This is a genomic window from Brevundimonas sp., assembly GCF_035999125.1.
Classification (GTDB): Bacteria; Pseudomonadota; Alphaproteobacteria; order Caulobacterales; family Caulobacteraceae; genus Brevundimonas.
Map to the genome: position 1 here is coordinate 1 of NZ_DASYGX010000007.1, position 55,643 is coordinate 55,643.

Consider the following 55,643-nt stretch of genomic DNA (forward strand, 5'->3'; position numbering starts at 1 on the left):
CGAAGCCGAAACGGTAAACTCAATCCTCATCCGGGCTCCGCGCCCGGCGCTCCGCCCGCCCGCCCCAACTCCGCGTGTGAACGACGGAGCGAAGACGCGTGCGCACGTTCAAAGGAGCGCGGACCTCCAGGTCCGCGAAACCGACGGCCGCGCAAGTCGCGGACGTCCACGTCCGCGCTCCTATCGACACCCACACCCCATCCCCCCCAATCCCCAGGCCTCCGACCGGCCAAGCTTGAACCTGTCCCGTTCCGGACCACATACTTTCCCGAAGGCCGCCACAAGGCGGGTCGAGTCGAAACGGTCGGGCTCTCGCCCCCCACGCCGGCGCGACGGGTTCGGGATCAACCCGGGCTCCAGGAAGTCGCATCAATGTCCGAGTCCAAAGTCCTCCCCGTCCTGCCGCTGCGGGACATCGTCGTGTTCCCGCACATGGTCGTGCCGCTGTTCGTCGGCCGCGAGAAATCCGTGCGCGCGCTGGACGAGATCATGAAGGGCGAAAAGCAGATCCTGCTGGCCACCCAGAAGAACAGCGTCGACGACGATCCCGCCGCCGACGCCATCTATCCCATCGGCGTCCTGGCCACCGTGCTGCAGCTGCTGAAGCTGCCGGACGGCACCGTGAAGGTGCTGGTCGAGGGCAAGCGCCGCGCCCGCCTGACCCGCTTCACCGGCCAGTCGGAGTATTTCGAGGCCGAGGCCGTCGCCATCGACGACGAGATCGACGATCCGGCCCGCGCCGAGGCCCTGTCGCGCGCCGTGATCGAGCATTTCGAACACTATGTGAAGCTGAACAAGAAGATCCCGCCCGAAGCGCTCAGCTCCATTCCCCAGATCACCGATCCGTCCAAGCTGGCCGACAGCGTGGCCGCTCACCTTTCGGTCAAGATCGCCGACAAGCAGAAGCTGCTGGAGACCTTCGACGTCGCCGGCCGTCTGGAGCAGGTCTACGGCCTGATGGAGGGCGAGATCTCGGTCCTGCAGGTCGAGAAGAAGATCCGCTCGCGCGTCAAGCGCCAGATGGAGAAGACCCAGCGGGAATACTATCTGAACGAGCAGATGAAGGCGATCCAGCGCGAGCTGGGCGAGACCGACGACCAGCGCGACGAGATCATGGAACTCGAAAAGCGCATCCGGAAGACCAGGCTGTCCAAGGAGGCGCGCGCCAAGGCCGACGCCGAGGTCAAGAAGCTGCGCAACATGTCGCCGATGTCGGCCGAGAGCACCGTGGTGCGGAACTATCTCGACTGGCTGCTGTCGATCCCGTGGGGCAAGGCCAAGCAGAAGCCGATCGATCTCAAGAAGGCCGAGGACATCCTCGAGGAGGACCACTATGGCCTCGAGAAGGTCAAGGAACGGATCATCGAGTATCTGGCCGTCCAGGCGCGCACGGGCTCGCTGAAAGGCCCGATCCTGTGCCTCGTCGGCCCTCCGGGCGTCGGCAAGACCTCGCTCGCCAAGTCCATCGCCAAGGCGACGGGGCGTGAATACGTCCGCATGTCGCTGGGCGGCGTGCGCGACGAGGCCGAGATCCGCGGCCACCGCCGGACCTACATCGGCTCCATGCCCGGCAAGATCATCCAGTCGATGAAGAAGGCCAAGACCACCAACGCCTTCATCCTGCTGGACGAGATCGACAAGCTGGGCGCCGACTGGCGCGGCGACCCGTCCTCGGCTCTTCTGGAAGTGCTGGACCCGGCCCAGAACTCGACCTTCGGCGACCACTATCTGGAGGTCGACTACGACCTGTCGAACATCATGTTCGTCACCACGGCCAACAGCCTGAACATGCCCCAGCCGCTGATGGATCGGATGGAGATCATCCGGGTGTCGGGCTACACCGAGGACGAGAAGGTCGAGATCGCCCGGCGTCACGTCCTGCCCAGGCTGCTGACCGACCACGGGCTGAAGACGGACGAACTGATCGTTCCGGACGCCATGATCCGCGACCTGATCCGCTACTACACCCGCGAGGCCGGCGTGCGCTCGCTGGAGCGGGCGCTGGGCGGCGTGGCCCGAAAGGCGGTGCGCGAGATGGCCAAGACGGGAGCCGCCGCGATCACCGTCGATGAGGCCAAGCTGGCCGAGTACGCGGGCGTGAAGAAGTTCCGCTACGGCGAGACCGACGAAAACGACCAGGTCGGCATCGTCACCGGCCTCGCCTGGACCGAGTTCGGCGGCGACATCCTGACCATCGAGGCGATCCGGATGCCGGGCCGCGGCCGCATGACCGTGACCGGCAACCTGAAGGAGGTGATGAAGGAATCGATCTCCGCCGCCGCCTCCTACGTCCGGGCCCGCTCGCTGGCCTTCGGCGTCAAGCCGCCGGTGTTCGAGAAGACCGACATCCACGTCCACGTGCCGGACGGCGCCACGCCCAAGGACGGCCCCTCCGCCGGCGTCGCCATGACGGTCGCCATGGTCTCGGTCCTGACCGGCGTGCCGATCCGCAAGGACATCGCCATGACCGGCGAGATCACCCTGCGCGGCCGCGTCACCGCCATCGGCGGGCTGAAGGAGAAGCTGCTGGCCGCCCTGCGGTCCGGCATCAAGACGGTGCTGATCCCGCAGGAGAACGAGAAGGACCTGGCCGACGTGCCCGACAACGTGAAGTCGGCGCTGGAGATCGTGCCGATCTCGACGGCGGACGAGGCGCTGAAATGGGCTCTGACCGGCACGCTGACGCCGGTGGAGTGGGACGAGGCCGCCGAGCCTCTGCCCCCGGCCGGTCCGCCGGCCGACGGCGCGGCGGTGACGATCAGCCACTGAGGTCGGAAGAAAAAGGCCCGCCGGATCGCTCCGGCGGGCCTTGGTTTCTGGTGGGCGGCGAGGGGTTCGAACCCCCGACCCCCTCGGTGTAAACGAGGTGCTCTGACCAGCTGAGCTAGCCGCCCGCCTCAGAACCGGAAGCTGGCCCGCAGCAGCAGCATGTAGCGGACGTAGTCCTCGATCATCTCGGCGTCCGCGCTGATCGACAGCATGCCCAGCTCGTTGCCGACGTTCAGTCGCAAGCCGATGATCGGCCCCCCGCCCTCGATGCCGTCGGGCGTGATGGCGAAGTCGGTGCCCCCGCCGGCGAACCGGCCCATGGTCACGCCGGGATCCACGGAGATGTTCTGGCGCCAGCCCAGGCGGAGCTCAGGCTTCAGCCAGCTGCGTTCGCCCAGGCTCATGCCGACGTTCATCGCCGCGACGGCCGAGAACATGTGCCCCTCGCGCTCGTCGATCTCCAGGTCGAAGGCGCTGCCCGCGCCGGTTTCCAGGTGGGAGTCCTCGTTGAGCGAAAAATACTCCGCATAGATCTCCGGCCGGATCGTGAAACGGCCATAGGTCCGCTCGTAGGAGGCGCCTCCGGCCAGGGCCACGGTCCAGCCGTTCCAGCTGGAGGTGTTCGTCAGGTTCAGGCCCGAGCCGACCAGCCGCCGGGTCGAGTCGAAGGTCGCATAGCCGCCCGCGGCCCGTGCCCACGTCGTCCAGTACTGCCCTTGCGCTCGCCAGTAGACGCCCAGTTCGATCAGGCTGGCCGAGACGACTTCCTCGGCGGCCGACTCCGGATCCTCCAGGTCGGCGGAGGTGAAGGCCAGGCTGACGCCGAGGTTGCCGTAGTCCGAACCCATCTCGATTCCGCCGGCGACGCCGAAGCCTTCGGAGCGGAAGCCGTAGGTGTCGGTCTTGTCCTTGTCGGCGTAGAAGGTGATCTCCTGCAGCCAGGCGCTGGCTTGGCCCGGCGCGGCGGAGGCGTTGCGGCCGACCAGCGCGCGAGTCACCGCGTCCACCCCTCCGGCGAGAGACAGGAGCGGGCCGCCGGAGTGGTCGGGCAACAGCTGCTCATAAAGGTCGATGAAGCCCTCGCGCCCCGTCTCGCCGATGAAGGCCTCGAGCAGGGCGTCGTCTGATCCGAGCGCGCCGTAGAAGGCGTCATAGAAGCCGGCTTCCGCCGCGATCAGTCCCGCCTCGTCGGCGGTCCGCCGCCTGACGTCGACGAACACCGTTCCCGCGGCCACGTCAGCGCCCGCATCGACGCGGTAGATGAACGGCGAATTGGCTTCCGTCGCCCCGAAGTCGACCTGACCCAGCGTCAGCGTGCCGGCGTCAATGACTGTGAACCGACGCGGTTGGTCGATCAGCGAGCTGAACCGCACGCCGAGTTGGGCTCCGTTCTGAAGATTCGCATTGCCGGTCACGGCGTAACCGCCGGCCTGACCGGTCTGGCCGTCCACGGTCACGATCAGCCGCCCGTCCGCCCCGACCGTCAGGTCCGAGACCGTCAGGGGACCGTTCTGTCGGGCGTCGAGGATGCCGTCCTGCACATTGATCGACAGCAGGCCGTCGGCGTCGCTGAGGCGGCCCGTCACGCGCGCGCCGCCGTCGACGCGCAGGACGTCGGCCCCGACGCCGAACGAGACGTCGCCCGTGATCGTCCCGTTGCGGACGTCGAGCACGTCGGCCCCCGATCCGAACCGGACGTCGCCCAGGATCGACGGCTCGTCGGCGTCCAGAACGCCGTCTCCGTCCTCGTCGTCGCCCGTGGCGCCCGAAGCGGACGATCCGTCCTGGATGAAGGTCACACCCGTCGTGTTGGCGGTCAGGTCGAAGGCGACGGCGACGCCGGTGATCGGATCGTCGTCCTCGTTCGGGTTGATGTTGACTTCGACGATGCCGAGGTTGGTGATGCGGGTCAGGGTTCCGCTGAGATCCCGCACGGCCGTGACGTTGGCCGTGCCGCCGCCGGTGACGGCCAGCATCGTGCCGCGGTTGACCAGTTCCGGCACCGAGGCGCCGGCCTCGATCAGCAGGGTGGTCACCTCTCCGCCGACGGCGCTGGCGCTGGCGGCCGTCATGAAGCCGTCCAGATGGACGCGCGGCGTGGTCACGCCGGCCCCGAACCGGAACGCCGTCGCGTCGCCGTCGTAGGCGAGGACGGACACGGGCCCTGAGCTCAGAACGCCGCCTGCGATGTTCACGGCCTGACCGCCGGCCGCCCCGAACCGGATGGCCTGGGCGTCCACGCCGTCCAGGATGCCTTGCGACGTCACCGATCCCCGGTTGATGAAGCCGAAATTCAGATCCCCCGTGCCGACGGCGCCGAGGGTGATCGCCTGGGTCTGCGACCCGACCAGAATGGCCGGCGCCGCGCCATAGACCGTCACCGACGAGGAGGACTCCTGATCGTCCGCGACGCCGTCGCCGTCGTCGTCGGTGCTGGAGGAGTTGGTCTCTGTGGGCAGCACGTCGAACAGGACGCCGCGTGCGACGTTGCCCGCGATCACGACCGTCGGCCCCCCTTCGAGGCGATCGTCGGCGTCGACGTCGTCCAGCACGTCCTGTGCGGGACGCGAGGTGTAGCGATAGCCGGTCGCCTGAAGGTTCCCCTGGAAGACGAGAGCGCCTGTGACGTCGCCCTCGAAACGCGCGGCGCTGGAGCCCTCTCCCAGAACGTTGATCGACCCGCCGATCCAGGCGTTGCCGTTAAGCGTTCCCGCGCTCCGCACGCCGACGCCGCGGTCGCCGATGACGCGGACGTCGCCCTGGTTCCTCAGCGTTCCCGTCATCCCGGCGTCGATCGAAATGCCGAAGGAGTCGTTGCCCTCGACCTGGATCAGGCCCGTGCGGCTGACGATGACGTCCGCCGTCGCCGGACCCGCCACGCGCACGCCGTAGCGTCCCGAACCGGTGGCGAAGGGGCCGTCGGAATCGAGGTCGTTGTCGGGGTTGGGATACTGACCGAGGCTGTCCCCGATCGTGATGCGGTCGTTGATCGTGACGGTGGTCGTCACGCCCCCATTGACCAGAACTCCCGTGGCTCCGTCGGCGGCGTTGGTGAAAGTGACCGCGCCGCCCGAGCCGAGCGTGAAATTGTTGTTCGAATCGACCGTGACGGCCGTTCCCGTCGTCAGGTTGATCGCGCCGCCCGAAGTGATCTCGACGTTGGCCGCTCCGCCGTTGTTGGCGGTGGACGTCAGGATGGGCGTGGTGCGGGCCGTGTTGATGACGACCTGAGCCTGGGCGCCGGCGGCGAGGAGAAGAGGCGCGAGCGCCGCGGCGGTCGCATAGAAAAGACGCATGAGCGGGGCTACCCTCGACGGCGCACGAGACGGAATTCGAGGGCGTTTAGCAGGCCCCTCGGACGTTTGTCCCAAGTTTCCCGAATTTGAGGCGAATGCAAGGCCGAACGCCCCCGAAAGGACTTGTCTGCGTCGCAATCTAAATGATATCATTTCGACATTGAAACCAAGGGGGCTTCCATGACTGATGCGCGCGAGCGTTCCACCGAGCGGCCGGCCAAGGCGGCCGGGGGCATTCCCATCCTGTTGGCGACCTTGGCGATGGTCGTGGCGGGCCCGGTTCTGGTCGCCCAGAGCCCCGAGGCCTGGCCCAATCTGGTCGGAGGCATATCCTTGGCCACGCTCGGCCTGTTCCTGATGTGTGGCTTCTACGCCCTGCAGCCCAATGAGGCCGCGGCCATCCTGCTGTTCGGCGACTATCGCGGCACCGACCGCACGACCGGCCTGCGCTGGGTGCTGCCCTGGTACACCCGCAAGAAGATCAGTCTGCGGGCCCGCAACCTGACCAGCGACAAGTTGAAGGTGAACGACAAGCGCGGCAATCCGATCGAGATCGCGGCCAACGTGGTCTGGCGCGTGGAGGATTCGGCCCAGGCCCTGTTCGACGTCGACGACTATCAGGCCTTCGTGAACATTCAGGTGGACACCGGCCTTCGGGACCTGACGTCCCACTACGCCTACGACCACGGCGAGGAACAAGAGCTGACCTTGCGCGCCGACGCCGAGGACGTGGCCGACCGGCTGCGCAAGGAGCTGGCGTCGCGGGTGTCGGTCGCGGGCGTCGTGGTGGATGAGGCGCGGCTGGCGCACCTGGCCTATGCGCCCGAGATCGCCCAGGCGATGCTGAAGCGCCAGCAGGCCGAGGCCGTGCTGGCCGCGCGCCGCCTGATCGTGAAGGGCGCCGTGGGCATGGTTGAGAACGCCTTGACCGACCTCGGCGAACGCGGCGTGGTCGATCTGGACGAGGACCGCAAAGCGGCCATGGTGTCCAACCTTCTGGTCGTGCTGTGCGCCGACCGCGAAGCCCAGCCGGTGGTCAACACCGGCACGCTTTACGGCTGATGCCGGGCAAGGCGAAGAAGGCCTTTCTGCTTCGCGCCTCGCCCGAGGTGATGGCGGCGGTCGAGCGATTGGCCGCCGCCGAACTGCGCTCGGTCAACGCCCAGGTCGAGATGCTGTTGCGGGAGGCGTTGCAGACGCGAGGGCGCGCACCGCGTCATCCTCCGTCCACGGATCGGTCGTCGTCCCCGGATCAGGACGCTTGAGATTGCCGCCGCCGGGCCCTATGCGCGCCTGATGATAAAGCGCCTGAAGTCCCGTCGCCGACAAGTCCAGGGCGTGGAGGTCGTGGATGCCGGGCACGTCGATCCGCGTGCGCTCAGGGGCGTGCCGGTCCAGGAGGCGGAACTCCGGCTCATTCCAGGGCTGGATGAGGAGGTTTCCGAAACCCTCACCGGCCTGAAGGCCGCGACGGCGGGCGACGCGCGGCCCCGGTTGATCGACACCACCATGCTGTTCGCGCCGAAGTCCGGCGGCGTGAAGCGTTACCTGATGTCCAAGAAGGCGTGGCTGGAAGCCGAACGCCCCGACGTGGCGCACTCCCTCATCGTGCCGGGCGCCCACCATGAAATGGGAGGAGACGGCATCGTCAGGCTGCACGCGGCCAAGCTGCCCTTCGGCGACGGTTATCGCTGGCCCCAGTCGGTGCGGCGGTGGGGCGCCTGGGTGGCGGCGGCCAATCCCGCCGTGATCGAGGCGGGCGATCCCTACACCCCGGGCCAGGGCGCCCTGGAGGCGGGGCAGCGGACGGGGTGCCCGGTGATCGGCTTCTGCCACTCCGACCCCGCCGGCCTGGCCGCGCTGCATTTCGGCGAATGGGCCAAGAAGCCGGTCGAGAAGCGCTGGGCTCGGCTGTTCGGCCAGTTCGACCGCGTGGTCTCGCCCAGCCGCTACATCGCGCGACGGCTGGAGGAGGCGGGCATCGGCGACATCGTCGTCCAGCCGCTGGGCGTGGACGTGAAGACCTTCCGTCCCGATAGACGGGATCGAGACTGGCTGCTGGAGCGGCTGGGCCTGCCCGCCAAGGCGCGCCTGCTGTGCTTCGCGGGCCGGCCGGCGCGCGAGAAGAACGTCGACGTCCTGATCGAGGCGGTGCAGAAGTTGGGCGATCCCTACTATCTGGTTCTGGTGGGCGCGGGGCAGGGGTTGCCGGCCGAGGAGCGCGTGATTTCCTTGCCTTATGAGGCGAACCCGAAAGTCGTGGCGAAGATCATCGCCAGCTGCGACGCCTTCGTTCACGCCAACGACAAGGAGCCGTTCGGCCTGATCGTGCTGGAGGCCATGGCCTGCGGCCGGGCGGTGGTCGGCATCAACGCGGGCGGGGTGAAGGAGACGGTCGATTCTTCCGTGGGCCAACTGGCGCGCGCTGCGGAGCCCGGCGCCTACGCCGAGGCGGTCCGGGCGTTGTTCGAGCGTGACGTCGAGACCCTGGGCGCGGCGGCGAGGATCAAGGCGGTCGACGTCTTCTCCTGGGGAAGGGTGTTCGAGGGCCTGTGCGAGGTCTATGCCGACGTCAGCGGCCGCGACGAATTCCGGCGGGGCAGGGGAGGGGACACATGAAGAAGCTGGCGATCACGGCGGCCGTGGCGGTCGGGCTTTCCCTGGCGGCGGGGGCGGCGTCGGCCCAGACCGTGGTGCTGGTCCGGCATGCGGAAAAGGCCGACGCGTCGCGCGATCCGGTCCTGTCGGAAGCGGGCGTGCGGCGGGCGGGGGAACTGGACGCGACCTTCGGCGATCACGGTCCTGAACTGGTGCTCGTCAGCCCTTTTCAGCGCACGTTTCTGACCGCCGGACCCACGATCGACGCCTTCGATTCCGAAATGAAGGTCGTCGCGCTGGATCAGGGCGTGGACGCCCACGTCGCGGCGGTGGTGACTGAAGTGCGGTCGCGCCCGCGCGACGCCTTGGTCCTCGTGGTGGGACACAGCAACACCGTGCCGCTGATCGCCCGGGCCTTGGGCGTCGAGGCGGCCGACATGCCGGAGTGCGAGTACGACCGCATGACCCGGATCGATCTGAACGAGGCCGCGCCGACCGTCCACGTGACGCGCTACGGAGCGCCGGCCGACTGCTGACCGGGCAGACCTGGCGGGACGCCGGGGCGTTCGGAACGTCTTTCGGCATGAGACTGGGATGGGCGGTCGCCATTCCGACTGGGTCAGGAATGGCGCGAGTGACGGGGCTCGAACCCGCGACCTCCGGCGTGACAGGCCGGCACTCTAACCAACTGAGCTACACCCGCACATCCCGGCCGAAGCGCGTGCGCGCCGCGGCGAGGGGCGTCGTTTAGGCGGGGGCCGCGCGCCCGTCAAGCGCGGCCCCGATCGATTTTTAGCCGATCATCGGGCGGCCGCCTGGGGGGACGTCGTCTCGCCCGCGATGCCCCCTTCGGCCGACGGCTTGGCCGCCACGGTGGGGGGCGGAGGCTCGTAGTGGACGCCCACGCCCGGCCCCAGCGGCAAATCCAGCGCCACCCACATCGCCACCATGGTCAGGCCCGCGATCAGGAAGACCCCGGCATAGGGCAGCATGGTCGACATCAGACTGCCCAGACCGAACCTCGGATCCCAGCGCTGTGCGAAGGTCAGGATCAGGGGGAAGTAGCTCATCAGCGGCGTGGCGATGTTGGTGACCGAATCGCCCATGCGGTAGGCGGCCGTGGTCATCTCGGGGCTGATGCCCAGCAGCATGAACATCGGCACCACGATTGGCGCCAGCGCCGACCACTTGGCCGAGGCCGAGCCGACGAAAAGATCGAAGAAGCACGACACCAGAACCACGCTGATCAGCAGCAGCGGCGCGGGCAGGTTGACCTGCTGCAAACTCTCGGCGGCGTTGATGGCCAGGATCGGCCCCAGACCCGACCAGTTGAACATGGCCACGAAGTGCGCGGCGAAGAACACCAGCACCAGATAGGGCGCCAACTGCACCAGCCCCTCGCGCATCATCCGCACCAGATCGCGGTGGGTCTTCACCGAGCCCGAGCCCACGCCGAAGGCCGCGCCGGTCAGGAAGAAGGTGATCGCGAAGAAGGCCGCCAGAGACTTGTAGAGCGGGTTCATCCGCTGGGCCGGCTCGGCCGCCGTGTCCACGAAAGGCGAGCTGGGCATCAGGGTGATCGCCGTCCAGACGGCGATCATGGCCAGAACCGTCAGGCCCGCGAACATCAGGCCGCGCTTGTCCGACGCGGTCAGCGACGCCTTCTCGACCTCTTCGGCCTCGTCCAGACGATCCAGATCGACCGGCGGTCGCCACAGGCCCAGCCTCGGCTCGATCACCCGGTCGGTCAGGAACCAGATGATCGGCGTGAAGACGAGGACGACGCCCAGGATGAAGAACCAGTTGCCCGCGATGTTCACCGAATAGGACGGGTCGATCAGGTGCGCCGCCGGCTCGGTGATGCCCAGCAACAGGGCGTCCTGCGCGCCGGGGACCAGATTGCCGGCATAGCCGCCCGACACCGCCGCGAAGCCCGCCGCCAGACCGGCCAGCGGATGCCGCCCCGCCGCCGCGAAGATCACCGCCGCCAGCGGGATGACCACGACGTAGGCCGAGTCCGAGGCGTGGTGCGAGACCATGCCGGTGATGGCGATCGCCGGCGTCAGCAGCCAGCGCGGCGCATTGGTCAGGGCCCCGCGGACGGCGGCGATGAACAGGCCCGAGCGCTCGGCGACCGAGGCGCCGTAGATGATGACCACGACGATCCCCAGCGGCGGGAAATCGGTCAGGGTCTTGGGCATGTCGATGAAGAGCTTCTGCAGATTCTCCGGGGCCAGCAGACTCTTGGCGGCCAGCTCGTCGCCTGTCACCGGATTGACCGCGTTCCAACCCAGGCCCGCGCCGACCAGACTGAGCACCACCAGTCCCCCGATCAACCACAGAAACAGGAAGACGGGGTCGGGCAGCTTGTTGCCGACCCTTTCCACGGCGTCGAGGACGCGGGCGCCGAGCTTCATTGAGAACTCCGAACTGGGAAGAGGGTGAACCAAGGGAGACGGTCGCGGCGCAAAGCGCAAGTGCGGCGCGGCGGCCTGTGCGAACGACTCGCAGAAATTCCCCGTGTCGCGGGGGTTTGAACGCGAGGGGGAGTGCGTCTAGAAAGCCGCGATTCCGCCCGCCTTCCCCTTACGGGCGACCGAGGTTTTCTCGATGAACGCGTTCCTTCTGGAATACCTGCCCGCCGTCATCTTCCTGGCGCTGGGCGGGGTGATCGGCATTCTGTTCACGGTGGCGGCCCTGGTGGTCGCGCCCAAGAACCCGGACAGCGACAAGCTGGCGGCCTATGAGTGCGGATTCAACGCCTTCGACGACGCGCGCATGAAGTTCGACGTGCGCTTCTATCTGGTCTCGATCCTGTTCATCATCTTCGACCTGGAGGTCGCCTTCCTGTTCCCGTGGGCGGTGTCGCTGTTCGACCTGTCGCAGGCCGGAATGGTGTTCGCCTTCTGGTCGATGATGGTTTTCCTGGGCGTGCTGACGGTCGGCTTCATCTACGAATGGAAGAAGGGAGCCCTGGAATGGGAGTGATCGTTCCCGGCGCGACCCCTCCGGCGCCCTCCAGCCCCTATGGCCTTTCCGCCCGCTCGTCGGTCGAAGGCTACGATCCCGCGCTGCACGACAAGTTCTTCGAACAGGTCAACATGGAGCTGGGCGAGCGCGGCTTCCTGACCGCCTCGCTGGACGACGTGATCAACTGGGCCCGCACGGGCTCGCTGATGTGGATGACCTTCGGCCTGGCGTGCTGCGCCGTGGAGATGATCCAGGCGTCGATGCCGCGCTACGACCTGGAGCGCTTCGGCATGGCCCCGCGCGCCAGCCCGCGCCAGTCCGACCTGATGATCGTGGCCGGCACCCTGACCAACAAGATGGCCCCCGCCCTGCGCCGGGTCTACGACCAGATGCCGGACCCGCGCTACGTCCTGTCGATGGGCAGCTGCGCCAACGGCGGCGGATATTACCACTACAGTTATTCCGTCGTGCGGGGCTGCGACCGGGTCGTGCCGGTGGACGTGTACGTGCCGGGGTGCCCGCCGACGGCGGAGGCGCTGGTCTATGGGCTGCTGCAGCTGCAGAAGAAGATCCGACGCACGGGGACGATCGACCGATGAGCGCGATCGTCGAGATGGAAGAAGCGCTGACGCCGCTGGGCGCCGAGATGGTGGCCGAGCTGGGCGTCACGGCCCAGGTGGCGTTCGGCGAGCTGACGCTGGTGGCCGAGCGCGAGAAGATCGTGGAGGTCCTGACCGACCTTCGCGACCGGTTCGGGTTCCAGCAGCTGCTGGACGTGTGCGGCGCGGACTATCCGGACCGCGAAGAGCGGTTCGAGGTGGTCTATCATCTGCTGTCGATGACCCGGAACGCGCGGGTACGCGTCAAGGTGGCGACGGACGAGGTCCAGCCGGTGCCCAGCGTCATCGAGGTCTATCCCAGCGCCAACTGGTTCGAGCGCGAGGCCTTCGACATGTACGGCATGCTGTTCTCGGGCCATCCCGACATGCGCCGCCTGCTGACCGACTACGGCTTCGAGGGGCATCCGCTGCGCAAGGACTTCCCCATGACCGGCCACGTCGAGGTGCGCTGGGACGAGGAACAGCGCCGCGTGGTCTATGAGCCGGTTCGGCTGGCGCAGGAGTTCCGCAACTTCGACTTCCTGTCCCCCTGGGAGGGCGCGGAGTATCCGGCGCCGGTCCTGCCCGGCGACGAGAAGGTGAAGGGCTGACCATGGCCGACGGAACCCGCACCCCGGCGCCCCAGCCGACCGCCGTCCTGGGCACGGACGTGTTCGACGACGCGCCGCACGACGGCCGGACGTCTCATGCGCGCGAGATGGACGACCGCAAGTTCACCATCAACTTCGGCCCCCAGCACCCGGCCGCGCACGGCGTGCTGCGCCTGGTGCTGGAGCTGGACGGCGAACTGGTGACGCGCGTCGATCCGCACATCGGCCTGCTGCACCGCGGCACCGAAAAGCTGATGGAGGCCCGCACCTACCTGCAGAACGTGCCCTATCTGGACCGGCTGGACTACGTCTCGCCGATGAACCAAGAGCACGCCTTCTGCCTGGCGATCGAGCGTCTGCTGGGGATCGAGGTCCCGTACCGCGCCCAGTTGATCCGGGTGCTGTACTCCGAGATCGGCCGCATCCTGTCGCACATGCTGAACGTGACGACCCAGGCGATGGACGTCGGAGCGCTGACGCCGCCGCTGTGGGGCTTCGAGCAGCGCGAGAAGCTGATGGTGTTCTATGAGCGCGCCTGCGGGGCGCGCCTGCACGCCAACTATTTCCGTCCGGGCGGGGTCCATCAGGATCTGCCGGGCGAGCTGATCGACGACATCGCCCGCTGGTGCCAGGAATTCCCGGCGGCGATGAAGGACATCGACGCCCTGGTCACCGAGAACCGCATCTTCAAACAGCGCAACGTCGACATCGGGGTGGTGTCGAAGGAGCAGGCGCTGGACTGGGGCTTCACCGGCGTGATGCTGCGTGGGTCCGACATCGCCTGGGATCTGCGCAAGAACCAGCCTTACGAGTGCTACGCCGAGCTGGAGTTCGACGTGCCGGTCGGCAAGAACGGCGACTGCTGGGACCGCTATCTGTGCCGCATGGAAGAGATGCGGCAGTCGGCGCGGATCATGGAGCAGTGCATCCATCGCCTGCGCAACTGCCCCGGCGCGCCCATCATGGTCGAGGACAACAAGATCGCCCCGCCGCGTCGTGGCGAGATGAAGCGGTCGATGGAAGCCCTGATCCATCACTTCAAGCTCTACACCGAAGGCTTCCGCACGCCGGAAGGCGAGGTCTATGCCGCCGTCGAGGCGCCCAAAGGGGAGTTCGGCATCTATCTGGTCTCCGACGGCACCAACAAGCCGTACCGGGTGAAGATCTCGGCCCCCGGCTTTCGGCACCTGCAGGCCATGGACTGGATGAACCGCGGGCACATGCTGGCCGACGTGTCGGCCATCCTGGGGTCGCTGGACATCGTCTTCGGCGAGGTCGACCGCTGATGATGTTCGACTGCGATCCGGTGGAGGTGGTGGAGCGCCAGTTGCAGGCCTTTCAGGCCGGCGACCTGAACGCGTTCGTCGCCATGTACGCTCCGGACGCGGTCGTCTCGAACTTCCCCGGCACGCCGATCATGACCGGCCATGACGAGATGCGGGCGGGCTATGCCCCGGCGTTCGAAAACCGACAGTTCATGCTGACGCTGGGCGAGCGGATCGCCAACGGCCAGTTCGTCATCGACGAGGAGGTCATCGCCGTCGGCGGCGCCGAGGTGACGCGCGCGGTGGTGATCTATCAGGTCGAGGGCTGCACCATCGCACGGTCGTGGATCCTGCCGGACGCGGAGGCCGCCGAATGAACGCCTTCGTCGTGGACCCCATCTTCACGCAGCTGCAGGTCTGGGCTTTCGCCGGCTTGCTGGCGTTCGGTCTGGCGGTCGAGTTCGCCTTTTCGCCGCGTCGTCGGGAGCGGCTGGGCGTGTTCGGCTTCCTGCTGGGTGCCGGCCTGATGCAGGCGCCGGCCGTCGCCGGGGTGACGCTGGTGCGCGGCGCCTATCGGCTGGCTTATCTGGAAGACGGCCGCGGCTTCCTGGAGGCCAATCTGCGCAGCCTTCCCTGGATGATGGGCGCCATCTTCCTCGGGGGGCTGGCCGTGCGCCGCCTGCCGCCGTTCTCGTTCGCCACGGGCGCCCTGGTCCGCGCCGACCGCGCGATCTGGTCGGAGCGTCTGGGGCGCTGGTTCGGGGGGCGCCGATGATCGCCGCCGCCTTGATTTCCGTGCTGGCCGTCTGTGAGCCGGGCGCGACGACGCGCACGCCGGCCGAGGCGGTGGACGCCTTCATGGCCGCCTACAACGCCCGCGATCTGGAGGGCTTGCGGGCGGTGCTGTCGCCGCAGGCCCGCGTTCTCGCCGGCTATGGCGAGCTGACCGGCGCCCGGCTGATGGACAACTATCGCGACGTGATCTTCGTGGCCGATCCGCCGTATGTTCTGAGGCCGCTGCAACAACTGAACGGCGGCGATCTGGTCGCCCAGACCGAAGCCTATACGGGCGGATACACGGGCGCGTTCACCGGCCTGACCGTCTATCGGGTCGAGGGCGGCTGCATCGTAGAGATGAGCGTGAACCGATGAGCGAGCGCCCTCTGACCGCATGGCTCTCGCAGGGGTGGGAGCTGGAGCATTATTCGGCCACGGCTCCGTACGGCGAGCACGTGCACCACTGCTTCCTGCTGCGCCGACACGGCCAGCGGAAGATCGTGACCATGAGGAAGAAGATGATGGGCAAGGGTCTGACGGTCACGGAGATGGACGTCTGATGGGTGTGCGTCGTCTCGCCAAGGTGCAGCCGGAATCGTTCGTCTTTTCAGAAGAGACGAAGGAAAAGGCGTACTGGTGGATCAGCAAGTATCCGGGGGAGCGCCGAGCCTCGGCTGTGATCCCGATCCTGTGGCTGGTGCAGAAGCAGGAGGGCTGGATTTCCGAGCCCGCCATGCGCGCCATCGCCGAACTGCTGGGCATGCCCGTGATCCGGGTGCTGGAGGTCGCGACCTTCTACACGATGTTCATGCTCGAGCCGGTCGGCAAGTCCGCCCTGATCCAGGTGTGCGGCACCACGCCGTGCATGCTGCGCGGCTCGGGCGAGCTGATGAAGGTGTGCGAGAAGAAGATCGGCCCCAAGGACAAGCTGAGCGCCGACGGCCGCTTCACCTGGCAGGAGGTCGAATGTCTGGGCGCCTGCGCCAACGCGCCGATGGCCCAGATCAACGATCACTATTTCGAAGACCTGACCGCCAAGGACATGGAGCGGATCATCGACGACTTCGCCGCGGGCAAGTCGCCGGAGCCGGGCCCGCGCGTCGACCGCGTCAACTCGGCGCCTGAGGGCGGCGCACTGACCCTGATCGATCCGAAGCTGTATGACGGCTCGGCCGCCAAGCCGATCAAGAAGCTGCCGAACGCCGAACCGGTGAAGGCATGACCAAGCCGGACTTCAGCACAGACGCGGGCGTGGCCGCCTATCGGGCAGAGTTGCGCGCTGTCGGGCGCACGCCGCGCCTGGCCGGCTTCGCCCTGGTCGTGCTGGGGGCCATCGCGGTCTGGACCTCGCCGCAGGCGGGCGGCGTGGGCGAGACCGTGCAATTCGTGGGCTACGCCGCCCTGGCCGGCGGCTGGATGCTGATGCTGGCGGCCATCTTCATGCGCACGCGCCACCATCGCCGCCGCATGCGGGAGATGGAGGGAGGTCGCCCGTGATGATCGCACCGTCGCACGCCCGTCAGCTTCGCGCGCCAAAACCCCTCTCGCGGTCGAGGACGACCGGGTGGGGGCCCGATCATGAAATCGCGAAAGCCACGTTCCGGAGTCTCCGAGCGGCTGACCCGCGGCGCGCGGGCGGCCGGCGTCGCCCTGGCCAATCTGGCGGGCGTGGCCTCGATGGGGCTGGGCGCCGCGCAGGCCCGCCCGGAACCGCCGGCGGCGCCTTCGCCCTCTCCGCAGTCCAAGAATGCACCTGACCGAAATGCACCGATCCCCGGCCCCCAGACACCGACGCGACCCGAGCGCGACGCGCGCGATCGGCGAAGCGAGCTGTCTCGCCCGCGGTCCGGCGGCGGCGGCGGACGAAAGGGCTCCCCGATGACCGGACTGCTGGAAGACAAGGACCGCATCTTCACCAACCTGTACGGCCTCCAGGATTGGACGCTGGAAGGTGCGAAGACGCGCGGCGCGTGGAATGCGACCAAGGACATGCTCGACCTGGGTCGGGACTGGATCATCACCAACGTGAAGAACTCAGGCCTGCGCGGACGGGGCGGGGCGGGGTTCTCGACGGGGCTGAAGTGGTCGTTCATGCCCAAGGAGGTGAAGGACCGGCCGCACTATCTGGTGGTCAACGCCGACGAGTCCGAGCCCGGCACCGCCAAGGACCGGGAGATCATGCGCCACGATCCGCAACTGCTGATCGAAGGCTGCCTGATCGCCTCCTTCGCGATGCAGGCGCACGCCTGCTACATCTATCTGCGGGGCGAATACGTCTTCGAGCGCGAGCGCATGGAGGCGGCGGTCAAGCAGGCCTATGAGGCCAAGCTGATCGGCAAGAACAACGTCCACGGCTGGGACTTCGACGTCTACATCCACCACGGCGCGGGCGCCTATATCTGCGGCGAGGAGACGGCGCTGCTGGAGAGCCTGGAGGGCAAGAAGGGCCAGCCGCGTCTGAAACCGCCGTTCCCGGCCGGGGCGGGCCTGTACGGCTGCCCGACCACGGTGAACAACGTCGAGTCGATCGCGGTGGTGGGGACGATCCTGCGGCGCGGGGCGGACTGGTTCGCGGGCTTCGGCCGGCCGAACAACACCGGCACCAAGCTGATGACGATCAGCGGCCACGTGAACCGGCCGTGCAACGTCGAGGAGGCGATGTCGATCCCGCTCAAGCAGCTGCTGGAAGAGCACTGCGGCGGCGTGCGCGGCGGCTGGGACAATCTGAAGGCGGTGATCCCGGGCGGGTCGTCGGTGCCGCTGATCACGCGCGAGATGTCGGAAGTCGCCCTGATGGACTTCGATTCGTTGCGCGATATGCGCTCGGGCCTGGGCACGGCGGCGGTGATCGTGATGGATCAGTCGACCGATCTGGTGAAGGCGATCGCCCGCATCAGCTATTTCTACAAGCACGAGAGCTGCGGCCAGTGCACCCCGTGCCGTGAAGGCACCGGCTGGATGTGGCGCGTGCTGGAGCGGATGGCGATCGGCGAGGCCGACCCGTCGGAGATCGACCTGCTGCTGGACGTCGCAGGCCAGGTCGAGGGCCACACCATCTGCGCCCTGGGCGACGCCGCGGCGTGGCCGGTGCAGGGGCTGATCCGCCACTTCCGCCACGAGATCGAGGACCGCATCGCCTCCTACCGCACCCGCCGTGCGAATTTCGCCGGCCATGCGATCGCGGCGGAATGACGATGCGCGTTTCCCCCTTCATCCTGCTGGCCGCGCTGACCCTGACCGCCTGCGGTCAGGGCGAGAAGGCCGACGCCCCGCCGGCCGCGCCGCCGCCGCCGGCCAAGGACGGCTCGGCGCCCGCGCCCGTGGCCCTGACCGAGGCGCGCCTGCGTCAGGTCTGCCGCGCCGGCGTGGCCGCGATCCATGGCCAGCCGATGGAGGCCGTCACCCTGGGCGCCGTGCGCGAGGGCATCGTCGACGCCACGTGGCGGGCGCCGGTCGACGGCGGCACGCGACGGGCCCAGTGCCGGGTCGACGGCGACATGATCATCTGGAAGCCGCAGGATCGGCCGGACGAGGCGCAGAACCGCTGGATGAACGAGGCGGGCGATCCGCTGGTGCGCTACACCGCCGACGCTGAGGAGATCGCGATCACCACGACCCTGCCCAACGGCACGACGTCCACGGAGATCTATCCGATCGGCGACGCCGCGCCTGCGTCTGTGGTAGGCTGACGATCATGGAGATCGCACCGCGCATCACGGCGGAGGCCGGCAAGTTGGGAGGCAAGCCCTGCATTCGCGGGCTTCGGTTTCCCGTGCGCGATCTGCTCGGCCTTCTGGCCGCCGGAATGACCGTCGAGGAGATTCTCGGCGAGTATCCCTATCTTGAAGCGGAGGACGTGCCCGCCGCCCTGGCCTATGCGGCGAGCCAGGTCGGACATCCGGTCGTGCTGGCCGCGGAGTGAGGTTCGTCGTCGACGAACAGCTGCCGCCCGCGCTGGCGCGCTGGCTGCGGAGTCAGGGTCAGGAGGCGGATCACGTCGCCGACCTGGACATGCTCGGGCGTTCGGACCTGGACATCGCCCGGCATGGGCTGGAGACGTCTTCGGTCATCGTGACCAAGGACGAGGACTATCTGAACTTCCGGCCGGCCGTCGGACCCGTTCAGGTGTTGTGGCTGAGGGTCGGCAACGTCGCCAATCCCGTGCTGCTGACCTGGATGGAAGCGGCTTGGTCGGACGCGCTGCGAAGACTTGAAGCGGGAGTCGAGATCGTCGAGGTCTGGCCGCCCGCGACGCCGACGACCACACCGTGAACCCTGCCTGACCCGACACGAGATCACCCCGCCCATGCCCCTAGCCAAAGTCAATGGCGTCGAGACACAGTTCGAGCCCGGCATGACCGTGCTGCAGGTCGCCGAGCGCGCCGGGCACGAGATTCCGCGCTTCTGCTATCACGAGCGGCTGTCGATCGCCGGCAACTGTCGCATGTGTCTGGTCGAGGTGAAGCCCGGACCGCCGAAGCCGCAGGCGTCGTGCGCCCTGCCGGCCGCCGAGGGGCAGGAGATCTTCACCGACACGCCGATGGTGAAGAAGGCGCGCGAAGGGGTGATGGAGTTCCTGCTCATCAACCACCCGCTGGACTGCCCGATCTGCGACCAGGGCGGCGAGTGCGACCTGCAGGATCAGGCCATGGGCTATGGCCGCGACGGCTCCCGCTATGCCGAGAACAAGCGGGCGGTCGAAGAAAAGAACATGGGCCCGACCATCAAGACCTTCATGACGCGGTGCATCCAGTGCACCCGCTGCGTGAGGTTCATCACCGAGGTGGCCGGCGTCCCCGACATCGGCATGATCTCGCGCGGCGAGGACGCGGAGATCACGACCTATCTGGAAAAGGCCGTCGACAGCGAACTGTCGGGCAACGTCAACGACCTGTGCCCGGTCGGCGCCCTGACGCACCGGCCGTGGCAGTACCACTATCGCCCGTGGGAGCTGAAGAAGACCGAGACGGTCGACGTCATGGACGGTCTGGGCTCGGCCATCCGCATCGACGCCAAGGGCGCCGAGGTGATGCGCGCCCTGCCGCGCGTGCACGAGGGCATCAACGAGGAATGGCTGTCGGACGCCAGCCGGTATGCCGTCGACGGGCTGAAGCACCGCCGGCTGGACCGGCCGTGGGTGCGCAAGGACGGCAAGCTGGTCGCCGCGACGTGGGACGAGGCGCTGGACGCCGCCGCCGACGCGATCACGCGCGCTGTGGCCGACCGCATCGGCGTGATTGCGGGAGATCTGCAGGACGCGGAGTCGATGAAGGCGGCGCTGGACCTGTTCCGCGCGCTGGGGTCGGCCAATACGGACTGCCGTCAGGACGGGTCGGCCTTGGGCCACGGGCCGCGCGAGGGCTGGCTGTTCAACTCCGGCGTCGCCGGGATCGAGGCGGCGGACGCCTTGCTGCTGATCGGCACGGATCCGCGCGTCGAGGCGCCGATCCTGAACGCGCGCCTGCGCAAGGGCTGGCTGGCCGGAACGACGCGGATCGGCCTGATCGGCGAGCGCGTGGACCTGACCTACGACTACGATCTGATCGGCCACACCTCGCGCATCCTGACGCGCGTGCCCAAGGCGGCGGTCGAGGCCCTGTCGAACGCCGAGCGGCCCGCGATCGTGGTCGGCACGGGGGCCGTGTCCGGTCCGAACGGGGCGGCGGTGCTGAACCTGATCGGCAAGCTGGCGGCCAAGGCCGGCGTGATCCGCGACGGCTGGAACGGCTTCAACGTCCTGCACCACGCCGCTGCGCGCGTTGGGGGGCTCGACATGGGCTTCGTGCCGGCGGCCGGGGGTATGACGGCCGTGGACATGGTCAGGAAAGGCGCGCTGGACGTGCTGTTCCTGCTGGGCGCCGACGAGATCGACGCCTCGGCGAGCAAGGCCTTCAAGATCTATCTGGGCAGCCACGGCGACCGCGGCGCGCACGGAGCTGACGTCGTCCTGCCGGGCGCGGCCTTCACCGAGAAGTCGGGCCTGTACGTCAACACCGAGGGCCGGGTGCAGATGGCCGAACGCGCCGTCTTCCCGAAGGGCGACGCCAAGGAGGATTGGGCGATCCTGCGCGCGCTGTCGGAGCGCGTGGGGCGCACCCTGCCGTACGACGGCCTGACGCAGCTGCGCGAAAAGCTGATCGCCGATCATCCGACCTTCGGCCAGATCGACTGGAAGCCGACTCCGGCCGCCTTCGACCCGGCCAAGCTGGGGCGCGCCGGCGACGTCGAGGACGTGCCGTTCCGCAGCCATGTCCGCGATCCCTATCTGGCCAATCCCATCGGCCGGGCCAGCCCGACCCTGGCCGACCTGTCGGCGCGCCGCGTCGTCGGCCGCCTGGCCCTGGCGGCGGAGTGAGCGCATGACCGGTTTCTGGACTTCTCCCCTCGGCTGGACGCTGGGCACCGTGGGCGCGATCCTGCTGGTGACGGTCGGCGTGCTGCTGTCCGTCGCCTTCCTGCTGCTGGCCGACCGCAAGATCTGGGCGGGCGTGCAGATGCGCAAAGGGCCGAACGTGGTCGGCCCCTTCGGCCTGCTTCAGTCGTTCGCCGACTTCTTCAAATTCGTGCTGAAGGAGGTCGTCGTTCCGGCGGGCTCTGACAAGGCGGTGTTCCTGCTGGCGCCGGTGCTGACCGTGATCGTGGCCTTCGGCGCCTGGGCGGTGATCCCGTTCGCGCCGGGCTGGGTCATCTCCGACCTGAACGTCGGCATCCTGTACGTCTTCGCCATCAGCTCGCTGGGCGTCTACGGCATCATCATGGGCGGGTGGGCGTCCAACTCGAAGTACCCGTTCCTGGGCTCGCTGCGATCGGCCGCCCAGATGGTGTCGTACGAGGTCTCCATCGGCTTGGTGATCATCAACGTGATCCTGCTGGCCGGGACCATGAACCTGACGACCATCGTCACGGAGCAGTCGGGCTGGATCTGGAACTGGTTCGCCTTCGGCGGCGGGGAGGGGACCTGGCCCACCGTGCTGATCATGTTCCCGATGGCGATCATCTTCTTCATCTCGGCCCTGGCCGAGACCAACCGCCCGCCGTTCGACCTGCCCGAGGCGGAGTCGGAGCTCGTAGCCGGCTATCAGGTCGAATACAGTTCGACGCCGTACCTGCTGTTCATGATGGGCGAGTACGTCAACATCGTCTTCATGTGCGCCATGATCAGCCTGCTGTTCTTCGGCGGCTGGAACCCCGGGTTCGACGTGGCCCTGATCGGCCTGCCGGACTGGCCGCAGTGGCTGGCCAACCTGTTCTACCTGCTGGTCTTCGCCGTGAAGATCGTCTTCTGGTTCTTCATGTTCGCCATGGTGAAGGCCTTCGTGCCCCGCTATCGCTACGACCAGCTGATGCGGCTGGGTTGGAAGATCTTCCTGCCGACCTCTCTGGTCGCGGTCGCCGGCGTTTCGGCGTGGCGCGTGTTCGCGGTGGGGGCGTGATGCGGACGCTGATGATCCTGGCCCTGGCCCTGACGAGCGCCGCCTGTACCTGGCCGCGCTCGATCACACCGAATCCCAACGAAACCGCCCAGCAGCGCGTCGAGCGGCTGGACCGGGAGGCGGAGGAGGCGCGTCGCTGCCAGGCCGCCTCCAACCGTCGCCCGGACGAAGATCGTCGCAACGGCGACCTGCGCGGCTGTCCGCGGAACTGATGACCATGACCCTGATCCCCCTGTCCAAAGGCCCCGTCCGATGATCGCCCGCGTGAGCCAGACCCTGCGCGGCGCCCTGCTAGTGGACGTCGTCGGCGCCTTCTTCCTGACGTTCAAGCACCTGCTGCGTCCGAAGATGACGGTGAACTATCCGTTCGAGCGCGGCCCTCAGTCGCCGCGCTTCCGTGGCGAGCACGCCCTGCGCCGCTATCCGAACGGGGAAGAGCGCTGCATCGCCTGCAAGCTGTGCGAGGCCATCTGCCCAGCCCAGGCCATCACCATCGAGGCCGAGCCGCGCGAGGACGGCAGCCGCCGCACCACCCGCTACGACATCGACATGGTCAAGTGCATCTATTGCGGCCTGTGCCAGGAGGCCTGCCCGGTGGACGCCATCGTCGAGGGTCCGAACAGCGAGTTCGCCACCGAAACGCGCGAGGAACTGTACTACGACAAGGCCCGTCTGCTGGACAACGGCGACCGCTGGGAGCGGCAGATCGCCAAGAACCTGGAACTGGACGCGTCGTGGCGGTGAGTCGCGATCACGCCGTCACGCCTTTTCGGCGATGATCTCGATCACCATGGGCGTCACGAAGGCGGCGTTCGGATCGGACTCGGCGGCGTCCAGGGCCGCGACGACGCGGTCGGCCCAGGCCTGATCGACCTTGCCCGCCTCCACCAGGAAGCGGGGGTAATTCCGGGTCCAGGTCGCGGGCCATTGCCAAACCAGATCGTCCCTCTTCACGACGTCGACGATCGGCCGCATCGACCGGAGGCGCAATCCCGCCTGCGGCAGCAGGGCGGGCAACGCGCGGCCGACGTCGGGTTCCCCGCCCGACGCGCGCCAGTCGTCGACGACCACGCGCTTGAAATCCTCGATCGCGGGGTGGTCGGGCAGCAGGGCGAAGGCGCCGTAATCCAGGTACTCGTGGATCACCGCCACGCCGCCGGGGCGGAGCGCGGCGGCCAGTTTGTTCAGTACGGCCGACGGATCGCTGACGAAGGCCAAAACCCAGCGGATCCAGAAGGCGTCCGCCGGCGGCGTGGGCACGGCGTCGGTCACCAGGTCGATTTCATGGGCGGTCAGGTTGCCGAGCCCCCGCACGGCGGCCGTCCGGTTCATGACTTCGATGAACCGGGCCGATCGTTCGAGCGCATGGACATGCCCCGTCGGTCCGACGATCTCCGCGAGGTCCAGGGCGGCCCAGCCCGGCCCCGCCCCGGCGTCGATCACCGTCGATCCGACCGTGATTCCGGCGCGTCTCCAGACGTCCAGCACGCGGGGCCGCCAGACCCGGTGCTGGAGCCCCAGACGCGCCACCTCCGCGTCGTGGGTGCCGAGCAGGTAATCGCGATCGTCGGTCATCGCCGCCCCTTAAATCGAGACGCCGAATCTGGGCCCTGCACAGGGGTGCGGCAAGGGGCGGAACGACGGCCCGGAGAGGTCGCATTCGGTCTTTGCAAAGGCGACGGCGGCGGCTAGTAGTCCGGCGCTTTCCGGGCCTGCGCGAATCCGCGGAGCTCCTTCGTAAACCTACCTGCGACTCCGTCGGCCCCGACGACGGCAAGGCGCGAGGAGTCGATCGCAAGATGCCTTTGCAGGGTCTGGCCTTCTATCTGCTGGCCGCAGTGACGGTGGTTTCGGCCCTGCTGGTCGTGACCGCGCGCAACCCGGTGCATTCGGTGTTGTGGCTGATCCTCAGCTTCTTCTCGGCCGCCGGACTGTTCGTGCTGCTGGGCGCGGAGTTCCTGGCGATGCTGCTGGTGGTCGTCTACGTCGGCGCCGTGGCGGTGCTGTTCCTGTTCGTCGTCATGATGCTGGACGTCGACTTCGTGAAGTTGCGCGAGGGCTTCGCCAAATACTTCCCGCTGGCGGCCATAGTGGCGGCCGTCTTGCTGGCCGAGATGATCGTGATCACCGTGACGGTGGCTGGCGGCGGCGCGGCGGCGGACGCCGTGGGCCCGGCGGTGGCGACGGCCGACCGCACCAACATCGAGGCGATCGGCCGGGTGCTGTACACGGACTACGTCTACTTCTTTCAGGCGGCCGGGATCGTGCTGCTGATCGCCATGATCGGCGCCATCACCCTGACGCTGCGGCACAAGCCGGGCATCAAGCGCCAGGACGTCGGCCGTCAGGTCGGGCGCGACGCCAAGACGGCCATGGAGCTGAAGTCCATCGAGACCGGCGCCGGCCTGAACCCTGAGGATCTGCGCTGATGGTCGTGACCCTGGAGCACTATCTGGCGGTCGCCGCCATGTTGTTCACGATCGGGGTGTTCGGCATCTTCGTGAACCGCAAGAACGTCATCATCATCCTGATGTCGATCGAGCTGATCCTGCTGGCGGTGAACATCAACTTCGTCGCCTTTTCGACCCACCTCAACGAGGTGTCCGGTCAGATCATGGCGATGTTCGTGCTGACCGTCGCGGCGGCCGAGGCCGCGGTCGGTCTGGCCATCCTGGTGACCTTTTTCCGTAACCGCGGCGACATCGCCGTGGACGACGCCTCGGTGATGAAGGGCTGATCGTGGACATCCAGCTTCTCGTCACCCTGGGGGTCTTCGCGCCGCTTCTGGGCGCCATGATCGCGGGCCTGTTCGGCCGCCGCATCGGAAACGTCGCGTCGCAGGCCGTCACCACGGGCCTGCTGTTCTTTTCGTGCTTCGTGGCCTGGACGGTCTTCATCCAGCACACCTGGGGGCACATGGAGGCCTTCACGGTCCAGATCGCGCCCTTCATCAACGTGGGCGACTTCCAGTCGAACTGGGCCATCCGCATCGACGCCCTGTCGGCGGTGATGCTGATCGTCGTCACCAGCGTCTCGTCGCTGGTCCACCTGTATTCCTGGGGCTACATGGCCGAGGACGACAGCCGGCCGCGCTTCTTCGCCTATCTGTCGCTGTTCACCTTCGCCATGCTGGCCTTGGTGACGGCCGCCGACTTCATGCAGCTGTTCTTCGGCTGGGAAGGCGTGGGCTTGGCGTCCTATCTGCTGATCGGATTCTGGTACAAAAAGCCCACGGCGTCCGCCGCCGCCATCAAGGCCTTCGTCGTCAACCGCGTCGGCGACTTCGGCTTCGCCCTGGGCATCATCACCGTCTTCTGGATGTTCGGCACGATCCAGTTCGCCGAGCTGTTCCCCATGATCGCCGATCGCGCGGGCACGGGCTGGGAATTCCTGGGCCACACCTGGTCGGCGCTGGATCTGGCGGGCGCCCTGCTGTTCGTCGGCGCCATGGGCAAGTCGGCCCAGTTCTTCCTGCACACCTGGCTGCCCGACGCGATGGAAGGTCCGACGCCGGTGTCGGCCCTGATCCACGCGGCGACCATGGTCACCGCCGGCGTCTACATGGTCTGCCTGCTGTCGCCCATTTACGAATACGCGCCGACGGCGTCGCTGCTGATCGCCATCACCGGCGCGGTGACGGCCCTGTTCGCCGCGACGGTCGGCCTGATGCAGAACGACATCAAGCGGGTCATCGCCTATTCGACCTGTTCGCAGCTGGGCTACATGTTCTTCGCGGCGGGCGTGGGCGTCTACGAATCCGCCATGTTCCACCTGTTCACCCACGCCTTCTTCAAGGCGCTGCTGTTCCTCGGCGCGGGCTCCGTGATCCACGGCATGCACCACCAGCAGGACATGCGGAAGATGGGCGGCCTGTGGAAGCTGCTGCCCGTCACCTATGCGGTCATGATGATCGGCACCATCGCCATCACGGGCCTGGGCATCCCGGAGATCGGCGGCTTCGCCGGCTTCTACTCCAAGGACTCGATCATCGAGAGCGCCTACGCCGCGGCCACGACAGGACATTCGGCGGCGGGCTATTTCGCCTTCATCGTCGGCCTGCTGGCCGCCGCCCTGACCAGCTACTACTCGTGGCGTCTGATCTTCATGACCTTCCACAACAAGCCGCAGTGGACGGAAGAGGCGCACGCCGCGCACGCCCACGCCCACGGTCATGACGACCACGCGACCGACGCCCAGCTGGAGACCCACTCCGAGCCGCTGCCGGACGCGCACGACGACCATGCCCACGACGATCATCACCATCACGGCCCGCTGCACCCGCACGAGAGCCCGTGGGTCATGCTGGTCCCGCTGATCCTGCTGTCGGTCGGCGCGGTCGCCGCCGGCTATGTCTTCGCGCCCCACTTCATCGGCCATCACGAGGGCGAGTTCTGGCGCGGGGCCATCTTCTCGGCCGCGTCGAACCACGTGCTGCACGACAGCCACGAAGTGCCCAAGTGGGTGAAGTGGGCGCCGCTGGTCGTCACCCTGATCGGCGCCGCGTTCGCCCTCTACTACTACGTCTTGCGCGAGGGGCTGGCGAAGCGGATGGCCCAGGCGAAGGGGCCGCTGTGGACCTTCCTCTACAACAAGTGGTTCTTCGACGAGCTGTACGACGCCGTATTCGTCCGCGGCGCCAAGGCGCTGGGCGACCTGTTCTGGAAGGTCGGGGACGTCCGGATCATCGATGGTCTGGGCCCCAACGGCGCGGCCTGGGCGTCGCTCAAGTCCGCGGCGCGGCTGGCCAAGATCCAGTCCGGCTACGTCTACCACTACGCCTTCGTGATGCTCCTGGGCGTGGCGGGCCTGCTGGCCTTCGTCATCGCGACCTTCGGAGCCTGAGCCCATGGCCGTGACCGACTACATCCTCAGCCTCGTCACCTTCCTGCCGCTGGTCGGCGCCGCCCTGATCCTGCTCGCGCGCTTCGTCGCCAAGGGGGAGGGCGCCGCGGCCGCCGCGCGCTGGATCGCGCTGGGCACGACGCTCGCCACGCTCGGCGTTGCCGCCTGGCTGACGGCGATCTTCGACCCGTCGCAGGTCGGCTATCAGTTCGTGGAACGCTATGAGTGGTTCCGCGCGGCCCAGTACCATCTGGGCGTGGACGGGGTCTCGATCCTGTTCGTCCTGCTGACCGCCTTCCTGATGCCGATCTGCATCCTGGCCAGCTGGACCACGATCAAGGACCGCGTCGTCGACTACATGATCGCCTTCCTGGTGCTGGAGACGCTGGTGATCGGCGTCTTCACGGCGCTGGACCTGTTCCTGTTCTACATGTTCTTCGAAGGCACCCTGGTGCCGATGTTCATCATCATTGGGGTGTGGGGCGGGCAGAACCGCATCTACGCGGCGTACAAGTTCTTCCTCTACACCCTGCTGGGGTCAGTGCTGATGCTGCTGGCCATGCTGTGGATGGCGTTCGAGGCCGGCACCACCAGCATTCCGGCGTTGAAGGAATACGCCTTCGGGGCGCAGGCGCAGACCCTGCTGTGGCTGGCCTTCTTCGCCTCGTTTGCGGTGAAGATGCCGATGTGGCCGGTGCACACCTGGTTGCCCGACGCCCACGTGCAGGCGCCGACGGCGGGGTCGGTGATCCTGGCCGGGATTCTGCTGAAGCTGGGCGGCTACGGCTTCATCCTGTTCAACCTGCCGATGTTCCCGCAGGCGTCGGAAGCGTTCGCGCCGATGGTCTTCGCCCTGTCGGTGATCGCCGTCGTCTACACCTCGCTGGTCGCCTTCCGGCAGACCGACATCAAGAAGCTGATCGCCTATTCCTCGGTCGCACACATGGGCTTCGTCACCATGGGCATCTTCGCCGGCAACGCGCAGGGCGTGCAGGGCGCGGTGTTCCAGATGCTGAGCCACGGCCTGATCTCGGGCGCGCTTTTCCTGTGCGTGGGCGTGGTCTACGACCGCATGCACACGCGGGAGATCGCCTTCTACGGCGGGCTGACGTCGCGGATGCCGTGGTTCGCGGCGATCTTCCTGATGTTCACCATGGCCAACGTGGGCCTGCCGGGCACCTCGGGCTTCATCGGCGAGATCCTGACCATGACGGCGGTCTATGAGGTCTCGACCTGGGCGGCGCTGGTCGCGGCCTCGGGCGTGATCTTCTCGGCGGTCTATGCCCTGACGCTGTACCGCAACGTCATGTTCGGCGAGATCACCAATCCCGCCCTGAAGGTGATCACCGACATCGACCGGCGCGAGCTGATCCTGTTCGTGCCGCTGATCGTCGGCACCCTGTGGCTGGGCGTGCAGCCCGGCCTCGTTCTGGACGTGACCGCCGCGTCGGTCGAAGGCGTGACCAGCGCCTATCGCGCCGCGATCGGGGGCTGAGACTGAGATGATGGACCTCAACGGCGCGCTTCAGATCGCGGCTTCCGAACTGACCCTGGCGATCGGCGCCATGGTGCTGCTGATGCTGGGCGCCTTCCTCGGCGAGAAGTCGGCGCGGCTGATCTCGATCCTGTCGGTCGGCCTGCTGGTCGCCGCCTCGGCGGTGGCGGCGACCTCGCCGCTGGGCGCCGCGTTCGACGGCGCCTTCGTGTCGGACCGGCTGGCCGTGTTCGCCAAGGTCGCCATCTTCCTGTGCTCGGCGGTCGCCGTCGTGCTGGCCGACGGCTGGATGCATCGCCAGCGCATCGCCCGGTTCGAGCTGCCGATCCTGATCGTGCTGGCCTCGGTCGGCATGGCCATGATGGCCTCGTCGGGCGACCTGATCAGCCTCTACGTCGGCATCGAGCTGCACTCGCTGGCGCTGTACGTGCTGGCCGCCTTCCACCGCGACGACCTGAAGGCGTCGGAGGCGGGGCTGAAGTATTTCGTGCTGGGCGCCCTGTCGTCGGGCCTGCTGCTGTACGGAGCCAGCCTTGTCTACGGCTTCACCGGCTCGATGCGGTTCGAGGACATCGCCTTGTTCGCCCTGTCGGACCCTGGCCCGGGCCTGATCTTCGGCCTGGTGTTCCTGATCTGCGGTCTGGCCTTCAAGGTCTCCGCCGCGCCGTTCCACATGTGGACGCCGGACGTCTACGAGGGCGCGCCGACCCCGGTCGTGGCCCTTTTCGCCACGGCGCCCAAGCTGGCGGCCATGGTCCTGATCGCCCGCGCCCTGGACCAGGGCTTCGGCGGCATCCACGACCAGTGGGCCCAGGTGCTGGTGCTGATCTCGCTGATCTCGTTCGCCGTCGGCGCTTTCGGCGGGTTGGCGCAGAAGGATCTGCAGCGCCTGCTGGCCTATTCCTCGATCGCCAACATCGGCTACGCCCTGCTGGGCATCACGGCGGGCACCGAGGCGGGCGTGCAGGCCATGCTGATGTTCATGACGCTGTACGTCATCGACCAGTTCGGCTTCTTCGCCATCCTGCTGAGCCTGTCGCGCGGCGGCCGGCCGATCCGGCGGATCGCCGATCTGGCGGGGCTGAAGAAGGACAAGCCGGTGACGACCATCGCTCTGACGGTGCTGTCGCTGTCGGTTCTGGGCATGCCGCCGTTCTCGGGCTTCTGGGGCAAGTGGTACGTGTTCGGCGCGGCCGCCGACGCGGGCTACTGGCAGGTCGCCGCGGCCGGTCTGGTCGCCTCGGTCGTGGCCGCCTTCTACTATCTGCGCATCATCAAGCTGATGTGGTTCGATCCGGCGCCGGAAGGCGTGGAGGCCACGGACGCCGCGCCGGTCGAGGCCAAGACGATCGCGCTGGCCAGCGCGGCCTTCGCCTTCCCGCTGGTGATCGTCGGCTTGACCTGGCTTGAGCCCCTGACCCGGATCGCGGCCGGGGGCTACGGCGCGGGATGACCCAGCCGCAGGTCGAGATCCTGCGTCTCGACGAGGTCGACTCCACCAATGCCGAGGCCCGACGGCTGGCCGAGGCCGGCCGGCTGGCGCCGGTATGGATCACCGCGCGCCGCCAGACCGCGGGCAGGGGGCGACGCGGTCGCGCCTGGTCCAGTGAGACGGGCAATCTGGCCGCCACCCTGCTGGCCGTGACTCGCCGTCCGCCGGCCGAGGCCGCGCAGGTGACCTTCATCGCGGCGCTGGCCGCGCACGCGCTGATCGCCGCCTTCCTGGAGCCGGAACGGGTCCGCATCAAATGGCCCAACGACGTCATGATCGACGGGAAGAAGGCGTGCGGCATCCTGCTGGAGTCGGGCGCGCATCCTGGGGGCGGCCTGTGGCTGGCGGTCGGCATCGGCGTGAACCTTGGGCATGCGCCCGAGGACGTGGAACGTCCGGCGACTGCGGTGGCGCAGGCGCTTAGGTCCGATCTGGCCTATGCCCCCTCGCCGGAGGCCGCGCTGGACGTGCTGGCCCAGGCCTTCGACGCCTGGTGGGAACGGTGGGAGCGCTATGGCTTCGCCCCGATACGAGACGCCTGGGCTACGCGGGCGCAGGGGATGGGCGGCCCGGCCGTCGCGCGGCTCGGTCATGAAACGGTCGAGGGCGTGGCCGAGGGTCTGGCCGACGACGGATCGCTGCGGCTGCGGCTGGCGGACGGGACGCTGAGGCTGATATCTGCCGGCGACGTGTTCTTCGGAGAGGGCGCCTGATGCTGCTGGCGATCGAGCAAGGCAACACCAACACCCTGTTCGCCGTGCACGACGGCGCGGGCTGGATCGCCCAGTGGCGCACGGCGACCGAAAGCACGCGCACGGCCGACGAATACGCGGTCTGGCTGGCGCAGCTGCTGTCGATGCGCGGCCTGGCCCTGAAGGCGCTGTCGTCCTGCATCATCTCGTCGGTCGTGCCGCAGTCGATCTTCAACCTGCGCAACCTGTCGCGCCGCTATCTGAACGCCGAGCCGCTGGTGATCGGCGATCCCGGCGTGGACCTGGGCATCCAGGCGCGCATCCTGAAGCCGACCGAGGCGGGTGCGGACCGTCTGGTCAACGCCGTGGGCGCTCATCTGAAGTATCCCGGCGACCTGATCGTCATCGACAGCGGCACGGCCACCACCTTCGACGTCGTCGCCGCCGACGGGGCTTTCGAGGGCGGCATCATCGCGCCGGGCATCAACCTCAGCCTTCAGGCCCTGCACGAGGCGGCGGCCATGCTGCCGCGCATCGCCATCCAGCGGCCGGACAAGGTGATCGGCAAGGACACGGTGTCGAACATGCAGTCCGGCGTCTTCTGGGGCTACGTCGCCCTGATCGAGGGGCTGGTGGCGCGCATCAAGGCGGAGTGGGGCAAGCCCATGACCGTCATCGGCACCGGCGGCGTGGCGAGCCTGTTCGAGGGCGCGACCACGGCGATCGATCATTTCGATCCCGACCTGACCATCCGCGGCCTCCTCGAAATCCACCGTCGCAACACGGCGCGGTGAGTGATAGCTTGACCGCATGAGAATGCCGTCCACGCGGACCCTGAACTTCGTCAGCGGGCTGGGGCTCGTCGGTCTCGGCGTTCTGGACGCCGCGCTGAACCCTTTCGCTTTCGCCACGGCTCCCCACTTCTTCACGGCGGGGGTCGGCCTCATGGTCGCCTCACAAAGTTCCGAGAAGAAGCCGGCCAGTCGGTCCAAGCGCAGAAAGGACGAGAAGTGACCATCGCCCCGCTGCATCAGGATCGTGCCGGTCCCGACGTTCGTCTGCTGGCCCAAGCGATCGTCTGCCTCGGATTCGTGCTTGCCGCGATCGGCGTCGGCTGGTTGGCGGTGGCGGGCTTCGATTGGTACGCGCCGGCCATCGTGCTGATCGTGGCGGCACGCTTTGGCTACGACCATTTTTTCGCCGGTCTTGAAGCTGGCGACGACGCCGAGGACGACCTCGGCTGACTTCATTGCCGCCTTGCGGCTCCTGAGAGTTTGAATGACTGACAAATCGAACGAGCTCGTCTTCCTGCCGCTGGGCGGGTCGAATGAGATCGGCATGAACTTCAACGCGTACGGTTTCGGCCCGGCGCACGACCGCAAATGGATCATCGTCGACGTCGGCGTGACCTTCGGCGACCTGACCACGCCCGGCGTGGACATCATCGTGCCCGACCCGACCGCGCTGGAGGGCGAGACCATCCTGGGCATCGTGGTCACCCACGCGCACGAGGATCACATCGGCGGCCTGCCGTGGCTTTGGCCGCGGCTGCAGGCGCCGATCTACGCCACGCCGTTCACCGCCTATCTGGTGCGCGAGAAGCTGCGCGACGCCGGCATCGACGACGCGCCGATCCATCTGGTCGACGTCGGCGGCTCTGTCGACCTGGGCCCGTTCCACATCGAGATGGTCACCATGACCCACTCGATCGCCGAGCCCAGCGGTCTGGCCATCAAGACGCCGCTGGGCACCATCTTCCACACCGGCGACTGGAAGCTGGACGACGATCCGGTGCTGGGGTCGAACACCGACGTCGAAGGCCTCAAGCGGCTGGGCGACGACGGCGTGCTGGCCATGGTCTGCGACTCCACCAACGTCTTCCAGGACGGCGTGGCGGGGTCGGAGGGGGAGGTCCGCACCGCTCTCGCTGCACTGATCTCCGAGCTGAAGGGCAGGGTGGCCGTCGGCTGCTTCGCCTCCAACGTCGCGCGCATGGACAGCGTGATCCACGCGGCCGAGCAGGCGGGCCGTCGCGTCGCCCTGGCCGGCCGGTCGATGCACCGCATCACCGCGGCGGCGAAGTCCGTCGGCATGCTGGCCGACGTCAAGCCGTTCCTGACGGAACAGGAGGCGCGCATCTGGCCCGCCGACGAGATCCTGTACCTATGCACCGGCAGCCAGGGCGAGCCGCGCGCCGCCCTGTCGCGGGTGGCTGACTGCAGCCACCCCTTCATCAAGCTGGGGCCGGGCGACCACTGCATCTTCTCGTCGCGGATCATCCCGGGCAACGAGGTGCCGATCGGCCGCCTGCAGGATCGCCTGTCGGAGCGCGGGGTGCGCATCTACACCGACAAGGACCACCCCGGCATCCACGTGTCCGGCCACCCGTGCCGGGACGAGCTGAAGCTGATGTACCAGTGGGTGCGGCCGCAGATCGCCGTGCCGACCCACGGCATGCGCCGCCACATCGCCGAACACGCGCTGCTGGCCAAGGACATGCAGGTGCCGCAGGCGATCACGCCGCGCGACGGCGACATGGTGCGCCTGGCCCCCGGCCCGGCGGTCATCATCGACGAGGTGCCGTCCGCGCGCCTGTTCGTCGACGGCGGCATGCTGGTCGAGGAGGCGGGCGAGGCCCTGCGCGAGCGGAAGCACGCCTCCAACAACGGCGTCCTGATCGTCAGCTTCGCCCTGGACAAGCGCGGCAAGATCGTCAGCGACATCGACGTGCGCGGCCTGGGCCTGCCCGGCGACGCGGACCGCCCGCTGGGCGACATCCTGGACGACATGGCCGAACGCGTCGAAGAGACCGTCCGCAAGCTGAAGGGTGAGGCGCTGGAGGACGAAATGGTCGTCGAACAGGCCGTCGCGCGTACGCTGAAGAAAGCCAGTCAGCATGTCTGGGACCGCCGCCCGATCGTCGAGACGATCGTGCTGAGGCTGTGACCGTCACCTCTCCATCGCCGCTAGGCGATGGGGAGGACAGGTCGCGCCAGCGACCAGGAGGGGGCGGCTCCGTCATGGCCGCTCAGCACCGAGTCGCCCCCTCCTGCGCGACTGCGGCGCGCTGTCCTCCCCGTCCGCCTTCGCGAACGGAGAGGTGACCTGTAAGAGGACTGCATGATCGGACGCCTGAACCACGTCGGGGTCGCCACCCCGTCCATCGAGGCCTCGGTGGCCCTGTACCGCGACCTGCTGGGCGCGACCAAGGCGCATGCGCCGTTCGACCTGCCGGCGCAGGGGGTGCGGGTCTGCTTCGTCGACCTGCCCAACAGTCAGATCGAGTTGATCGAGCCCTTGGGCGACGACAGCCCCATCCACGGCTTCCTGGCCAAGAACCCCAGGGGCGGCCAGCACCACGTCTGTTTCGAGGTCGAGGACATCCTGGCGGCGCGCGACGCCCTGAGGGCGAAGGGCGCGACCATTCTGGGCACGGGCGAGCCGCGCATCGGCGCGCACGGCACGCCGATCCTGTTCCTGCACCCGAAAGACATGGGCGGGGTGCTGGTCGAACTTATGGAAACGCCGAAGGAGCCGCACTGATGGACTTTCCCATCGGCCCGATCACCATGACGGCGATCTACATCACCTGCTGGTGGACTGTGCTGTTCGCCGTCCTGCCGCTGGGCATGAACCAGAGCGATCAGGAGCGGCCGACCGACGGCGGCCAGTGGGGCGCCCCGGCGAACCCCAATCTGAAGAAGAAATTCATCACCACGACCTGGGTCTCCGTGATCGTCTGGGCCTTCGTCATGGTCCTGATCGGAACGGGCTGGCTGCCGCTGCCGAACGTCGGGTGACGACCGCCTAGCTTTCGCCCCGTCGTCCCGGCTAAAGCTGGCGGCCCACTCCCGCCTGCCCGGATTTCCAGACCATGCGCCTTTCGCGCTATTTCCTGCCCACGCTGAAAGAGGCGCCTTCGGACGCCCAGATCGTCTCCCACCAGCTGATGCTCCGCGCCGGCCTGATCAAGCAGGAGGCCGCCGGCATCTACGCCTGGCTGCCGCTGGGCTTGCGGGTGCTGAAGAAGATCGAGCAGATCGTGCGCGAGGAGCAGGTGCGGGCCGGCGCCGTCGAGCTGCTGATGCCGACGCTGCAGCTGGCCGACCTGTGGCGCGAGAGCGGGCGCTACGACGCCTATGGGCCCGAGATGCTGCGCATCACCGACAGGCACGAGCGCGAGCTGCTGTACGGCCCCACCAACGAGGAGATGATCACGGACATCTTCCGGGCCTATGTGAAGAGCTACAAGGCGCTGCCGTTGAACCTCTTCCACATCCAGTGGAAGTTCAGAGACGAGCGCCGGCCGCGCTTCGGCGTCATGCGCGGGCGTGAGTTCCTGATGAAGGACGCCTATTCCTTCGACGTGGACGAGGCCTCCGCCCGCCGCGCCTACAACCGCATGTTCGTGGCCTATCTGAACACCTTCGCCCGCATGGGGCTGAAGGCCGTGCCGATGCGCGCCGACACCGGACCGATCGGCGGCGACCTGAGCCACGAGTTCATCGTGCTGGCCGACACCGGCGAGAGCCAGGTGTTCTGCGACAAGAAGCTGGTCGAGATGCCGGCCCCCGGCGCCGACGTGGACTGGGACGATCTGCAGGGCATCGTCGACGGCCGCACCTCGCTGTACGCCGCCACGGAAGAGATGCACGACGCCGCCGCCTTCGAGGCGCAGACGGCCGAGGCCGACCGTCTGACCGCACGCGGCATCGAGGTTGGCCACATCTTCTACTTCGGCACCAAATATTCCGCGCCGATGAAGGCCCGCGTCGCCGGGCCCGACGGCCAGGACGCCGAGGTCCACATGGGCAGCTACGGCGTCGGCGTGTCGCGCCTGCTGGGCGCCATCATCGAGGCCGGCCACGACGAGGGCGGGATCATCTGGCCGGACGCGGTCGCGCCGTTCGACGTCGTCGTGATCAACCTGCGCGCCAACGACGAGGCCGTGTGCCTCGCCTGCGAGGAGGCCGTGGCGAAGCTGGAGACGGCGGGCAAGGACGTCCTCTACGACGACACGGACGAGCGTCCGGGCGGCAAGTTCGCCACTGCCGACCTGATCGGCGTGCCCTGGCAGCTGACGATCGGACCCAAAGGCCTGGCCGACGGCGTCGTCGAGCTGAAGCGCCGCGCCACCGGCGAGAAGGTCTCCGTGCCGCTGGCCGAGGTGATCGAAAGGCTGACCGCATGAAGGGCGCGGGCGCGTTTTCCGCCTGGGAGATCGGTCTGGCGATGCGCTACCTCCGCGCCAGGCGGAAGGAGGGCGGGGTCGCCCTGATCGCCTGGATCAGCTTCATCGGCATCATGCTGGCCGTCACCGTGCTGATCTCGGTGATGAGCATCATGGCCGGCTTCCGGTCTGAGCTGCTCAGTCGCATGCTCAGCTTCAACGGCCATCTCTATGTCCACGGCCAAGTGCTCAACGCCGACGACCGCGAACAGCGGCTGGCCTCGCTGGACGCTCTGCCGCAGGTGGTCAGCGTGACCCCCCTGATCGAGAGCCCGGCCATGTTCCGCGCCGGGGGCCAGATCACCGGCGGTCTGGTGCGCGGCATCCGCACGGAAGATCTCGATTCCATGCGGTTCGTCTTCGCCAGCCTGGACGACCGGGCCAAGGCCACCTTCGGGCAAGGAGCGTGGGGCGGCGACAGCGTGCTGATCGGCAAGTCGCTGGCCCAGCAACTGGGCGTCGGCGTCGGCTCGCCCATCACCCTTTATTCCCCGACGGGCGCCGACAGCGCCTTCGGCAATCTGGGCGGTCAGGAGAAGACCTACGTCGTCGGCGGCGTCTTCTCCTCCGGCGCGGCGGATTTCGACCGCGCCTACGTCTTCATGCCCCTGGAGCAGGCCCAGCTGTTCTTCGGCAAGGAGGGCCTGTGGGACGTCGTCGAGCTGAAGGTCCAGGAGCCGGATCGCGTCGAGCGGATCCTGCCCGCCGTGCGCGAAGCCGCGGGCCCGGGCACCCTGGTCACCGACTGGCGCCAGAGCCTGGCGGCCTTCTGGGGCGCGCTCCAGGTCGAGCGCGTGGCCATGAGCATCATCCTGGGCATGCTGGTGGTGATCGCCACGCTGAACATCATCTCCGGCATCGTCATGCTGGTGAAGAACAAGACCCGCGACATCGCGGTGCTGCGGACCGTGGGGGCCAGCCCCTCGTCCATGCTGCGCGTCTTCTTCATCGCCGGGGCCACCATCGGCGTGGCGGGCACCGCGGCCGGCATCACCCTGGGCCTGCTGTTCTGCCTGAACATCGCGGCGATCCAGCACTTTCTGGAAGGCCTGCTGGGGGTGCAGCTGTTCAACGCCGAGGTCTACATGCTGGACGCCGTGCCGGCGCTCGTCGACATGGGCGACGTCTTCTGGGTCGCGGTTCTGGCGGTCGGCGCCTCGTGCCTGGCGGCCTTCCTGCCGTCGTGGCGGGCCAGCCGCCTCGATCCGGTGGAGGCGCTGCGCTATGAGTGAGCCCGTCCTTTCGGTCCGCAATCTGACGCGCACCTACGTCACCGGCTCCGGCGGCCTGACGGTGCTCAGGGGCGTCGATCTGGACGTGCGACCAGGCGAGGTCGTGGGCCTGATCGGGCCCTCCGGTTCCGGCAAGTCGTCCCTGCTGCACGCCGCCGGCCTGCTGGAGAAGCCCACCGAGGGCTCCATCGCCATCGACGGCGAGGACGTCGGCGGGCTGGACGAACGCGCGCGGACCAGGCTGCGCCTGTTCAAGATCGGCTTCGTCTATCAGTTCCACCATCTGTTGCCGGAGTTCGACGCGCGCGACAACGTCGCCCTGCCCATGCGCATCGCCGGGGTGGGAGAGGCCGAGGCCCGCCGCCGCGCCGAGGAGACCCTGACCTCGCTGGGCCTCGGCGAGCGCCTGACGCACCAGCCGGCCCAGATGTCGGGCGGCGAGCAGCAGCGCGTCGCCATCGCCCGCGCTCTGGGCAACGCGCCCCGCCTCCTGCTGGCCGACGAACCGACCGGCAACCTGGACCCCACCACCAGCCAGGCCGTCTTCGACGACCTGCGCTCCCGCGTGAAGGCCACCGGCGTCGCCGCCCTGATCGCCACCCACAACATGGAACTGGCCGGCCACATGGACCGGGTTTTCGCGCTTAAGGACGGGCACCTGGAAGAGCGGCCGGCGGAGAGCCAAGCTTACTGAGACCGATTACCTCTTGACGTGAACCAAACCAGAACATAGAACATTACCAGAACATCATTTCTGGGGACGATCCTATGGCTCGGTGGATGCGGGAGGCGATGGCGCTGGCGTCGTGTGGCGGTTTCGTCTGGATGGTTTGGCAGGCGGCGTTGATCGCGCACGCCTGACGCGGGGCGTTTCGCTGCCTGATCCAGGCGGTGCGATGTGCACTCCGTGGACTCGGTGCACCCTTTTTTCTGGTGGAGTGCACGGAGTGCACGGAGTCCACATCCGGCCCCGACTCGCGGTCTGATCGGGTCATGAAGCGGGGGGCGGCGTGAGCGAGGCGGCGACGGGTTCGGGGTTCGTGCACCTGCGGGTGCGGTCGGCCTATTCGCTGCTGGAAGGCGCGCTGAAGGCCGGCAAGATCCCGAAGATGGCGGCCGAGGCGGGCATGCCCGCCGTGGGCGTGGCCGACCGGGCCAATCTGTTCGGCGCGCTGGAGTTCAGCCAGGCCGCCCGCGACGCCGGCGTCCAGCCCCTGATCGCCTGCGCCCTGCCGGTCACGGGCATCGGCGGCCAGGTGAACGCCCGCTGGGCCCGCTGCGCCACCGTGGTGCTGATCGCCCAGGACGAGGCCGGCTGGCTGAACCTGTGCGACCTGTCGTCGGCCGCCTATCTGAACGCCGACGACGCGGTCGAACCCTGCGTGCCATGGGCGCGCGTGGTGGAGCGCAACGCCGGGCTGATCCTGCTGTCCGGCGGTCCCGACGGGCCGGTCGATCCCCTCTTCGTTCAGGGGCGCGAAGGCGACGCCCATGCCGCGCTGGCCGAGATGTCGCGCGTCTTCGGCGACCGCTTCTACGTCGAGCTTCAGCGCCACGGCCGGCCGGAGGAGGCGCAGGCCGAGGCCGGTCTGGTCGCCTGGGCCTATGCGAACGACGTTCCCTTGGTCGCCACCAACGACGTCCATTACGCCAAGGCCACCCAGGCGCGCAGCCACGACGCCCTGCTGTGCATCGCCGACGGCGCCTTCGTCGGTCAGGACGACCGCCGCCGCATCACCGACCAGCACTGGTTCAAGCCGCCCGCGGCCATGCGCCAGCTGTTCGCCGACCTGCCCGAGGCCTGCGACTCCACGCTGGAGATCGCCCGGCGCTGCGCCTTTCTGGTCAAGACCCGCGCCCCCATCCTGCCACGTTTCGAGGCCGGCGACGGCCGGTCTGAGCCCGACGAGCTGATGCACCAGGCCCGCGAGGGGCTGAAGGCGCGGCTGAAGCAAGTCGTCCCCGCCGCGCCGGAGGAGGACTACTGGAACCGCCTGGAGTGGGAAGTCGGGATCATCACCCAGATGGGCTTCCCCGGCTACTTCCTGATCGTGGCCGACTTCATCAAATGGGCCAAGGCGCACGGCATCCCCGTGGGCCCCGGACGGGGCTCGGGCGCCGGCTCTCTGGTGGCCTGGGCCCTGACCATCACCGACCTGGATCCCTTGCGGTTCGGCCTGCTGTTCGAGCGGTTCCTGAACCCCGAGCGGGTCTCCATGCCCGACTTCGACATCGACTTCTGTCAGGAACGGCGCGAGGAGGTCATCGCCTATGTGCAGCAGCATTACGGCGACGACCGGGTGGCCCAGATCATCACCTTCGGCACGCTTCAGGCCCGCGCCGTCCTGCGCGACGTCGGCCGCGTGCTGCAGATGCCGCTGGGGCAGGTCGATCGCCTCTGCAAGATGGTGCCGAACAACCCGGCCAATCCGACCACGCTGGAACAGGCGATCGAGATCGAGCCGCGCCTGAAGGAGGCGCGCGACGCCGAACCAGCCGTGGCCAACCTGCTGTCCGTGTCGCTGGAACTGGAGGGCCTGTACCGCAACGCCTCGACCCACGCGGCGGGCATCGTCATCGGCGACCGGCCGCTGACCCAGCTGGTGCCGCTGTACAAGGATCCGCGGTCGGACATCCCGGCCACCCAGTTCAACATGAAGTGGGTCGAGCCGGCGGGTCTGGTGAAGTTCGACTTCCTGGGCCTGAAGACCCTGACGGTGCTGGACCGCGCGCGCCAGTTCCTGGAGCGGCGCGGGGCCGCGCCAGACTGGAACGCCCTGCCGCTGGAGGATCCCGCCACCTATGAGCTGATGGCTTCGGGCCAGACGGTCGGCGTGTTCCAGCTGGAATCCCAGGGCATGCGCGACACCCTGCGCAAGATGCGCTGCGGCTCCATCGAGGAGATCACGGCGCTCATCTCCCTCTATCGACCGGGACCGATGGAGATGATCGACACCTACATCGACCGCAAGTTCGGCCGACAGGAGGTGGACACTCTGCATCCGTCCCTGGCGGAGGTGCTGAAGGAGACCTACGGCGTCATCATCTACCAGGAGCAGGTGATGAAGATCGCCCAGATCCTGGCGGGCTACAGCCTGGGCGAGGCCGACCTGCTGCGTCGCGCCATGGGCAAGAAGAAGAAGGAGGAGATGGACGTCCAGCGGGCGCGCTTCGTCGCGGGCGCCTCCGAAAAGGGCGTGCCGGAGGTCCAGTCCGGCGGCATCTTCGACCTGGTGGCCAAGTTCGCCGGCTACGGCTTCAACAAGTCGCACGCCGCCGCCTATGCCCTGATCAGCTTCCAGACCGGCTGGCTGAAGGCCAACCACCCGGTCGAGTTCATGGCCGCGTCCATGAGCCTGGACCTGTCGAACACCGACAAGCTGGCCGTCTTCTATCAGGACGCCCGCCGCTTCGGCGTGAAGGTGGAGCGCCCGGACGTGAACCGCTCGTCCGCCGATTTCGACGTGGCGTGGACGGACGGGGAGGGGGCCGTCCTCTATGCGCTGGGCGCCGTGCGCAACGTCGGTCTGGAGGCCATGCGCCACGTGGTCGAGGTGCGCGAGACCGGCGGGCGCTTCGCCGACGTCTTCGACTTCCTGGAGCGCGTCGATCCGCGCGCGGTGAACAAGCGGGCGCTGGAGAACCTGGCCCGCGCCGGCGCCTTCGACGGCATCCATCCGAACCGCCGCCAGCTGGTGGAGCAGGCCGACGTGCTGATCGCCTATTGCCAGTCGGTCGCCGCCGAGCGCGCCAGCAGTCAGGTCAGCCTGTTCGGCGCCGACCAGGCCCACGCCGCGCGCCCGCGCCTGAAGGCGGTCGAGCCGTGGAGCGGGCCCGACGCTCTGGATCAGGAGCTGGCCGCCGTCGGCTTCTATTTGTCGGGCCATCCGCTGGAAGACATGGCCTCGGCCCTGAAGCGCCGCCGCGTCACCTTCGCCGCCGAGGTCCAGGCCCTGGCCGAGAGCGGGCACGAGGCCTTCCAGATGGCCGGCGTCGTGCGCCGCCGTCAGGAGCGGGCCAGCGCCCGCACGGGCGAGAAGTTCGCCTTCGTCACCTTCTCCGACCCGACGGGCGAGTTCGAATGCCTGTTCCCGCCCGAACAGCTGCGCCGCTGCCGCGACCGGCTGGAGACGGGGGCGACCGTGCTGGTCAAGGTCCGCGCCAAGGCCGCGGACGGAGAGGTGCGCTATTTCGGCGACGACGTCTCGCCGCTGGACCGCGTCATCGACGACGCGGCGGCGGGCCTGCGCGTCCACGTCTCCTCGCGCGCCGCCGACGCCGAGGCGTTGAAGGCCCGTCTGGATCGCGCCCGCGCCGACGACCGGGGCGGGGAGGTCTGGCTGGTCGCCGCCCTGGAAGGCCGCCGCGAGGTCGAGATCCGCCTGCCCGGCCGCTACCGCCTCGACGCCGCCGTCCGCGGCGCGCTGAAGACCGCGCCGGGGGTCACCTTGCTGGAGGACGCATGATGCCTCTCAGGAGGTGGCTGTTCTGGGTCGGCCTTGGCCTAGCGGGCCTGTGCGCCTTCCTCGGCTTCACTCCGACGGTCTGGATTCTGGAGGGTCGACCGGACGAGAGCTACCCGGAGCTGTTCTTTGCGTTCATCGCTCTGCCGGCGGCCTTGGTGGTGACGGTGGTGGGGTTGGTCTTGGCACTGCGATCCGGCCGACGCGAACGCAGGCGGAAAGGGATGGAACGGTGACTGAGGCACACAAGGGCTCCTGCCACTGCGGCGCGGTGGCCTATGAGGTCGACATGAGCCTGGACGGGCTGATCGAGTGCAACTGCTCGCACTGCTGTCGGAAGGGCTTCGTCCTGGGGTTCGTTCAGCCCCACGCCTTCCGCCTGACCGCCGACGGCCCCCAGACCGAATACCTGTTCCACAACCACAGCATCCGCCATCGCTTCTGTGAAACCTGCGGGGTTCAGACCTTCGCCCGCGGCACGACGCCCGACGGATCGGAGATGGTCGCCGTCAACGTCCGCACCCTGACCGACGTCGAACCCTTCAGCTGGACCGCGACCCGCGTGGACGGGCGCAGCTTCTAGGCCTCCGGCGTCGTCGGGGCGTTCAGCAGGCGGCCGTAGCTGTCCGTCAGGCTGGAGTAGGTCGGCACGAAGATGACGCCCAGGTCGGCGCCAGACACCACCGGCGCCTTGATCTCGAAATGCAGGTGGATGGTCGTCGCCGAGCCGCCGAAGTCGTCGGACACCCGCCCGATCCGCTGCCCGCGCGTGACCCGCTGATCCTCTGCCAGGATGGTCAGGACGTGCGCGCGGTCCATGTGCAGGTATCGGTAAAGCCGCCCGCTGTCGCCGCGGATGAAGACCGAATAGCTGCCGATCGAGGTCACCACGCCGCTCTCGGCTGCGACGACCCAGTGCACCTTCTTGACGCAGGTGGCGGGGCGGATGTCCTGGCCCTGGTGGCCCTTGCCGGCCGGGCACATGCCGTTGGTCCAGGACCGCGTCTCGCAGAAATTGTCGCGCCACGGATAGGCATAGTTGCGCGCGTCGCACTGGCCACCCGGTCCCGGCGCCATGAACCCGCCATAGCCGTAGACCTGGGAGTTGGCATAGGCGGGCGCGGACTCCATCGGGAACCGCATGCCCGGCGCCCATAGGGTGGGATCGGTCGCGCCGGAGCCCGAGCCGGGGTGCAGGGCGCCGCCGGCCTCGTGCGGCCAGCTGATCGGCGTTGGGGCCGGCGGTTCGGGTTCGGGAGGGGGTGTCGGCTCACCCGGCGGCGGGACCACCTCGCCGACGTCGGGCGGGGTTCCGACTTCGGTTCCGCTGCATCCGCCCGGCGCGCAGGCCGTCAGCAGCAGGAAGCCGCCGAGGACGAACAGGGCCCTCATTGCCCGCCTCCCAGGACGATCAGGGACGCGGCGAAGGCCACGGCGTCGGCCTCGGTGCAGCCCACGGACCCCCCGGGCCCCTCACAGATGAAGGTCACGTTGTAGGCGGCGCCGAACCGGCTGAAGCTGACGTCGACGCCGTACTCCGTCCGCTCGGTCCGGACCTGGCTGAGGCCGGACTGCCGGGCCTGGGTGGAAGCGGCTTCCAGCGCCGAAGGCCCCCGCGTCAGCGCCTGACGCGGGGGAGGGGCCAAGGGCGCGGCCAGGGGGGCGCCGGTAGGGCTCCGTAACGCCCGCGTCGTGCCGAATATCTCGATCACCGTGTCGCCGTCGCGAACCACCAGGGTGTACTGTCCGTCGCCGGGGATGAAGCGGGCGGTGGCCAGCAGCGCGGGATCGGGCGGTCCCAGCACAGGCGTCTCGGAGGCCTGGATCGCGGGCAGGGCGGCGCGTGCCGGGCTCTTGCTCAGCACGTCCCGCAAACGGACGGCCAGCGGATTCCGTCGCGCCTGCGCCAGGGCGGCCGCTTCCGCCCGATCCGGAGTGAGGGCGACGGTGGCCGGAACCGGCGGCCCGGCCGGCGCCTGCGGCGTGGGGGTGGGCGCCGTCTGCGTCCAGGCCACACCAGCCAACAGGGCCAAGCCCAGCAACCCCGACGCCACCGCCCATGACCTGCGCATGGTTCGCCCTCCCCGGACCGACCGCGCCGTTCCCATACCACCGGTTCGCGTGCGGCGCGACCTCACCCTTGCCATCGGGGCCGATCTCCCCTACATGCGCGCCCACTTCACACGCAGGCGTGGCGCGTGCCGGGAGACATCCGGTCCGCTCCGTTCCGAGGGCTTCGGCCTTTTAAAGCGCCTGCGGCGGATTTGATCGGAAAAAGGACTGTAAGCAGATGGCTCTGCCTGAATTCTCCATGCGCACCCTGCTCGAAGCGGGCGCCCACTTCGGCCACCAGACGCACCGCTGGAACCCGAAGATGGAGCGCTACATCTTCGGATCGCGCTCGAACATCCACATCATCGACCTGTCGCAGTCGATCCCGCTGCTGCACCAGGCGCTGGTCGCCGTGCGCGACGTGGCGGCCAAGGGCGGCCGCGTGCTGTTCGTCGGCACCAAGCGTCAGGCCGCCGAGCCGATCGCCGAGGCCGCCAAGCGCTCGGCCCAGTACTACATGAACAACCGCTGGCTGGGCGGCACCCTGACCAACTGGAAGACCGTGTCGGGCTCCATCGCGCGCCTGCGCGAGCTGGACGGCCTGCTGGAGTCGGGCGGCGAGGGCCGGGTCAAGAAGGAACTGCTGACCCTGCAGCGCGAGCGCGACAAGCTGGAACTGTCGCTGGGCGGCATCAAGGACATGGGCGGCCTGCCGGACATCATGTTCGTGATCGACACCAACAAGGAAGCGATCGCGATCCAGGAAGCTCGCAAGCTGAACATCCCGGTCATCGCCATCCTCGACACCAACTGCGATCCGGACGGCATCACCTATCCGATCCCGGGCAACGACGACGCCGCGCGCGCCATCCAGACCTACTGCGACCTGATCGCCGATGCGATCCTGGACGGTCTGGCCTCGGGCGCCTCGGCCTCGGGCATCGACCTGGGCGCCTCGGAAGCGCCGGTCGAGCCGATGCTGCGTGAAGCCAAGGCCGCTCCGGCCGAAGCCGAAGCCGCCCCGGCCGGCACCGAAGACGTCGCCGCCGAGATGGAGGCCGCCGCCGAAGCTCCGGCCGCTGAAGCCGAGGCGACCGCCGAAGCCGAGGCTCCCGCCGCGGACGCCGAAGCCGAGACCGAGAAGGCCGAGGGCTGACCGCCCGAGCGGTCTTCTCCCCCCTCACGCAGCGAGGCCCCGCGGGTCGAGCGGTAGGGGACAGAGAGAAGGCCGCGCCTGACACAAAACAGCGCGGCCGGGCTGATATCAGCCCGGCCGTTCCCGCATACGAAGCGACTACAGGAGACTGAACATGGCCGAGATCACCGCCGCCCTCGTCAAGGAACTGCGCGAGCGCTCCGGCGTCGGCATGATGGACTGCAAGAAGGCGCTGCAGGAGACCGACGGCAACATCGAAGCCGCGATCGACTGGCTGCGCGCCAAGGGCCTGTCCAAGGCCGCCAAGAAGGCCGACCGGGTCGCCGCCGAGGGCCTGGTCGCGGTCGCGTCGAAGGAAGTGGGCGCCGGCGAGGTGGCCTCGGCCATCGAGTTCAACGCCGAGACCGACTTCGTCGCCCGCAACGACCTGTTCCAGAACGCCGCCAAGCGCTTCGCCGAGCTGGGCCTGGAGCACGCCACCGTCGAGGGTCTGCACGGCGCCGAGCTGGAGTCGGGCAAGACCGTCCAGGACGAAGTGACCAACATGATCGCCACCATCGGCGAGAACATGCAGCTGCGCCGCGCCGCCCGCCTGTCGGTCGACGAAGGCGTGGTGGCCACCTACGTCCACAACGCGGTGTCGCCGGGCGTCGGCCGCATCGGCGTGCTGGTCGCCCTGCACGGCGCGGGCGACAAGGCCAAGCTGCGCGAGCTGGGCCGCAAGATCGCCATGCATGTGGCGGCCACCAGCCCGCTGTCGCTGAACACCGACGACCTGGACCCGGCCGCGATCGAGAAGGAACGCGCCGTGCTGATCGAGAAGGCCAAGGAGGAGGGCCGTCCCGAGAACATGATCGAGAAGATCGTCGAGGGTCAGATCAACAAGTTCCAGAAGGATGTGGTGCTGACCAAGCAGCCGTTCGTCATGAACCCGGACGTGACCATCGAGCAGCTGGTCGCCGAAGAGGGCAAGGCGCTGGGCGCACCCGGCCTGCACATCGGCGGCTTCGTGCGGCTGGCGCTGGGCGAAGGCGTCGAGAAGGTCGAAGGCCCCGACTTCGCCGACGAAGTCGCCTCGATGATGAAGGGCTGAGATGTCGTCTCCTCCCCATCTCCGATGGGGAGGGGGACCGCGAAGCGGTGGAGGGGTTTTGACCGCGCGCGCGGACAGAACCCCTCCGTCTCGCCGCTTCGCGCCGAGCCACCTCCCCATCAAGATGGGGAGGAGAAGGCGCGCCGGGCTTTGAAGCCGGGCGCGCCCTTCGTCTATAAGGGACCGCCGATTCCGGCGTTCTCCGCCCACCGATGGATTTCCCATGCCCGACGCGCCCAGCGAGTTCCGATACAAGCGCGTCCTGCTGAAGGTCTCCGGCGAGGTCCTGATGGGAGAACAGGGCTACGGCATCGATATGGCGACGGTCGCCGAGGTGGCCCAGGCCGTGGCCGAGGTGGCGCGAGAGGGCGTCGAGATCTGCCTGGTCATCGGTGGCGGCAACATCTTCCGCGGCCTGTCCAAGGCGGCCGGCGACATGGACCGCGCCTCGGCCGACTACATGGGAATGCTGGCGACCGTGATGAACGCCCTGGCGATGCAGGCGGCGCTGGAGAAGATCGGCGTCCAGACCCGCGTGCAGAGCGCCCTGGTGATGAACGCCGTGGCCGAACCCTATGTGCGCCGCCGCGCCCTGCGCCACCTCGAGAAGGGGCGCGTGGTGATCTTCGCCGCCGGCGTGGGCGCGCCCTTCTTCACGACCGATTCCGGCGCCGCCCTGCGCGCGGCCGAGATGGGCTGCGACGCCCTGTTGAAGGGCACCAGCGTCGACGGGGTCTACACCGCCGATCCCAAGAAGGATGCGACCGCCACCCGCTATGACGAACTGACCTATCACGACGTCCTGGCGCGCGACCTGAAGGTGATGGACGCCTCGGCCGTGGCGCTGATGCGTGACTCCGGCATCCCGATCGTGGTGTTCTCCATCCGCGAGAAGGGCTCGTTCCGGCGGACCTTGCGCGGCGAGGGAGCTTTCACGGTCATCCGCAACGCCAAGACCGCCTGACAAGATCAAGAAGACGCGAGAGAAACCCTGATGGCCAAGCCCGATCTCAAGACCTATCGCGAGCGCATGGACAAGGCTGTCGATGCGCTGAAGAGCGAGTTCAACGGCCTGCGCACCGGCCGCGCCAACGCGGGTCTGCTGGACCCCGTCACGGTCGAGGCCTACGGCTCCACCTCACCGCTGAACGCCGTCGCGGCGATCAGCGTGCCGGAACCGCGCATGATCTCCGTCAGCGTCTGGGACAAGGGCATGGTGGTCTCGGTCGAGAAGGCCATCCGCGCCGCCGGCCTGGGCCTGAACCCCGTCGTCGACGGCCAGACCCTGCGCATCCCGATCCCGCCGCTGACCGAGGAGCGCCGCCGCGACCTGGCCAAGCTGGCCGGCAAATACGCCGAGCAGCAGAAGATCGCCGTGCGCAACGTCCGCCGCGACGCCAACGACGACCTGAAGAAGGCCGAGAAGGCCTCCGACATCAGCCAGGACGAGCAGAAGAAGATGGAGGCCGAGGTCCAGAAGGACACCGACGCCGCGATCAAGCGCATCGACGAGGCCCTGAAGGCCAAGGAAGCGGAGATCATGCAGGTCTGAGGCGTCCACGCCCCGGCCGCGTCCGCGAATGAGCGACCCAGCACACCCTTCGGGCTTCGGCCCTCGCCACGTGGCGATCATCATGGACGGCAACGGCCGCTGGGCCGAGCGCCGGGGCCTGCCCCGCGCCGTCGGCCATCGCGAGGGGGTGCAGGCGCTGAAGCGCACGGTGCAGTCGGCTCCCAAGTTCGGCATCCAGTGCCTGACGGTGTTCGGCTTCTCGACCGAGAATTGGCGCCGCCCGGCGGAAGAAGTGTCCGACCTGATGGGTCTGGTCCGCGCCTACGTCGCCAGCGACCTGGCCCGGCTGAAGCGCGAGGGGGTGAAGGTGCGGGTGCTGGGCCGTCGCCAGGGCCTGCCCGCCGACATCGCCGAGATCGTGGAGCGGGCCGAGTCCGAGACGCTCGGCAACGACCGGTTCCGCCTGCAGGTCGCCTTCAACTACGGCGGCCGCGCCGACATCGTCGACGCGGCGCGAAAACTGGTCCAGGCCGGCGACGCCATCGACGAGGACACCATGGATCGGGCCCTGTCTACGGGCGAGGGACCGCCGGTCGATCTGATCGTCCGGACCTCCGGAGAGGCGCGGCTGTCGAACTTCCTGCTGTGGGAGGCCGCCTATGCCGAGTTCGTCTTCCAGGACGTGCTGTGGCCCGACTATGGCGAGGGGCCGCTGGGCGAGGCGGTCGAGACGTTCCGGCGGCGCGACCGACGATACGGCGGACGGCCCGCGGTGAGCGCCTGATGCCGTCGCTGGGCAACCTGGGTCTGCGGGCGGTGTCGGCGCTGATTCTGGCGCCGCTGGCCGTGTTGGCCATCTGGGCCGGCGACCTGTGGTTCCTGGCGATCATGCTGGCCGCCTGCGCGGTGCTGGCGCGCGAATGGGCCCAGATGTGCGCCCCGGCGCGCCCGATTCCCATCGCCTGGGCCGTGGGCGCCGCCCTGGTGGCGACCACGGCGACGGCGAACGTCGCCCTGTCGCCCGCCCTGGTGACCCTGGTCTTCGCCGCCGCCCTGGCCGGAGTGTTCGCGCGTCGCATCGGGCAGGAGGGGCTGGATGCGGCCTATGGCGTGCTCTACCTCGGCTGGCCCGCGATTCTGCTGATCTGGCTGCGCGACGGGAACAGCGGCATGGGCTTGAGCTGGACCATTCTGGTGTTCCTGGTGGCCTGGTCCGCCGACGTCATGGCCTTTCTGGTCGGCAGCGCGGTCAAGGGGCCGAAGCTGTGGCCGCGGTACTCGCCCAACAAGACCTGGTCCGGCTTCGTCGGTGGACTGGCGGCGGGTTCGGTGGCCGGTTGGCTGGTGGCGGCCTTCATCCCAGGCGGGCTGGGCGTGCCGCATCCTCTGTGGGGTCTGCTGCTGGGTCTCGCCGGCGCCTTGGCGACCATGGCCGGAGACCTGTGGGAGTCGGCGCTGAAGCGACGGTTCGGGGTCAAGGACGCGGGCGGGCTGATCCCCGGACACGGCGGCCTTCTGGATCGCGTCGACGGGTTGATGTTCGCCGCCGTCGTGCTTGCCGCCGCGCGGCTTCTGATCATCATGACGGACGGTGCGGCGTGATCCGGCGCCGCGTCGCCATCCTGGGCTCCACCGGCTCCGTCGGGACGTCGACGCTGGACCTGATGGCCCAGAGCGAGACGGCGGGCTCGGCGACGTATGAGGTCGAGGTGCTGACCGGCGGCGCCAACGTCGCCCTGTTGGCGGACCAGGCGCGGCGTTGGAAGGCGAAGCTGGCCGTCACGGCTCATGAAGATAGGCTTGACGACTTGCGGGCCGCCCTGACCGGATCGGGCGTCGAGGCGGCGGCGGGGGAAGCGGCGCTCGTGGAGGCCGCCCTGCGCCCCGTCGACTGGACCATGGCCGCCATCGTGGGCGCCGCCGGCCTTCAATCCGCCTGGGCGGCCGCGGCGACCGGATCGACGCTGGCGTTGGCCAACAAGGAAAGCCTGGTCTGCTGCGGCCCGGCCCTGATCGCGCGCGTCGCGGCGTCCGGAGGCACGCTGATACCGGTCGACTCCGAGCATTCCGCCATCTTCCAGGTGTTCGACCCGGCGCGGCCGGAAGGCGTCGAGCGCCTGATCCTGACCGCGTCCGGCGGGCCGTTCCGGGGGCGGACGCGCGCGGAGATGGCCGACATCACGCCGGAGCAGGCCGTGGCCCACCCTCGCTGGTCGATGGGCGCCAAGATATCCGTCGACAGCGCCACTCTGGCGAACAAGGGTCTGGAGACGATCGAGGCGGCCTATCTGTTCGACATGCCGGCCGACCGCGTCGATGTGGTGGTGCATCCGGAATCGATCATTCACAGCCTGGTCGAGCATCGCGACGGGTCCACCCTGGCGCAGCTGGGCCTGCCGGACATGAAGACGCCCATCGCCGTGGCCCTGGCCTGGCCGGAGCGTCTGGCCTGGCCCGCGCCCCGCATGGATTTGGCTGCGCTGGGCCGGCTGACGTTCGAGGCGCCCGATCTGGAGGCGTTCCCGGCGCTGCGGCTGGCGCGTGAGGCGCTGGCGGCGGGCGCCGCGGCGCCCGCCGTGTTCAACGCGGCCAATGAGGTGGCGGCCCTGGCCTTCCTTGACCGCCGTCTGGCCTTTCTCAATATTGCCGCAGTCGTCGCCGAAACGCTCGAAGCGGCGGCGTCGGGGGACATGGCTTCGGTCGACGTCTGCGCCTGCGACGCGGCCCTGGCCGTGGACGCGGACGCCAGGCGCCTGGCGCGGTCGATCGTCGACCGGCTGGCGATCTGAGCGGAGGAGCGGTGAACGGCATGCTGGACGTCCTGGGCTCGCTGCTGCTGCACGTCGTGCCGTTCCTGCTGGTCATCAGCCTGGTGGTGACGATCCACGAGCTGGGGCATTTCTGGGTCGCCCGCGCCTTCGGCGTGAAGGTCGATCAATTCTCCATCGGTTTCGGCAAGCGGCTGTGGAGCCGGACGGACCGTCACGGCATCGAGTGGCGCGTCGCAGCCCTGCCGCTGGGAGGCTACGTCAAGTTTTCCGGCGACCTCGACGCCTCCAGCGTGCCGGATCAGGCGGGTCTGGCCGAACTGAAGGCGCGTCTGATCGCCGAACAGGGCCCTGGGGCCGAGCGCGACTACTTCCATTTCAAGCCGATCTGGCAGCGGGCTCTGATCGTGGCGGCGGGGCCGGCGGCCAACTTCATCCTGGCGGCGGTCCTGTTCACGATCGTCTTCAGCTGGGTGGGCGAGCAGGTCGCCGCGCCGCGCGTGGCGCAGGTCGTGTCTGGCACGCCGGCGGCAGCCGCCGGCTTCCAGCGCGGCGATCTGGTGCTGGCCATCGACGGGCGCCCCGTCGTCGCGGCCGACGAGGTCACGCGCAAGGTGGTGCTGAGCGCGGGTGAGGTGCTGACGTTCGACGTCCGTCGGGGAGAGGAAATCTTGCAGCTGACCGCCACGCCGGTGCGGGTCATGGAGCAGGATCAGATCGCCGGGCGCGTGCGCATCGCCCGCATCGGCATGGCCCTGGGGCCGCTCAGCGCCGCGGACTTCACCTACCGCCGCCTGAACCCGGTCGAGGCGCTGGGGCAGGGCGTGGCGGCCATCAGCGACACCCTGGACACCACGCTGACCTATCTGGGACGCATTCTGACCGGGCGGGAATCCGGCGATTTGCTCAGCGGGCCGCTGGGCATCGCCAAGGCCGCGGGCGGGGTGACGCAGCAGGCCGTGCAGGCCGAGGGCGACCTGGGTCTGCGCAGCGCCAACCTGATCCTGACGCTTCTTCAGTTCGCCGCCTTAGTTTCGATCGGAATTGGCTTTGTAAATCTGCTCCCGATTCCGGTTCTCGATGGGGGGCACCTGGTGTTTTACGCCTATGAGGCTGTGGCGCGACGGCCAGTCCCCGCGCCGGTTCAGGAAGCGGGGTTCCGCGTCGGTCTTGCCTTGCTGGCGGGATTGATGTTGTTCGCGACCTGGAACGACCTGCAAAAACTCAATCTCTTCGCCTTCCTCGGCGGGCTCGCCTCGTGAGCCGACGCCAGCCCCCGACGGTAAACAGCATGACTTCTTCTTCCCCTCGCGGTCCCTTCGGCGCTCCGGGCCGCGTCAGCGTTGTGGCCCTGGTCATGGCCGCGGGCCTGACCGGGCCGGCTCTGGCGCAGCAGACGCCGCCGGCGCCTCCGGCCGGCCAGCCCGCGCCCGCCGTGGCGCAGGACCCGGGTCAAGAGCGCGTCCAGATCACCCGCATCGAGGTGCGCGGCGCCAACCAGCGGATCGAGGACGCCACCGTCCTGTCCTATCTGCCGATCCGCCCCGGAGACGTCGTCGACGAGGTCGTGCTGAACGTCGCGGTGCAGACGCTTTCGCGCACCGGTCTGTTCGCCGACGTGCAGATGGGCGTCCAGAACGGCGTGCTGGTGGTTGAGGTCGTCGAGAACCCGATCGTCAATCAGGTGATCTTCGAAGGGAACGGCTCCGTCGGCGACGACAAGCTGCGCGAAGAGGTCACGATCCGGCCGCGCGGCATCTACACCCCCGCCCGCGTCCAGGAAGACGTCGGCAAGATCGTCGAACTGTATCGTCTGTCGGGCCGCATCTCGGCCAACGTCACGCCCAAGATCGTCCGCCTGGAACAGAACCGCGTCGACGTGGTGTTCGAGATCGACGAGGGCCCGGAGACCGGGCTGCAGTCCATCACCTTCCTGGGCAACGAGGCCTTTTCGGACAACGACCTGCGCGAGGTGATGGTCACCAAGCAGTCGGTCTGGTGGCGCATCTTCACCCAGAACGACAACTACGACCCGAACCGCCTGGACTACGACCGCGAGCAGTTGCGGGACTTCTACACCAACCGCGGTTTCTACGACTTCAGGGTGGTTTCCGCCGTGGCCGAGCTGACGCCCGGCGGCGAGGCCTTCGCCATCACCCTGACAGTCGACGAGGGCGACAAGTACAACTTCGGCGAGGTCTCGGTCGTGACCGAGAACGATCGCCTTAACACGGACCTGCTGACCGCGATCCTGCCGTTCAGGTCAGGCGACCTGTATGAAAGCGACAAGATCGAGTCGGCGACCGACGCCCTGACCTACGCCGCCGGTTCGGCGGGATACGCCTTCGTGGAGATCGAGCCTCGGTTCGCGGTGAACCCCGATACGGACACCGTCGACGTCGTGTTCAACGTGCGGGAAGGCGAGCGGGTCTACGTCGAACGCATCAACGTCGTCGGCAACACTCGCACGATCGATCCGGTCATCCGACGTGAGCTGACGCTCACCGAAGGCGACGCCTTCAACCGCCAGCTTTTGGAGCGCTCGCGCAACAACCTGCGCGCCCTGGGTTTCTTCAAGGACGTCACGGTCGAGGAAGTCCGCGGCTCCGAACCGGATCGGACCGTCGTCAACGTCAAGGTCGAGGAGCAGCCGACCGGCGAGCTTTCGGTGGGGGCGGGGTTCAGCTCCTATGACTCGTTCGTGGTCAATCTGGGCATTTCGGAAAGCAATTTCCGCGGCCGCGGTCAGAACGTCGTCGCGCGGGTCGAGTGGGGCTCGCTGCGCCAGAACGTGGACTTCCGCTTCACCGAGCCGAAGTTCCTGGGCCGCGATCTTCGCGCGGGCTTCGACCTGTTCCACCAGCGCTACGATCTCAGCGAGTTCTCGTCCTACGACTATCGGTCGACGGGCGTGGGCCTGCGGCTGTCCTATCCTCTGAACGGATATACGGCGATCAGCGGCCGCTACTTCCTGCGCGAGGATGAGATCATCGTTCCCAACGGGTTCTGCGGATCGACGACCGGCGGCTCTTCGGCGCTGTGCGATCAGGTCGGGTCGTTCGTGAACTCCTCGATCGGCTATACGCTGCTGGTCGATCGTCGGAACGATCCGATCCGCCCGACCCGCGGCTGGTCCGGCAGCCTGCGCCAGGATCTGGCCGGCGTCGGCGGCGACGTGAACTACCTCAAGACGGAGGCCGAGGTGTCAGCCTATCACGGCATCACGCCGGAGTGGGTGGTCACCACGCGCCTCGAGACGGGTTACGTCACGGGCTGGGCCGGGGATCCGGTCCGGATCAACGACCGCTTCTTCAAGGGCGGAAACAGCTTCCGCGGTTTCGAGACCGCCGGCATGGGGCCGCGCGACCTGCTGACCACCGACGCGTTGGGGGGCAACTTCTATCTGGTGGGCACCGTCGAGGTCACCGTTCCGAACGGGCTGCCGGAGGAGTACGGCATCCGCACCTCCGCCTTCGTCGACGTGGGCACTCTGGGGTTGCTGGACGAACGCTACACGACGGATTCGGCCACCGGCCTGCCCAGCACACGGATCAACGACGATCTCGACTTCCGCGGCGCCGCGGGCATCAGCATCCACTGGCGTTCGCCCATGGGTCCGATCCGGTTCGACCTGGCCCAGCCGTTCTCCGAGCAACCGTTCGACAAGACCGAGAACTTCCGCTTCTCGACGTCCACCCAGTTCTGATCCCCTCGACAGGGGGCTTACCCAAAGGCTTGATGACATGAAGACCCTCGCTTTCGGCGCGTTCGCCTTGACACTGTTTTGCGCCGGTCAGGCGACCGCACAGGCCCAGGGGCCCGCCAACCCCGGTCCGGTCATTCCGGGCGTGTGCGTGTTCCACAACGAGCGCCTGCTGGCGCAGTCGACCGTCGGCATGTCCGTTCAGACCGGCATGCGGACCCTGTCGCAGCAGGTGGCGGGCGAACTGCAGCCCTATGCTCAGGCCATCGATTCTGAGATCACCGCGCTGGAGCAGGGGCGTGGGACCATCCCGGACCAGGAATACGCCCAGCGTGGTCAGGCGGTGCAGCAGCGAATTCGCGAAGCCCAGCAGCTGGAAGGCCAGCGGCAAGCGGAGCTGGAATACACCTTGAACATGCAGCTCCGCGCCATCGCGCAGGCCACGGACCCGATCCTGGTCGCCGTTTATCAGGAGCGCGGATGCGGCCTCCTGCTGTCGCGCGACGCGGTCATCGAGATGAATCCGGCCATGGACATCACCGACGTGGTGATCCAGCGCCTGAACGGATCCCTGCCGTCGCTGAGCTTCACGCGCATGACCCCGCCGGTCCAGGTTCCGGGCCAGTAAGGACCACGTTTGCCCGATCTCCGCTTCTTCGAGGCCCTGCCGCCGCGCTCCGTCCAGGAGTTGGCCGATCTGGTCGGCGGTGAGGTTCTGAGAGGCGGAGACCGCCTGATCTCGACGGTCGCGCCGCTGGCCTCGGCGGACGCGACGGCGGCGTCGTTCCTGTCCGATCGCAAGCTCAAGGCGGCGCTGGCGATGACCCGTGCCGGGCTGGTCTTCGTTCGGGGCGAGGCCGCCGACTCCGTTCCGGCGGATGCGGCCGTGATCGTCACGGCGACGCCCCAGGCGGCATGGTCCAAGGCGGCCGACGCCCTGATCCGTCCCCGCCCGTTCGTCGCCATCGCCCCCGAAGCGGCAGCCGAGGATGCCGGCGTGGCGTTCGGGCCCGGCGTGGTCGTGGGCGAGGGGGCCCGCATCGGGCGCGGCGCCCGGGTCGGCCCGAACACCGTCATCGGGCCGGGGGTCCAGATCGGTCGGGATTGCGTCATCGGCGCCAACGTCAGCCTGTTCTTCGCCCTGGTCGGCGATCAGGTGAAGCTGTCGTCCGGCGTGCGCATCGGCGAAGCGGGGTTCGGGGCCGCCGTTTCCGCGGAAGGTCCGGTGGACGTGCCGCAGCTGGGTCGGGCGATCATCCAGGACCGAGTGACCATCGGCGCGAACTCGTGCGTCGATCGCGGCGCCTTTGAAGACACTGTGGTCGGCGAGGGGACGAAGATCGATAACCTGGTGATGATCGCCCATAACTGCGTGGTCGGGCGAAACTGCCTGATGGCCGCGTTCACCGGGATTTCCGGCTCGGTCAAGGTCGGCGACGGGGCGGTGTTCGGCGGAAGGGCCGGGGTGGGCGACCACATCACGATCGGCGAGGGCGCGCGGATCGCCGCGGGGGCAGGGATCCTGAAGGACGTGCCGCCGGGCGAGACCTGGTCGGGCTATCCGGCGAAACCCCTGCGCGAATCCTTGCGCGAG

56 protein-coding genes and 2 tRNA genes (1 of these 58 running past the window's edge) are annotated in these 55,643 nt (G+C 68.3%); 51 read left to right on the forward strand and 7 right to left on the reverse strand.

Annotated elements, in window-relative coordinates:
• The first annotated feature begins 372 nt into the window (after window positions 1-372).
• Complete coding sequence (lon, locus tag VGN45_RS05520) at window positions 373-2,769, forward strand: endopeptidase La (protein WP_327460195.1); 2,397 nt, start codon at window positions 373-375, stop codon at window positions 2,767-2,769.
• 48 nt (window positions 2,770-2,817) lie between these two features.
• Here the strand turns inward: lon and VGN45_RS05525 are convergent.
• Window positions 2,818-2,894 (reverse strand) — tRNA-Val (locus VGN45_RS05525).
• 3 nt (window positions 2,895-2,897) lie between these two features.
• Window positions 2,898-6,065: an autotransporter outer membrane beta-barrel domain-containing protein gene (locus VGN45_RS05530; RefSeq protein ID WP_327460197.1), complete on the reverse strand. Its 3,168-nt coding sequence runs from the start codon at window positions 6,063-6,065 to the stop codon at window positions 2,898-2,900.
• A gap of 180 nt (window positions 6,066-6,245) precedes the next feature.
• On the opposite strand from VGN45_RS05530, the gene VGN45_RS05535 reads away from it, so the two are divergent.
• From VGN45_RS05535 to VGN45_RS05550, 4 genes are read left to right on the forward strand one after another with little or no spacing between them, the layout of a single operon-like run.
• Window positions 6,246-7,127: an SPFH domain-containing protein gene (locus tag VGN45_RS05535; RefSeq protein WP_327460199.1), complete on the forward strand. Its 882-nt coding sequence runs from the start codon at window positions 6,246-6,248 to the stop codon at window positions 7,125-7,127.
• Window positions 7,127-7,330, forward strand: a complete 204-nt coding sequence (locus VGN45_RS05540) for a hypothetical protein (protein ID WP_327460201.1) — start codon at window positions 7,127-7,129, stop codon at window positions 7,328-7,330. Before VGN45_RS05535 ends, VGN45_RS05540 begins: the two co-directional genes overlap by 1 nt.
• 31 nt (window positions 7,331-7,361) lie before the next feature.
• Window positions 7,362-8,684, forward strand: coding sequence for a glycosyltransferase (locus VGN45_RS05545; protein WP_327460203.1), 1,323 nt, complete (start codon window positions 7,362-7,364; stop codon window positions 8,682-8,684).
• A complete protein-coding gene (locus VGN45_RS05550) occupies window positions 8,681-9,199 on the forward strand; it encodes a phosphoglycerate mutase family protein (protein ID WP_327460205.1) in 519 nt (172 codons plus the stop codon). Before VGN45_RS05545 ends, VGN45_RS05550 begins: the two co-directional genes overlap by 4 nt.
• A gap of 90 nt (window positions 9,200-9,289) precedes the next feature.
• On the opposite strand, the gene VGN45_RS05555 is transcribed toward VGN45_RS05550, so the two are convergent.
• Together VGN45_RS05555 and VGN45_RS05560 are read right to left on the reverse strand one after the other, a co-directional pair.
• A tRNA-Asp gene (locus VGN45_RS05555) sits at window positions 9,290-9,366 on the reverse strand.
• Window positions 9,367-9,463: 97 nt separating this feature from the next.
• Window positions 9,464-11,080, reverse strand: a complete 1,617-nt coding sequence (locus tag VGN45_RS05560) for an AbgT family transporter (RefSeq protein ID WP_327460207.1) — start codon at window positions 11,078-11,080, stop codon at window positions 9,464-9,466.
• A 193-nt stretch (window positions 11,081-11,273) separates the two neighbouring features.
• On the opposite strand from VGN45_RS05560, the gene VGN45_RS05565 reads away from it, so the two are divergent.
• The 18 genes from VGN45_RS05565 to nuoI all read left to right on the forward strand — a co-directional run bounded on the left by VGN45_RS05565 (window position 11,274) and on the right by nuoI (window position 23,062).
• Window positions 11,274-11,651: an NADH-quinone oxidoreductase subunit A gene (locus VGN45_RS05565; RefSeq protein ID WP_327460209.1), complete on the forward strand. Its 378-nt coding sequence runs from the start codon at window positions 11,274-11,276 to the stop codon at window positions 11,649-11,651.
• On the forward strand, window positions 11,621-12,232 hold the full coding sequence (locus VGN45_RS05570; protein WP_327460211.1) for an NADH-quinone oxidoreductase subunit B family protein: 612 nt from the start codon (window positions 11,621-11,623) through the stop codon (window positions 12,230-12,232). Before VGN45_RS05565 ends, VGN45_RS05570 begins: the two co-directional genes overlap by 31 nt.
• A 14-nt stretch (window positions 12,233-12,246) precedes the next feature.
• Complete coding sequence (locus VGN45_RS05575) at window positions 12,247-12,843, forward strand: NADH-quinone oxidoreductase subunit C (protein WP_327461209.1); 597 nt, start codon at window positions 12,247-12,249, stop codon at window positions 12,841-12,843.
• Between the two features lie 107 nt (window positions 12,844-12,950).
• Window positions 12,951-14,129: an NADH-quinone oxidoreductase subunit D gene (locus VGN45_RS05580; RefSeq protein ID WP_327461211.1), complete on the forward strand. Its 1,179-nt coding sequence runs from the start codon at window positions 12,951-12,953 to the stop codon at window positions 14,127-14,129.
• Window positions 14,129-14,485 (forward strand): nuclear transport factor 2 family protein, encoded by a 357-nt coding sequence (locus VGN45_RS05585; protein WP_327460213.1) that lies wholly within the window; start codon window positions 14,129-14,131, stop codon window positions 14,483-14,485. The genes VGN45_RS05580 and VGN45_RS05585 overlap by 1 nt, the downstream gene beginning before the upstream one ends.
• Window positions 14,482-14,883, forward strand: coding sequence for a hypothetical protein (locus tag VGN45_RS05590; protein WP_327460215.1), 402 nt, complete (start codon window positions 14,482-14,484; stop codon window positions 14,881-14,883). The genes VGN45_RS05585 and VGN45_RS05590 overlap by 4 nt, the downstream gene beginning before the upstream one ends.
• Entirely contained in the window at window positions 14,880-15,260 is a 381-nt protein-coding gene (locus VGN45_RS05595; protein WP_327460216.1) for a nuclear transport factor 2 family protein, read from the forward strand. The genes VGN45_RS05590 and VGN45_RS05595 overlap by 4 nt, the downstream gene beginning before the upstream one ends.
• Window positions 15,257-15,445, forward strand: a complete 189-nt coding sequence (locus VGN45_RS05600; RefSeq protein ID WP_327460217.1) for a hypothetical protein — start codon at window positions 15,257-15,259, stop codon at window positions 15,443-15,445. Before VGN45_RS05595 ends, VGN45_RS05600 begins: the two co-directional genes overlap by 4 nt.
• On the forward strand, window positions 15,445-16,107 hold the full coding sequence (gene nuoE, locus VGN45_RS05605) for an NADH-quinone oxidoreductase subunit NuoE (RefSeq protein WP_327460218.1): 663 nt from the start codon (window positions 15,445-15,447) through the stop codon (window positions 16,105-16,107). The genes VGN45_RS05600 and nuoE overlap by 1 nt, the downstream gene beginning before the upstream one ends.
• Complete coding sequence (locus VGN45_RS05610) at window positions 16,104-16,382, forward strand: hypothetical protein (RefSeq protein WP_327460219.1); 279 nt, start codon at window positions 16,104-16,106, stop codon at window positions 16,380-16,382. The genes nuoE and VGN45_RS05610 overlap by 4 nt, the downstream gene beginning before the upstream one ends.
• Window positions 16,383-16,763: 381 nt before the next feature.
• Window positions 16,764-18,077 (forward strand): NADH-quinone oxidoreductase subunit NuoF, encoded by a 1,314-nt coding sequence (nuoF, locus tag VGN45_RS05615; RefSeq protein WP_327461213.1) that lies wholly within the window; start codon window positions 16,764-16,766, stop codon window positions 18,075-18,077.
• Between the two features lie 2 nt (window positions 18,078-18,079).
• Window positions 18,080-18,574 carry a hypothetical protein gene (locus tag VGN45_RS05620; protein WP_327460220.1) on the forward strand — a complete coding sequence of 165 codons (495 nt, stop codon included), beginning with the start codon at window positions 18,080-18,082 and terminating at the stop codon, window positions 18,572-18,574.
• Window positions 18,575-18,579: 5 nt separating this feature from the next.
• Window positions 18,580-18,807, forward strand: coding sequence for a DUF433 domain-containing protein (locus VGN45_RS05625; protein ID WP_327460221.1), 228 nt, complete (start codon window positions 18,580-18,582; stop codon window positions 18,805-18,807).
• Window positions 18,804-19,157 carry a DUF5615 family PIN-like protein gene (locus VGN45_RS05630; RefSeq protein ID WP_327460222.1) on the forward strand — a complete coding sequence of 118 codons (354 nt, stop codon included), beginning with the start codon at window positions 18,804-18,806 and terminating at the stop codon, window positions 19,155-19,157. The genes VGN45_RS05625 and VGN45_RS05630 overlap by 4 nt, the downstream gene beginning before the upstream one ends.
• Window positions 19,158-19,191: 34 nt before the next feature.
• Entirely contained in the window at window positions 19,192-21,240 is a 2,049-nt protein-coding gene (gene nuoG / locus VGN45_RS05635) for an NADH-quinone oxidoreductase subunit NuoG (RefSeq protein WP_327460223.1), read from the forward strand.
• Between the two features lie 4 nt (window positions 21,241-21,244).
• On the forward strand, window positions 21,245-22,318 hold the full coding sequence (gene nuoH, locus VGN45_RS05640; protein ID WP_327460225.1) for an NADH-quinone oxidoreductase subunit NuoH: 1,074 nt from the start codon (window positions 21,245-21,247) through the stop codon (window positions 22,316-22,318).
• A gap of 11 nt (window positions 22,319-22,329) precedes the next feature.
• A complete protein-coding gene (locus VGN45_RS05645) occupies window positions 22,330-22,530 on the forward strand; it encodes a hypothetical protein (RefSeq protein WP_327460227.1) in 201 nt (66 codons plus the stop codon).
• 40 nt (window positions 22,531-22,570) lie between these two features.
• Window positions 22,571-23,062, forward strand: coding sequence for an NADH-quinone oxidoreductase subunit NuoI (gene nuoI, locus VGN45_RS05650; protein ID WP_327460229.1), 492 nt, complete (start codon window positions 22,571-22,573; stop codon window positions 23,060-23,062).
• A 15-nt stretch (window positions 23,063-23,077) separates the two neighbouring features.
• Here nuoI and VGN45_RS05655 read toward each other — a convergent pair whose 3' ends face one another.
• A complete protein-coding gene (locus tag VGN45_RS05655; RefSeq protein WP_327460231.1) occupies window positions 23,078-23,893 on the reverse strand; it encodes a methyltransferase domain-containing protein in 816 nt (271 codons plus the stop codon).
• Between the two features lie 224 nt (window positions 23,894-24,117).
• Between VGN45_RS05655 and VGN45_RS05660 the strand changes: the two genes are divergently transcribed.
• From VGN45_RS05660 to VGN45_RS05740, 17 genes are all read left to right on the forward strand, one after another.
• Window positions 24,118-24,747, forward strand: coding sequence for an NADH-quinone oxidoreductase subunit J (locus VGN45_RS05660; RefSeq protein WP_327460233.1), 630 nt, complete (start codon window positions 24,118-24,120; stop codon window positions 24,745-24,747).
• Window positions 24,747-25,055 carry an NADH-quinone oxidoreductase subunit NuoK gene (nuoK, locus tag VGN45_RS05665; RefSeq protein WP_327460235.1) on the forward strand — a complete coding sequence of 103 codons (309 nt, stop codon included), beginning with the start codon at window positions 24,747-24,749 and terminating at the stop codon, window positions 25,053-25,055. The genes VGN45_RS05660 and nuoK overlap by 1 nt, the downstream gene beginning before the upstream one ends.
• Window positions 25,056-25,063: 8 nt before the next feature.
• A complete protein-coding gene (gene nuoL / locus VGN45_RS05670; RefSeq protein ID WP_327461215.1) occupies window positions 25,064-27,160 on the forward strand; it encodes an NADH-quinone oxidoreductase subunit L in 2,097 nt (698 codons plus the stop codon).
• A 4-nt stretch (window positions 27,161-27,164) separates the two neighbouring features.
• Window positions 27,165-28,655, forward strand: a complete 1,491-nt coding sequence (locus VGN45_RS05675) for an NADH-quinone oxidoreductase subunit M (protein ID WP_327460237.1) — start codon at window positions 27,165-27,167, stop codon at window positions 28,653-28,655.
• A 7-nt stretch (window positions 28,656-28,662) separates the two neighbouring features.
• Window positions 28,663-30,108 (forward strand): NADH-quinone oxidoreductase subunit NuoN, encoded by a 1,446-nt coding sequence (gene nuoN / locus VGN45_RS05680; protein ID WP_327460239.1) that lies wholly within the window; start codon window positions 28,663-28,665, stop codon window positions 30,106-30,108.
• Complete coding sequence (locus VGN45_RS05685) at window positions 30,105-30,860, forward strand: biotin--[acetyl-CoA-carboxylase] ligase (protein ID WP_327460242.1); 756 nt, start codon at window positions 30,105-30,107, stop codon at window positions 30,858-30,860. Before nuoN ends, VGN45_RS05685 begins: the two co-directional genes overlap by 4 nt.
• Entirely contained in the window at window positions 30,857-31,633 is a 777-nt protein-coding gene (locus tag VGN45_RS05690; protein WP_327461217.1) for a type III pantothenate kinase, read from the forward strand. The genes VGN45_RS05685 and VGN45_RS05690 overlap by 4 nt, the downstream gene beginning before the upstream one ends.
• A gap of 16 nt (window positions 31,634-31,649) precedes the next feature.
• Entirely contained in the window at window positions 31,650-31,853 is a 204-nt protein-coding gene (locus VGN45_RS05695) for a hypothetical protein (protein WP_327460244.1), read from the forward strand.
• On the forward strand, window positions 31,850-32,083 hold the full coding sequence (locus VGN45_RS05700; RefSeq protein ID WP_327460246.1) for a hypothetical protein: 234 nt from the start codon (window positions 31,850-31,852) through the stop codon (window positions 32,081-32,083). The genes VGN45_RS05695 and VGN45_RS05700 overlap by 4 nt, the downstream gene beginning before the upstream one ends.
• Before the next feature lie 34 nt (window positions 32,084-32,117).
• Window positions 32,118-33,785 carry a ribonuclease J gene (locus VGN45_RS05705; RefSeq protein ID WP_327460248.1) on the forward strand — a complete coding sequence of 556 codons (1,668 nt, stop codon included), beginning with the start codon at window positions 32,118-32,120 and terminating at the stop codon, window positions 33,783-33,785.
• Between the two features lie 174 nt (window positions 33,786-33,959).
• Complete coding sequence (gene mce / locus VGN45_RS05710) at window positions 33,960-34,382, forward strand: methylmalonyl-CoA epimerase (RefSeq protein ID WP_327460251.1); 423 nt, start codon at window positions 33,960-33,962, stop codon at window positions 34,380-34,382.
• Window positions 34,382-34,639 carry a DUF1467 family protein gene (locus tag VGN45_RS05715; RefSeq protein ID WP_327460253.1) on the forward strand — a complete coding sequence of 86 codons (258 nt, stop codon included), beginning with the start codon at window positions 34,382-34,384 and terminating at the stop codon, window positions 34,637-34,639. Before mce ends, VGN45_RS05715 begins: the two co-directional genes overlap by 1 nt.
• A 74-nt stretch (window positions 34,640-34,713) precedes the next feature.
• Window positions 34,714-36,030, forward strand: a complete 1,317-nt coding sequence (gene proS, locus VGN45_RS05720; protein ID WP_327460255.1) for a proline--tRNA ligase — start codon at window positions 34,714-34,716, stop codon at window positions 36,028-36,030.
• Complete coding sequence (locus VGN45_RS05725; RefSeq protein WP_327460257.1) at window positions 36,027-37,301, forward strand: lipoprotein-releasing ABC transporter permease subunit; 1,275 nt, start codon at window positions 36,027-36,029, stop codon at window positions 37,299-37,301. Before proS ends, VGN45_RS05725 begins: the two co-directional genes overlap by 4 nt.
• Window positions 37,294-37,995, forward strand: coding sequence for an ABC transporter ATP-binding protein (locus tag VGN45_RS05730; RefSeq protein ID WP_327460259.1), 702 nt, complete (start codon window positions 37,294-37,296; stop codon window positions 37,993-37,995). The genes VGN45_RS05725 and VGN45_RS05730 overlap by 8 nt, the downstream gene beginning before the upstream one ends.
• A 316-nt stretch (window positions 37,996-38,311) precedes the next feature.
• Window positions 38,312-41,767 (forward strand): DNA polymerase III subunit alpha, encoded by a 3,456-nt coding sequence (dnaE, locus tag VGN45_RS05735; RefSeq protein ID WP_327460261.1) that lies wholly within the window; start codon window positions 38,312-38,314, stop codon window positions 41,765-41,767.
• 229 nt (window positions 41,768-41,996) lie between these two features.
• Window positions 41,997-42,347 carry a GFA family protein gene (locus VGN45_RS05740; protein ID WP_349256089.1) on the forward strand — a complete coding sequence of 117 codons (351 nt, stop codon included), beginning with the start codon at window positions 41,997-41,999 and terminating at the stop codon, window positions 42,345-42,347.
• Here VGN45_RS05740 and VGN45_RS05745 read toward each other — a convergent pair.
• On the reverse strand, window positions 42,344-43,156 hold the full coding sequence (locus tag VGN45_RS05745; protein ID WP_327460264.1) for a M23 family metallopeptidase: 813 nt from the start codon (window positions 43,154-43,156) through the stop codon (window positions 42,344-42,346). The two genes, VGN45_RS05740 and VGN45_RS05745, sit on opposite strands and share 4 nt — an antisense overlap.
• The gene (locus tag VGN45_RS05750) at window positions 43,153-43,836 is read right to left on the reverse strand and encodes a hypothetical protein (protein WP_327460266.1); all 684 of its coding nucleotides are present in this window, start codon (window positions 43,834-43,836) and stop codon (window positions 43,153-43,155) included. The genes VGN45_RS05745 and VGN45_RS05750 overlap by 4 nt, the downstream gene beginning before the upstream one ends.
• A gap of 218 nt (window positions 43,837-44,054) precedes the next feature.
• Here VGN45_RS05750 and rpsB point away from each other — a divergent pair, with 218 nt between their 5' ends.
• The 11 genes from rpsB to lpxD all read left to right on the forward strand — a co-directional run.
• Complete coding sequence (gene rpsB / locus VGN45_RS05755) at window positions 44,055-44,972, forward strand: 30S ribosomal protein S2 (RefSeq protein ID WP_327460268.1); 918 nt, start codon at window positions 44,055-44,057, stop codon at window positions 44,970-44,972.
• Between the two features lie 154 nt (window positions 44,973-45,126).
• Window positions 45,127-46,065, forward strand: coding sequence for a translation elongation factor Ts (tsf, locus tag VGN45_RS05760; RefSeq protein ID WP_327460270.1), 939 nt, complete (start codon window positions 45,127-45,129; stop codon window positions 46,063-46,065).
• Between the two features lie 223 nt (window positions 46,066-46,288).
• Window positions 46,289-47,029 (forward strand): UMP kinase, encoded by a 741-nt coding sequence (gene pyrH, locus VGN45_RS05765; protein ID WP_327460273.1) that lies wholly within the window; start codon window positions 46,289-46,291, stop codon window positions 47,027-47,029.
• Between the two features lie 30 nt (window positions 47,030-47,059).
• Window positions 47,060-47,617 (forward strand): ribosome recycling factor, encoded by a 558-nt coding sequence (gene frr / locus VGN45_RS05770; RefSeq protein WP_327460275.1) that lies wholly within the window; start codon window positions 47,060-47,062, stop codon window positions 47,615-47,617.
• Window positions 47,618-47,645: 28 nt separating this feature from the next.
• The gene (gene uppS, locus VGN45_RS05775) at window positions 47,646-48,362 is read left to right on the forward strand and encodes a polyprenyl diphosphate synthase (RefSeq protein ID WP_327460277.1); all 717 of its coding nucleotides are present in this window, start codon (window positions 47,646-47,648) and stop codon (window positions 48,360-48,362) included.
• Window positions 48,362-49,180 (forward strand): phosphatidate cytidylyltransferase, encoded by an 819-nt coding sequence (locus VGN45_RS05780; RefSeq protein ID WP_327460279.1) that lies wholly within the window; start codon window positions 48,362-48,364, stop codon window positions 49,178-49,180. Before uppS ends, VGN45_RS05780 begins: the two co-directional genes overlap by 1 nt.
• On the forward strand, window positions 49,177-50,367 hold the full coding sequence (gene dxr / locus VGN45_RS05785; RefSeq protein WP_327460281.1) for a 1-deoxy-D-xylulose-5-phosphate reductoisomerase: 1,191 nt from the start codon (window positions 49,177-49,179) through the stop codon (window positions 50,365-50,367). The genes VGN45_RS05780 and dxr overlap by 4 nt, the downstream gene beginning before the upstream one ends.
• A gap of 20 nt (window positions 50,368-50,387) precedes the next feature.
• Window positions 50,388-51,608, forward strand: coding sequence for a M50 family metallopeptidase (locus VGN45_RS05790; RefSeq protein ID WP_327460283.1), 1,221 nt, complete (start codon window positions 50,388-50,390; stop codon window positions 51,606-51,608).
• Between the two features lie 29 nt (window positions 51,609-51,637).
• On the forward strand, window positions 51,638-54,052 hold the full coding sequence (bamA, locus tag VGN45_RS05795) for an outer membrane protein assembly factor BamA (protein ID WP_327460285.1): 2,415 nt from the start codon (window positions 51,638-51,640) through the stop codon (window positions 54,050-54,052).
• 37 nt (window positions 54,053-54,089) lie between these two features.
• A complete protein-coding gene (locus VGN45_RS05800) occupies window positions 54,090-54,677 on the forward strand; it encodes an OmpH family outer membrane protein (protein WP_327460287.1) in 588 nt (195 codons plus the stop codon).
• Window positions 54,678-54,686: 9 nt separating this feature from the next.
• Window positions 54,687-55,643 carry the 5' portion of a UDP-3-O-(3-hydroxymyristoyl)glucosamine N-acyltransferase gene (gene lpxD, locus VGN45_RS05805; RefSeq protein ID WP_327460289.1) on the forward strand. 57 nt of this gene lie beyond the right edge of the window, so only the first 957 of its 1,014 coding nucleotides appear in the window; it begins with the start codon at window positions 54,687-54,689; its stop codon lies off the right edge, out of view.

Bases quoted from the DNA above. Each gene is read 5' to 3' on its own strand.
- lon (WP_327460195.1), top strand. From the start codon at position 373: ATGTCCGAGTCCAAAGTCCTCCCCGTCCTGCCGCTGCGGGACATCGTC.
- VGN45_RS05530 (WP_327460197.1), bottom strand. From the start codon at position 6,065: ATGCGTCTTTTCTATGCGACCGCCGCGGCGCTCGCGCCTCTTCTCCTC.
- VGN45_RS05535 (WP_327460199.1), top strand. From the start codon at position 6,246: ATGACTGATGCGCGCGAGCGTTCCACCGAGCGGCCGGCCAAGGCGGCC.
- VGN45_RS05540 (WP_327460201.1), top strand. From the start codon at position 7,127: ATGCCGGGCAAGGCGAAGAAGGCCTTTCTGCTTCGCGCCTCGCCCGAG.
- VGN45_RS05545 (WP_327460203.1), top strand. From the start codon at position 7,362: ATGATAAAGCGCCTGAAGTCCCGTCGCCGACAAGTCCAGGGCGTGGAG.
- VGN45_RS05550 (WP_327460205.1), top strand. From the start codon at position 8,681: ATGAAGAAGCTGGCGATCACGGCGGCCGTGGCGGTCGGGCTTTCCCTG.
- VGN45_RS05560 (WP_327460207.1), bottom strand. From the start codon at position 11,080: ATGAAGCTCGGCGCCCGCGTCCTCGACGCCGTGGAAAGGGTCGGCAAC.
- VGN45_RS05565 (WP_327460209.1), top strand. From the start codon at position 11,274: ATGAACGCGTTCCTTCTGGAATACCTGCCCGCCGTCATCTTCCTGGCG.
- VGN45_RS05570 (WP_327460211.1), top strand. From the start codon at position 11,621: ATGGAAGAAGGGAGCCCTGGAATGGGAGTGATCGTTCCCGGCGCGACC.
- VGN45_RS05575 (WP_327461209.1), top strand. From the start codon at position 12,247: ATGGAAGAAGCGCTGACGCCGCTGGGCGCCGAGATGGTGGCCGAGCTG.
- VGN45_RS05580 (WP_327461211.1), top strand. From the start codon at position 12,951: ATGGACGACCGCAAGTTCACCATCAACTTCGGCCCCCAGCACCCGGCC.
- VGN45_RS05585 (WP_327460213.1), top strand. From the start codon at position 14,129: ATGATGTTCGACTGCGATCCGGTGGAGGTGGTGGAGCGCCAGTTGCAG.
- VGN45_RS05590 (WP_327460215.1), top strand. From the start codon at position 14,482: ATGAACGCCTTCGTCGTGGACCCCATCTTCACGCAGCTGCAGGTCTGG.
- VGN45_RS05595 (WP_327460216.1), top strand. From the start codon at position 14,880: ATGATCGCCGCCGCCTTGATTTCCGTGCTGGCCGTCTGTGAGCCGGGC.
- VGN45_RS05600 (WP_327460217.1), top strand. From the start codon at position 15,257: ATGAGCGAGCGCCCTCTGACCGCATGGCTCTCGCAGGGGTGGGAGCTG.
- nuoE (WP_327460218.1), top strand. From the start codon at position 15,445: ATGGGTGTGCGTCGTCTCGCCAAGGTGCAGCCGGAATCGTTCGTCTTT.
- VGN45_RS05610 (WP_327460219.1), top strand. From the start codon at position 16,104: ATGACCAAGCCGGACTTCAGCACAGACGCGGGCGTGGCCGCCTATCGG.
- nuoF (WP_327461213.1), top strand. From the start codon at position 16,764: ATGACCGGACTGCTGGAAGACAAGGACCGCATCTTCACCAACCTGTAC.
- VGN45_RS05620 (WP_327460220.1), top strand. From the start codon at position 18,080: ATGCGCGTTTCCCCCTTCATCCTGCTGGCCGCGCTGACCCTGACCGCC.
- VGN45_RS05625 (WP_327460221.1), top strand. From the start codon at position 18,580: ATGGAGATCGCACCGCGCATCACGGCGGAGGCCGGCAAGTTGGGAGGC.
- nuoG (WP_327460223.1), top strand. From the start codon at position 19,192: ATGCCCCTAGCCAAAGTCAATGGCGTCGAGACACAGTTCGAGCCCGGC.
- nuoH (WP_327460225.1), top strand. From the start codon at position 21,245: ATGACCGGTTTCTGGACTTCTCCCCTCGGCTGGACGCTGGGCACCGTG.
- VGN45_RS05645 (WP_327460227.1), top strand. From the start codon at position 22,330: ATGATCCTGGCCCTGGCCCTGACGAGCGCCGCCTGTACCTGGCCGCGC.
- nuoI (WP_327460229.1), top strand. From the start codon at position 22,571: ATGATCGCCCGCGTGAGCCAGACCCTGCGCGGCGCCCTGCTAGTGGAC.
- VGN45_RS05655 (WP_327460231.1), bottom strand. From the start codon at position 23,893: ATGACCGACGATCGCGATTACCTGCTCGGCACCCACGACGCGGAGGTG.
- VGN45_RS05660 (WP_327460233.1), top strand. From the start codon at position 24,118: ATGCCTTTGCAGGGTCTGGCCTTCTATCTGCTGGCCGCAGTGACGGTG.
- nuoK (WP_327460235.1), top strand. From the start codon at position 24,747: ATGGTCGTGACCCTGGAGCACTATCTGGCGGTCGCCGCCATGTTGTTC.
- VGN45_RS05675 (WP_327460237.1), top strand. From the start codon at position 27,165: ATGGCCGTGACCGACTACATCCTCAGCCTCGTCACCTTCCTGCCGCTG.
- nuoN (WP_327460239.1), top strand. From the start codon at position 28,663: ATGATGGACCTCAACGGCGCGCTTCAGATCGCGGCTTCCGAACTGACC.
- VGN45_RS05685 (WP_327460242.1), top strand. From the start codon at position 30,105: ATGACCCAGCCGCAGGTCGAGATCCTGCGTCTCGACGAGGTCGACTCC.
- VGN45_RS05695 (WP_327460244.1), top strand. From the start codon at position 31,650: ATGAGAATGCCGTCCACGCGGACCCTGAACTTCGTCAGCGGGCTGGGG.
- VGN45_RS05705 (WP_327460248.1), top strand. From the start codon at position 32,118: ATGACTGACAAATCGAACGAGCTCGTCTTCCTGCCGCTGGGCGGGTCG.
- mce (WP_327460251.1), top strand. From the start codon at position 33,960: ATGATCGGACGCCTGAACCACGTCGGGGTCGCCACCCCGTCCATCGAG.
- VGN45_RS05715 (WP_327460253.1), top strand. From the start codon at position 34,382: ATGGACTTTCCCATCGGCCCGATCACCATGACGGCGATCTACATCACC.
- proS (WP_327460255.1), top strand. From the start codon at position 34,714: ATGCGCCTTTCGCGCTATTTCCTGCCCACGCTGAAAGAGGCGCCTTCG.
- VGN45_RS05725 (WP_327460257.1), top strand. From the start codon at position 36,027: ATGAAGGGCGCGGGCGCGTTTTCCGCCTGGGAGATCGGTCTGGCGATG.
- VGN45_RS05730 (WP_327460259.1), top strand. From the start codon at position 37,294: ATGAGTGAGCCCGTCCTTTCGGTCCGCAATCTGACGCGCACCTACGTC.
- VGN45_RS05745 (WP_327460264.1), bottom strand. From the start codon at position 43,156: ATGAGGGCCCTGTTCGTCCTCGGCGGCTTCCTGCTGCTGACGGCCTGC.
- VGN45_RS05750 (WP_327460266.1), bottom strand. From the start codon at position 43,836: ATGCGCAGGTCATGGGCGGTGGCGTCGGGGTTGCTGGGCTTGGCCCTG.
- rpsB (WP_327460268.1), top strand. From the start codon at position 44,055: ATGGCTCTGCCTGAATTCTCCATGCGCACCCTGCTCGAAGCGGGCGCC.
- tsf (WP_327460270.1), top strand. From the start codon at position 45,127: ATGGCCGAGATCACCGCCGCCCTCGTCAAGGAACTGCGCGAGCGCTCC.
- pyrH (WP_327460273.1), top strand. From the start codon at position 46,289: ATGCCCGACGCGCCCAGCGAGTTCCGATACAAGCGCGTCCTGCTGAAG.
- frr (WP_327460275.1), top strand. From the start codon at position 47,060: ATGGCCAAGCCCGATCTCAAGACCTATCGCGAGCGCATGGACAAGGCT.
- uppS (WP_327460277.1), top strand. From the start codon at position 47,646: ATGAGCGACCCAGCACACCCTTCGGGCTTCGGCCCTCGCCACGTGGCG.
- VGN45_RS05780 (WP_327460279.1), top strand. From the start codon at position 48,362: ATGCCGTCGCTGGGCAACCTGGGTCTGCGGGCGGTGTCGGCGCTGATT.
- VGN45_RS05790 (WP_327460283.1), top strand. From the start codon at position 50,388: ATGCTGGACGTCCTGGGCTCGCTGCTGCTGCACGTCGTGCCGTTCCTG.
- bamA (WP_327460285.1), top strand. From the start codon at position 51,638: ATGACTTCTTCTTCCCCTCGCGGTCCCTTCGGCGCTCCGGGCCGCGTC.
- VGN45_RS05800 (WP_327460287.1), top strand. From the start codon at position 54,090: ATGAAGACCCTCGCTTTCGGCGCGTTCGCCTTGACACTGTTTTGCGCC.